This is a genomic window from Halopseudomonas xiamenensis (genome assembly GCF_014219065.1).
In the GTDB taxonomy this organism is placed as follows: Bacteria; Pseudomonadota; Gammaproteobacteria; order Pseudomonadales; family Pseudomonadaceae; genus Halopseudomonas; species Halopseudomonas xiamenensis.
The window spans coordinates 1-56,924 of sequence record NZ_JACLGO010000021.1 but is presented as its reverse complement, the minus strand read 5'-3'; the positions used below and the strand labels follow the sequence as shown (position 1 = coordinate 56,924).

The 56,924-nt window shown below is 62.5% G+C and carries 55 protein-coding genes and 2 pseudogenes (1 of these 57 running past the window's edge); 25 read left to right on the top strand and 32 right to left on the bottom strand.

What is annotated here, in order from left to right; genetic code table 11:
* From rsxC to H6X51_RS13995, 9 genes and pseudogenes are all read left to right on the top strand, one after another.
* Positions 1–371: pseudogene (rsxC, locus tag H6X51_RS14035) on the top strand (electron transport complex subunit RsxC); its annotated part reaches 1,357 nt to the left of the window's first position; the annotation flags it as partial.
* Between the two features lie 5 nt (positions 372–376).
* On the top strand, positions 377–1,453 hold the full coding sequence (gene rsxD, locus H6X51_RS14030; RefSeq protein ID WP_185268128.1) for an electron transport complex subunit RsxD: 1,077 nt from the start codon (positions 377–379) through the stop codon (positions 1,451–1,453).
* Entirely contained in the window at positions 1,450–2,100 is a 651-nt protein-coding gene (gene rsxG, locus H6X51_RS14025; protein WP_185268127.1) for an electron transport complex subunit RsxG, read from the top strand. Before rsxD ends, rsxG begins: the two co-directional genes overlap by 4 nt.
* Positions 2,093–2,809, top strand: coding sequence for an electron transport complex subunit E (locus H6X51_RS14020; protein ID WP_185268126.1), 717 nt, complete (start codon positions 2,093–2,095; stop codon positions 2,807–2,809). Before rsxG ends, H6X51_RS14020 begins: the two co-directional genes overlap by 8 nt.
* Positions 2,810–2,811: 2 nt before the next feature.
* A complete protein-coding gene (nth, locus tag H6X51_RS14015; protein WP_185268125.1) occupies positions 2,812–3,447 on the top strand; it encodes an endonuclease III in 636 nt (211 codons plus the stop codon).
* 107 nt (positions 3,448–3,554) lie between these two features.
* Positions 3,555–3,737, top strand: coding sequence for a PA3496 family putative envelope integrity protein (locus H6X51_RS14010; protein WP_185268124.1), 183 nt, complete (start codon positions 3,555–3,557; stop codon positions 3,735–3,737).
* Between the two features lie 111 nt (positions 3,738–3,848).
* On the top strand, positions 3,849–4,067 hold the full coding sequence (locus H6X51_RS14005; RefSeq protein WP_185268123.1) for a DUF2061 domain-containing protein: 219 nt from the start codon (positions 3,849–3,851) through the stop codon (positions 4,065–4,067).
* Between the two features lie 66 nt (positions 4,068–4,133).
* Positions 4,134–5,432, top strand: coding sequence for a serine/threonine protein kinase (locus tag H6X51_RS14000; protein WP_185268122.1), 1,299 nt, complete (start codon positions 4,134–4,136; stop codon positions 5,430–5,432).
* A complete protein-coding gene (locus H6X51_RS13995) occupies positions 5,425–6,198 on the top strand; it encodes an MlaA family lipoprotein (protein ID WP_185268121.1) in 774 nt (257 codons plus the stop codon). The genes H6X51_RS14000 and H6X51_RS13995 overlap by 8 nt, the downstream gene beginning before the upstream one ends.
* Before the next feature lie 279 nt (positions 6,199–6,477).
* Here the strand turns inward: H6X51_RS13995 and H6X51_RS13990 are convergent, their stop codons facing one another.
* Complete coding sequence (locus tag H6X51_RS13990) at positions 6,478–6,927, bottom strand: YcgN family cysteine cluster protein (protein ID WP_185268120.1); 450 nt, start codon at positions 6,925–6,927, stop codon at positions 6,478–6,480.
* 2 nt (positions 6,928–6,929) lie between these two features.
* Entirely contained in the window at positions 6,930–7,193 is a 264-nt protein-coding gene (locus tag H6X51_RS13985; protein ID WP_185268119.1) for a glutaredoxin family protein, read from the bottom strand.
* 115 nt (positions 7,194–7,308) lie between these two features.
* On the opposite strand from H6X51_RS13985, the gene H6X51_RS13980 reads away from it, so the two are divergent.
* Positions 7,309–8,637, top strand: coding sequence for a deoxyguanosinetriphosphate triphosphohydrolase (locus tag H6X51_RS13980; protein WP_185268118.1), 1,329 nt, complete (start codon positions 7,309–7,311; stop codon positions 8,635–8,637).
* Between the two features lie 230 nt (positions 8,638–8,867).
* On the opposite strand, the gene gloA is transcribed toward H6X51_RS13980, so the two are convergent.
* From gloA to H6X51_RS13955, 5 genes and pseudogenes are all read right to left on the bottom strand, one after another.
* Positions 8,868–9,260, bottom strand: a complete 393-nt coding sequence (gene gloA / locus H6X51_RS13975) for a lactoylglutathione lyase (RefSeq protein WP_185268117.1) — start codon at positions 9,258–9,260, stop codon at positions 8,868–8,870.
* Positions 9,261–9,375: 115 nt separating this feature from the next.
* Positions 9,376–10,593 carry an argininosuccinate synthase gene (locus H6X51_RS13970; RefSeq protein WP_185268116.1) on the bottom strand — a complete coding sequence of 406 codons (1,218 nt, stop codon included), beginning with the start codon at positions 10,591–10,593 and terminating at the stop codon, positions 9,376–9,378.
* 124 nt (positions 10,594–10,717) lie between these two features.
* On the bottom strand, positions 10,718–11,569 hold the full coding sequence (locus H6X51_RS13965; protein WP_185268115.1) for a flagellar protein MotY: 852 nt from the start codon (positions 11,567–11,569) through the stop codon (positions 10,718–10,720).
* Between the two features lie 91 nt (positions 11,570–11,660).
* The gene (locus H6X51_RS13960; RefSeq protein ID WP_185268114.1) at positions 11,661–12,908 is read right to left on the bottom strand and encodes an NAD(P)/FAD-dependent oxidoreductase; all 1,248 of its coding nucleotides are present in this window, start codon (positions 12,906–12,908) and stop codon (positions 11,661–11,663) included.
* Positions 12,909–13,100: 192 nt separating this feature from the next.
* A pseudogene (locus tag H6X51_RS13955) lies at positions 13,101–13,565 on the bottom strand (aminoglycoside adenylyltransferase family protein); the annotation flags it as partial.
* 178 nt (positions 13,566–13,743) lie between these two features.
* Here H6X51_RS13955 and H6X51_RS13950 point away from each other — a divergent pair.
* The 8 genes from H6X51_RS13950 (at position 13,744) to H6X51_RS13915 (ending at position 21,083) form a co-directional block, all read left to right on the top strand.
* Complete coding sequence (locus H6X51_RS13950) at positions 13,744–14,058, top strand: hexameric tyrosine-coordinated heme protein (protein ID WP_185268113.1); 315 nt, start codon at positions 13,744–13,746, stop codon at positions 14,056–14,058.
* A 143-nt stretch (positions 14,059–14,201) separates the two neighbouring features.
* Positions 14,202–15,236 (top strand): dihydroorotase, encoded by a 1,035-nt coding sequence (gene pyrC / locus H6X51_RS13945; RefSeq protein WP_185268112.1) that lies wholly within the window; start codon positions 14,202–14,204, stop codon positions 15,234–15,236.
* Between the two features lie 54 nt (positions 15,237–15,290).
* A complete protein-coding gene (rnt, locus tag H6X51_RS13940; protein WP_221627360.1) occupies positions 15,291–15,935 on the top strand; it encodes a ribonuclease T in 645 nt (214 codons plus the stop codon).
* Positions 15,936–16,072: 137 nt separating this feature from the next.
* Positions 16,073–17,047 carry a TAXI family TRAP transporter solute-binding subunit gene (locus H6X51_RS13935; protein WP_185268110.1) on the top strand — a complete coding sequence of 325 codons (975 nt, stop codon included), beginning with the start codon at positions 16,073–16,075 and terminating at the stop codon, positions 17,045–17,047.
* Between the two features lie 70 nt (positions 17,048–17,117).
* The gene (locus tag H6X51_RS13930) at positions 17,118–19,706 is read left to right on the top strand and encodes a TRAP transporter permease (RefSeq protein ID WP_185268109.1); all 2,589 of its coding nucleotides are present in this window, start codon (positions 17,118–17,120) and stop codon (positions 19,704–19,706) included.
* Between the two features lie 14 nt (positions 19,707–19,720).
* Positions 19,721–20,149, top strand: coding sequence for a universal stress protein (locus H6X51_RS13925; protein WP_185268108.1), 429 nt, complete (start codon positions 19,721–19,723; stop codon positions 20,147–20,149).
* Between the two features lie 272 nt (positions 20,150–20,421).
* Positions 20,422–20,724, top strand: a complete 303-nt coding sequence (locus tag H6X51_RS13920) for a type II toxin-antitoxin system HigB family toxin (protein ID WP_185268107.1) — start codon at positions 20,422–20,424, stop codon at positions 20,722–20,724.
* Positions 20,724–21,083 (top strand): helix-turn-helix domain-containing protein, encoded by a 360-nt coding sequence (locus tag H6X51_RS13915; RefSeq protein WP_185268106.1) that lies wholly within the window; start codon positions 20,724–20,726, stop codon positions 21,081–21,083. The genes H6X51_RS13920 and H6X51_RS13915 overlap by 1 nt, the downstream gene beginning before the upstream one ends.
* A 417-nt stretch (positions 21,084–21,500) precedes the next feature.
* Here H6X51_RS13915 and H6X51_RS20350 read toward each other — a convergent pair whose 3' ends face one another.
* A complete protein-coding gene (locus H6X51_RS20350; RefSeq protein ID WP_185268105.1) occupies positions 21,501–21,806 on the bottom strand; it encodes a DUF4351 domain-containing protein in 306 nt (101 codons plus the stop codon).
* A 99-nt stretch (positions 21,807–21,905) separates the two neighbouring features.
* Complete coding sequence (locus tag H6X51_RS13905; protein WP_185268104.1) at positions 21,906–22,211, bottom strand: addiction module antidote protein; 306 nt, start codon at positions 22,209–22,211, stop codon at positions 21,906–21,908.
* Between the two features lie 218 nt (positions 22,212–22,429).
* On the opposite strand from H6X51_RS13905, the gene H6X51_RS13900 reads away from it, so the two are divergent.
* Positions 22,430–22,777 (top strand): tetratricopeptide repeat protein, encoded by a 348-nt coding sequence (locus H6X51_RS13900; protein ID WP_185268103.1) that lies wholly within the window; start codon positions 22,430–22,432, stop codon positions 22,775–22,777.
* A gap of 395 nt (positions 22,778–23,172) precedes the next feature.
* Here H6X51_RS13900 and H6X51_RS13895 read toward each other — a convergent pair whose 3' ends face one another.
* The 6 genes from H6X51_RS13895 to H6X51_RS13870 form a co-directional block, all read right to left on the bottom strand.
* Positions 23,173–24,495 carry a DEAD/DEAH box helicase gene (locus H6X51_RS13895; protein WP_185268102.1) on the bottom strand — a complete coding sequence of 441 codons (1,323 nt, stop codon included), beginning with the start codon at positions 24,493–24,495 and terminating at the stop codon, positions 23,173–23,175.
* A gap of 140 nt (positions 24,496–24,635) precedes the next feature.
* Positions 24,636–25,598 carry a hypothetical protein gene (locus tag H6X51_RS13890; RefSeq protein WP_185268101.1) on the bottom strand — a complete coding sequence of 321 codons (963 nt, stop codon included), beginning with the start codon at positions 25,596–25,598 and terminating at the stop codon, positions 24,636–24,638.
* Between the two features lie 36 nt (positions 25,599–25,634).
* Entirely contained in the window at positions 25,635–26,573 is a 939-nt protein-coding gene (locus H6X51_RS13885) for a hypothetical protein (protein WP_185268100.1), read from the bottom strand.
* A 1-nt stretch (position 26,574) separates the two neighbouring features.
* Positions 26,575–27,024, bottom strand: coding sequence for a putative periplasmic lipoprotein (locus tag H6X51_RS13880; RefSeq protein ID WP_185268099.1), 450 nt, complete (start codon positions 27,022–27,024; stop codon positions 26,575–26,577).
* Positions 27,025–27,035: 11 nt separating this feature from the next.
* Complete coding sequence (locus H6X51_RS13875) at positions 27,036–28,196, bottom strand: hypothetical protein (RefSeq protein WP_185268098.1); 1,161 nt, start codon at positions 28,194–28,196, stop codon at positions 27,036–27,038.
* Between the two features lie 24 nt (positions 28,197–28,220).
* Entirely contained in the window at positions 28,221–28,856 is a 636-nt protein-coding gene (locus H6X51_RS13870; protein WP_185268097.1) for a penicillin-binding protein activator LpoB, read from the bottom strand.
* A gap of 341 nt (positions 28,857–29,197) precedes the next feature.
* Between H6X51_RS13870 and dusA the strand changes: the two genes are divergently transcribed.
* Positions 29,198–30,220: a tRNA dihydrouridine(20/20a) synthase DusA gene (dusA, locus tag H6X51_RS13865; RefSeq protein ID WP_185268096.1), complete on the top strand. Its 1,023-nt coding sequence runs from the start codon at positions 29,198–29,200 to the stop codon at positions 30,218–30,220.
* A 107-nt stretch (positions 30,221–30,327) separates the two neighbouring features.
* Positions 30,328–31,278 (top strand): transaldolase, encoded by a 951-nt coding sequence (gene tal / locus H6X51_RS13860; protein ID WP_185268095.1) that lies wholly within the window; start codon positions 30,328–30,330, stop codon positions 31,276–31,278.
* Here tal and rssC read toward each other — a convergent pair.
* The 3 genes from rssC to H6X51_RS13845 form a co-directional block, all read right to left on the bottom strand.
* Positions 31,267–31,752, bottom strand: a complete 486-nt coding sequence (gene rssC, locus H6X51_RS13855; RefSeq protein WP_185268150.1) for an anti-sigma factor antagonist RssC — start codon at positions 31,750–31,752, stop codon at positions 31,267–31,269. The two genes, tal and rssC, sit on opposite strands and share 12 nt — an antisense overlap.
* Positions 31,752–32,942 carry a PP2C family protein-serine/threonine phosphatase gene (locus H6X51_RS13850; protein WP_185268094.1) on the bottom strand — a complete coding sequence of 397 codons (1,191 nt, stop codon included), beginning with the start codon at positions 32,940–32,942 and terminating at the stop codon, positions 31,752–31,754. Before H6X51_RS13850 ends, rssC begins: the two co-directional genes overlap by 1 nt.
* A gap of 169 nt (positions 32,943–33,111) precedes the next feature.
* Positions 33,112–33,840, bottom strand: a complete 729-nt coding sequence (locus H6X51_RS13845) for an MlaA family lipoprotein (RefSeq protein ID WP_185268093.1) — start codon at positions 33,838–33,840, stop codon at positions 33,112–33,114.
* A gap of 231 nt (positions 33,841–34,071) precedes the next feature.
* On the opposite strand from H6X51_RS13845, the gene H6X51_RS13840 reads away from it, so the two are divergent.
* Positions 34,072–34,350 (top strand): DUF4404 family protein, encoded by a 279-nt coding sequence (locus H6X51_RS13840; RefSeq protein ID WP_185268092.1) that lies wholly within the window; start codon positions 34,072–34,074, stop codon positions 34,348–34,350.
* 25 nt (positions 34,351–34,375) lie between these two features.
* Here H6X51_RS13840 and queF read toward each other — a convergent pair whose 3' ends face one another.
* The 3 genes from queF to H6X51_RS13825 all read right to left on the bottom strand — a co-directional run bounded on the left by queF (position 34,376) and on the right by H6X51_RS13825 (position 36,989).
* Entirely contained in the window at positions 34,376–35,209 is an 834-nt protein-coding gene (queF, locus tag H6X51_RS13835; protein WP_185268091.1) for an NADPH-dependent 7-cyano-7-deazaguanine reductase QueF, read from the bottom strand.
* 68 nt (positions 35,210–35,277) lie between these two features.
* Positions 35,278–36,054, bottom strand: coding sequence for an ABC transporter permease (locus H6X51_RS13830; RefSeq protein WP_235991353.1), 777 nt, complete (start codon positions 36,052–36,054; stop codon positions 35,278–35,280).
* 2 nt (positions 36,055–36,056) lie between these two features.
* Positions 36,057–36,989, bottom strand: coding sequence for an ABC transporter ATP-binding protein (locus tag H6X51_RS13825; RefSeq protein ID WP_185268089.1), 933 nt, complete (start codon positions 36,987–36,989; stop codon positions 36,057–36,059).
* Between the two features lie 169 nt (positions 36,990–37,158).
* On the opposite strand from H6X51_RS13825, the gene H6X51_RS13820 reads away from it, so the two are divergent.
* A complete protein-coding gene (locus H6X51_RS13820) occupies positions 37,159–38,472 on the top strand; it encodes a spinster family MFS transporter (protein WP_185268087.1) in 1,314 nt (437 codons plus the stop codon).
* A 140-nt stretch (positions 38,473–38,612) separates the two neighbouring features.
* Positions 38,613–41,045: an acyl-CoA dehydrogenase gene (locus H6X51_RS13815; RefSeq protein WP_185268085.1), complete on the top strand. Its 2,433-nt coding sequence runs from the start codon at positions 38,613–38,615 to the stop codon at positions 41,043–41,045.
* A 164-nt stretch (positions 41,046–41,209) separates the two neighbouring features.
* Here H6X51_RS13815 and H6X51_RS13810 read toward each other — a convergent pair whose 3' ends face one another.
* The 9 genes from H6X51_RS13810 to H6X51_RS13770 all read right to left on the bottom strand — a co-directional run bounded on the left by H6X51_RS13810 (position 41,210) and on the right by H6X51_RS13770 (position 54,114).
* Complete coding sequence (locus H6X51_RS13810) at positions 41,210–43,036, bottom strand: ABCB family ABC transporter ATP-binding protein/permease (protein WP_221627358.1); 1,827 nt, start codon at positions 43,034–43,036, stop codon at positions 41,210–41,212.
* Positions 43,037–43,103: 67 nt separating this feature from the next.
* Positions 43,104–44,453 carry a hypothetical protein gene (locus H6X51_RS13805; protein WP_185268083.1) on the bottom strand — a complete coding sequence of 450 codons (1,350 nt, stop codon included), beginning with the start codon at positions 44,451–44,453 and terminating at the stop codon, positions 43,104–43,106.
* A gap of 265 nt (positions 44,454–44,718) precedes the next feature.
* Positions 44,719–47,832 (bottom strand): efflux RND transporter permease subunit, encoded by a 3,114-nt coding sequence (locus tag H6X51_RS13800; protein ID WP_185268082.1) that lies wholly within the window; start codon positions 47,830–47,832, stop codon positions 44,719–44,721.
* Entirely contained in the window at positions 47,829–48,881 is a 1,053-nt protein-coding gene (locus H6X51_RS13795; protein ID WP_185268081.1) for an efflux RND transporter periplasmic adaptor subunit, read from the bottom strand. The genes H6X51_RS13800 and H6X51_RS13795 overlap by 4 nt, the downstream gene beginning before the upstream one ends.
* 83 nt (positions 48,882–48,964) lie before the next feature.
* Positions 48,965–49,786, bottom strand: a complete 822-nt coding sequence (locus H6X51_RS13790; RefSeq protein WP_185268080.1) for a dienelactone hydrolase family protein — start codon at positions 49,784–49,786, stop codon at positions 48,965–48,967.
* A gap of 381 nt (positions 49,787–50,167) precedes the next feature.
* Positions 50,168–52,072: a molecular chaperone HtpG gene (htpG, locus tag H6X51_RS13785; protein ID WP_185268078.1), complete on the bottom strand. Its 1,905-nt coding sequence runs from the start codon at positions 52,070–52,072 to the stop codon at positions 50,168–50,170.
* A 114-nt stretch (positions 52,073–52,186) separates the two neighbouring features.
* Positions 52,187–53,182: a hypothetical protein gene (locus H6X51_RS13780; RefSeq protein WP_185268077.1), complete on the bottom strand. Its 996-nt coding sequence runs from the start codon at positions 53,180–53,182 to the stop codon at positions 52,187–52,189.
* A gap of 33 nt (positions 53,183–53,215) precedes the next feature.
* Positions 53,216–53,653, bottom strand: coding sequence for a PaaI family thioesterase (locus H6X51_RS13775; RefSeq protein ID WP_185268076.1), 438 nt, complete (start codon positions 53,651–53,653; stop codon positions 53,216–53,218).
* Positions 53,650–54,114, bottom strand: coding sequence for a PaaI family thioesterase (locus H6X51_RS13770; protein WP_185268075.1), 465 nt, complete (start codon positions 54,112–54,114; stop codon positions 53,650–53,652). The genes H6X51_RS13775 and H6X51_RS13770 overlap by 4 nt, the downstream gene beginning before the upstream one ends.
* Positions 54,115–54,249: 135 nt before the next feature.
* Between H6X51_RS13770 and H6X51_RS13765 the strand changes: the two genes are divergently transcribed.
* A complete protein-coding gene (locus tag H6X51_RS13765) occupies positions 54,250–54,606 on the top strand; it encodes a hypothetical protein (protein ID WP_185268074.1) in 357 nt (118 codons plus the stop codon).
* Positions 54,607–54,673: 67 nt separating this feature from the next.
* On the opposite strand, the gene H6X51_RS13760 is transcribed toward H6X51_RS13765, so the two are convergent.
* A complete protein-coding gene (locus H6X51_RS13760) occupies positions 54,674–55,417 on the bottom strand; it encodes a DUF599 domain-containing protein (protein ID WP_185268073.1) in 744 nt (247 codons plus the stop codon).
* 19 nt (positions 55,418–55,436) lie between these two features.
* A complete protein-coding gene (gene brnQ, locus H6X51_RS13755; RefSeq protein WP_185268072.1) occupies positions 55,437–56,747 on the bottom strand; it encodes a branched-chain amino acid transport system II carrier protein in 1,311 nt (436 codons plus the stop codon).
* Between the last annotated feature and the right edge of the window lie 177 nt (positions 56,748–56,924).

Genomic DNA, 56,924 nt, shown 5'->3' with positions numbered 1-56,924 from the left:
GCTTCGAGCACCGCCAGGAGCGGCTGCAGCGCGAAGCTGAACAGCGCGAACAGGAGCGCCAGGCGCGAGCCGAGAAAGCCGCCCGGGCTAAGGCCGCTCGCGAAGCCCAGGCCGCCAGAGCGCAGCTTGCCGAGCCCCCGACAGCAGCCCCGGACCTGGCCCGCATCCAGTCGCGCAAGGTCAGCACTCTGAGCGCGGAACAGAAGCAACTGAAGGTCGCCGCCGCCACCGCCCGCATGGCCTTGCAGCGGGTGCAGAAGCAACTGGCGACCAACCCCGACAATACCGACATGCAGAAACAACTGCCGGAGCTGGAGCAGGCCTTCGCCGAGGCGCAGCAGGCATTCGAGCAGGCGACCACCCAGGAGGCCCGCTGATGGCCGTCAGCCCCCCGATCAGCTCGCCCCACGCGCTGGGCAGCAACCGTACCCGCAATATCATGCTGCAGGTGCTGCTGGCCACCCTGCCCGGCGTCCTGCTGCTGACCTGGTTCTTCGGCTGGGGCACGCTGATCAATATCCTGCTTGCCGGCAGCTTCGCCATCGCCATCGAGTCCGCCATCCTGCGCCTGCGCCAACGCCCGGTGGCCTTCTACCTGAACGATGGCAGCGCCCTGGTCACCGCCTGGCTGCTGGCACTGGCGCTGCCGCCCTATGCGCCCTGGTGGCTGGTGCTGGTCGCCAGCGGCTTCGCCATGGTCTTCGGCAAGCACCTGTATGGCGGCCTGGGCCAGAACCCGTTCAACCCGGCGATGCTCGGCTATGCCATGGTGCTGGTGTCCTTCCCGGTGGAAATGACCAGCTGGCCGGTATGGCGCGGTATCGAGCAGTTGCAGCCGGCGCTGACGCCGACCCTGGGCCTGATCGATGGCCTGCAACGGGTATTCGCCCCCGCCAGCCTGCCCACCGATGGCTGGACCAGCGCCACCGCACTGGACCTGCTGAAGAACAACAGCGCCCTGACCCTCGACGAATTGCGCGCAGCGCAGCCGGCCTTCGGCAGCATGGCCGGGCGCGCCTGGGAGTGGATCAGCCTCGCCTGGCTGGCCGGCGGCCTGTTCCTGCTGTACCGGCGGGTCTACACTTGGCACGCCCCGGTCGGCATGCTCGCCGCCCTGGCGGTGATGAGCCTGCTGTTCTGGAACGGCTCGGGCTCGGCCTCCAATGGCTCGCCGCTGTTCCACCTGCTCGGCGGGGCGACCATGCTGGGCGCCTTCTTCATCGTCACCGACCCGGTCAGCGGCGCCACCAGCGCACGTGGACGACTGGTGTTCGGCGCCGGGGTCGGCATCCTGGTCTACGTCATCCGGGTGTGGGGCAACTACCCCGATGCGGTAGCCTTCGCCGTACTGCTGATGAACCTGTGCGCGCCGACCATCGATTACTACACCACACCGCGCACCTACGGCCACAGCAAACCCAAGCGCGGCCTGGGCAAGGTGGATCAGCCATGACCGCAGCGACGCCTGGCCGCTCCATCTTGCGCAACAGCCTGATCCTCGGCCTGTTCGCCATTTTCACCGTGGGCCTGATCGCCTTCATCCAGCAGGCTACCAGCGAACGCATCGCCGCCGAACAGCAGCGCATGCAGATGCGCGCGCTGAATGAGATTCTGCCCGACGACCAGCATGACAATGACCTGCTGCAGGATACCTTCAGCATCGATGACCGCCGTTACCTGCAGCTGCCGGCACCCGCCACCGCCTGGCGTGCCCGGCGCAGCGGCGAGGTCATCGCGGTGATCCTGCCGGTGGTGACCCAGGACGGCTACAGCGGCCGCATCGACCTGCTGGTCGGCATCCGCGCCAATGGCGAACTGGCCGGGGTGCGCGTGGTCAACCATCGGGAAACACCCGGTCTGGGGGACAAGTTCGAGGTCGCCAAGGGCAACTGGATCTTCAGCTTCGACGGCAAGAGCCTGAGTATGCCCGCGCCCGAAGGCTGGGCGGTGCGCAAGGATGGCGGCGAGTTCGACCAGTTCACCGGCGCCACCATCACCCCGCGCGCCGTGGTCCAGGCGATCTACCAGGCGCTGCGCTACTTCGAGGAGCAGCGCGGCGAGCTGCTGCAACTGAGCGAACAGGAGTCGACCCATGACTGACAAACGCTTCTCCGAACTCGCCGCTGACGGCCTGTGGCACAACAACCCTGGTCTGGTGCAGTTGCTCGGCCTGTGTCCGCTGCTCGGCGTCAGCAGCAGCGCGGTCAATGCCCTGGGGCTGGGCGTGGCGACCATCCTGGTACTGGTCTGCTCCAACGTCTCGGTCTCGCTGATCCGTCATGCGGTGACCGAGGCGGTACGCCTGCCGGCCTTCGTCATGATCATCGCCGCGGTCACCACCTGCATCGAACTGCTGATGCAGGCCTATACCTACGAACTGTTCCTGATCCTCGGCATCTTCATTCCGCTGATCGTCACCAACTGCATTATCCTCGGCCGCGCCGATGCCTACGCGGCGAAGAATCCGGTGCTACCGGCGGCGGTGGACGGCTTCATGATGGGCCTGGGCTTCGCGCTGGTACTGCTGGTACTCGGCATGCTGCGCGAGCTGGTCGGCCAGGGCACACTGTTCGCCAACATGCATCTGCTATTCGGCCCGATCGCCGCCGACTGGACCCTGGTGGTGTTCGCCAACTACAAGGAGGTGCTGCTGGTCATACTGCCGCCCGGCGCCTTCCTGTTCATGGGCCTGCTGATCGCCCTGAAGAACCTGATCGACAATCATATCAAGGCCCGCATGGCGGCGCGCGACGATGTACCCGTCGCCGCCGGCAGCAAGCGGGTCCGCGTTACCGGAACCATCAACTGACGATGAACAAAGAAAAGCGTTATGAAATCTTCCGTCGGCTGCGTGAGGACAATCCGCACCCGACCACCGAACTGAACTTCGACTCGCCCTTCGAGCTGCTGATCGCCGTCATCCTCTCGGCCCAGGCCACGGATGTCGGCGTCAACAAGGCGACCGCCAGGCTGTTTCCAGTAGCCAACACCCCCGAGGCGATCCACGCCCTGGGCGTGGAGGGGCTGTCGGAGTACATCAAGACCATCGGCCTGTACAACAGCAAGGCGAAGAACGTCATCGAGACCTGCCGCATCCTGGTCGAACAGCACGGCAGCCAGGTGCCGGATGACCGCGCCGCACTCGAAGCGCTGCCGGGCGTCGGCCGCAAGACCGCCAACGTGGTGCTCAACACCGCCTTCGGCCATGCGGTGATGGCGGTGGATACGCATATCTTCAGGGTCAGCAACCGCACCGGCATCGCCCCGGGCAAGAATGTGCTGGAAGTGGAGAAGAAACTGATGCGCCACGTGCCCAGGGAGTTCCTGGTCGATGCCCACCACTGGCTGATTCTGCATGGCCGCTATGTGTGCAAGGCGAGAACCCCACAGTGCGGCAGCTGCCGGATCGAAGACCTGTGTGAATACCGGCACAAGACATCGGATTGACATCATCAGCAAAATGCCATCCATCCATAAAAAAATTCTATTTCCGCTTCCCCTCGACTCCCGCTATAAGGTGCGCAAATGGCAACCTTCAATAGCGGAGTGGAGTTATGGCCAAAGCAAAAACCGATATCGAACTGGATGAAGACGACTTCGTTGTGGACGATGACGACAGCGCCGAGACCGAGGCGCTGAACAGCAAATCCAACCTGACCAGGCGCCGGCAGATCGACGACTACCTGGAAGAACGTCGGCTGCAGAAAGAACTGTCCGACTACGACTTCGACCTCTGATTGAACACGCCAATCAGCACGATTGGCAAAGACTGTTTCGACCCTGCAAGCGGCGCACTTAAGATAGCATTCAAACGGGAATGACTCCCATTATTGCTAACGAGGTGCGCCATGACCAAGACCTTCACTTTTGCCGCCATGCATTTCACCATCGCCTTCGGCGTGGTGTACGCCATGACCGGCAGCCTGTTGCTCGGCGGCGCCGTCGCGCTGGTCGAACCAGCGCTCAACACCGTAGCCTTCCACTTTCATGAAAAGGTCTGGAAACGCCTGGAGCAACGGCGCAGTCTGCAGGCCGGTCTCAACCTGCCGCCGGTGTTCCGCGCCTGAACCGCGCCTGTAAGGAACTATCCATAGTATTTCGGGTATAGTTCATGAAGCCAACCGGGAAAGCTCATGAACCGATACCTCCGATATCTCTGCATCAGTCTGGCGGCATTGGCAAGCCATGTTGCCCAGGCGGATGAGACCCCTTACCCGATAACCAATCCGTTCCTGGCGACCATCGTCGGCACGCCGCCGCAGCTGGTTGCCCCGGTACCTGCGGAAACCGATGTGCGGCAGACCGACCTCTCGGTCACCGTACTGCCCGAGCGCCATCTGCCGCCGGCACTGTCACGCTACCGCGATTTGCACTATCGCCTAGCCTGGCACAACGAGCCGGCACCGCTGGTATTTCTCATCGCCGGCACCGGATCGGGCTACAGCAGTCCGCGGCTCGACTACCTCAAGCGGGTGTTCTGGCAGGCCGGCATGCACGTCATCGTACTGTCCTCGCCGACCAACCATGACTTCATCGCCGCGGCCTCACGCAGTGGCCTGCCGGGCCTGGGGCTGAGCGATGCCCGCGACCTGCACAGTGCCATGTCCCTGGCCGCCGAGCATGCGCGCAAGCGCAAGAAGCTGCAGATCACCGAATATCGCCTGGCCGGCTTCAGCCTCGGCGCGCTGAATGCTGCCTTCGTTGCCCATCTGGACCAGAGCCTGCAGCAGTTCGACTTCACCCGCACCCTGCTGCTCAACCCACCGGTGGACCTGTATGCCTCCATCCAGCGCCTGGACGCCCTGGCTCGCACCCAGCTCGACGGAGTCAGCAGCGGCGAGAGCTTCTATGAGCATATATTCGAGAAGTTGGCGCGCTATTTCGCCGAAAGCGGCGGTACCGATATCGAAAGCGGCCTGTTCCATGGCATCCAGAGTTCCGACAGCGCCCTGACCGATGCCGAACTGGCCATGCTGATCGGCGCGGTGTTCCGCTTCGCCGCCGCCGACCTGAACTTCATGGCCGACCTGATCACCGAGGGCGGTCGCTATGCGCCGGCCGACGAAACGCTCAAGGTCAGCACCTCACTGACCCCCTACCTGCGCCGCGCGCTGTTCTGCGATTTCAGTTGCTATCTGGAGACCCAGCTGTGGCCGGTCTGGACCGATGCCAACCAGGGCAAGACCATCGATGACATGGCCTGGGACACCAGCCTGTACAGCATCACCTCGTTCCTGCGCGACAACCCGCATATCGCCGCGCTGACCAATGCCGACGACTTCATTCTCAGCGCGGACAACTATCGCTTCATCGCCGAGACCTTCGGTGAGCGCGCACTGATCTATCCCCATGGCGGCCATGGCGGCAACCTGCAGCACCGTGACGTGGTAGCGACCATGCTGCAATTCATGGAGGGCGACAGCCATGACTAAACTGCCCATAACCCGGCTGCTGGCCGGCTGTGTGCTGCTGACCAGCCTGGCGGCCCAGGGTGCCGACGGCATACCCGCATACCATGACCCACTGCTGGAGCTGACCATCGATACCGAGGGCAGCAACTATCAGTTCGAGCGTTCCAGTCTCGAAGCACTCAAGGTGCATGATCCGATCGAGGGCTTCAACCGGCGGGTCTACCGCTTCAACGGCCAGTTCGACGACTATGTCTACCTGCCGGTGGTCAATACCTACCAGATGGTCACCCCGCGCTTCGTACGCACTGGCGTATCCAATGTCTTCGCCAACCTGGCGGACGTACCCAACCTGGCCAACAGCCTGGCCCAGGGCAAGTTCCAGAAAGGCGCGCGCACCACGGCGCGACTGCTGTTCAACAGCACCCTCGGGGTACTCGGGCTGTTCGATGTGGCCAAGGCCATGGGCCTGCCCCAGGAGCCGGAGGATTTCGGCCAGACCCTGGGCTACTACGGCGTACCCACCGGGCCCTACCTGGTATTGCCGCTACTCGGCCCCTCGACCCTGCGCGACACCACGGGCAAGGCGGTGGACTGGTCGATAGAGGACACCGCGGCGTTCCTCGACAACCGCCACTACATGAACGACAACCCCTGGGCCTACGGCCTGTATGCCATCAACCTGCGCTATATCAACGGCTTCCGCTATGGCTCGCTGGACAGCCCGTTCGAGTATGACCAGATTCGCTATCTGTATATCAAGTTGCGGGAGTTGCAGATTCGGCAGTGAGGGGGGCTTTCCCCCTCTCCCCAGCCCTCTCCCGCGAGGGGAGAGGGGGCTCGTTTGTGCTGGCTGAGAGAATGTGATTATCCTGCCGCAATGGTTATATCAAGCGCACTCAAAACATTCAGACAGCACGGACAGGCTCCCTCTCCCCTCGCGGGGTGAAGGCGGAATTAGCGAAGCATGCTTCGCCCGCCTGAACGCCCTGAGCTCTGCGAAGGGCCGGGGCGCGGAGCGGGGCTGGGGAGAGGGGGAGCGAAGCAGCGCTTCGCCCAGCCACCACCATCACACCCGAAAAATGATGTGCTCTTCCCAGTCCTCGTTCGCCACACTGTCCTCGGCCAGCATGCGCCCGGCCTGGGAAATGCCCACCTTGTGCACCGCCTGCGGATCACCACAGACCAGGTGATGCCACGGCGGCAGGTCTTCGCCCTCGGCCACCAGGCGATAGGCGCAGGTCGGTGGCAGCCAGGCGAACTCCTCGGCCATCGCCGGGGTCAGTTGTACGCAGTCCGGCACATGCCTGCGTCGATTGGCATAGTCGCTGCACCGGCAGGTATTCAGGTCCAGCAGCTTGCAGGCCACCCGCGTGTAGTAGATGGCGCTGGCATCGTCTTCGTCCTCGAGCTTCTGCAGGCAGCACAGGCCGCAGCCGTCGCACAGCGACTCCCATTCCTGACGGTCCATCTGCTCCAGGGTCTTGCGCTTCCAGAACGCACTGACGATCTGTGCCATGGTCAGTTGCCCTCGCCTACCGCATCGCCCAGCCAGTCGAGCAACTGGCCAAGGCTGAACGGCCAGTCCAGCTCCGCACCGGTATCATCCCGGCGCAGCACCGGGATACGCAGCTGGTAGCGCTCCAGCAGATCGGGCTCCTCGACAATATCCACCTGGCGCAGCTGAATGCCATTGCCTTGCAGCGGCTGGGTCAGCATCAGGCACTCCTCGCACAGGTGGCAGGCGGTGGTACCGAACAGGGTCAGGGTCAATGCAGCGCTCATGCGGATTCCGAGGTGGGGCGGGACAGCGGCCATTCTACCCCGGAACAGACCCCGGAGCACCCTTGGCAGCCCGGCGGCATTGCCACATACTCGGATGATCTGATCGGAGGACATCATGGATTGGGAAACACTGCTCTGCCGCGAACGACTCGGCAAACCCGTCGCCAGCACCGAGGAGCTGGGACGCACACCCTTTCACAAGGATCACGACCGGGTGATTTTCTCCGGCGCCTTCCGCCGGCTGGGCAAGAAGACCCAGGTACATCCGGTATCCAGCAACGACCATATCCATACCCGCCTGACCCACAGCCTGGAGGTTGGCTGCGTCGGGCGCTCGCTGGGCATGCGCGTCGGCGAGATGCTGCGTGGTGTGTTGCCGGCCTGGTGCGAACCGGCCGACCTGGGGGTGATAGTACAGGCTGCCTGCCTGGCCCATGACATCGGCAACCCTCCCTATGGTCATTCCGGCGAAGATGCCATCCGCCACTGGTTCCACAAGGTCGATGCCCAGGGCTGGCTGCGGGACATGAACGAGGCCCAGCGCCAGGATTTCCTCAACTTCGAGGGCAATGCCCAGGGCTTTCGCGTACTTACCGAGCTGGAGTACCACCAGTTCGATGGCGGCATGCGCCTGACCTATGCCACCCTCGGCGCCTATCTCAAGTACCCCTGGACCGCGCAGCACGCCGACAGCATCGGCTACAAGAAACACAAGTTCGGCTGTTACCAGGCAGAATACCCGCTGCTGCTGCAGATCACCGACAAGCTCGGCCTGCCCAAGCACAGCGACCAGTGCTGGGCGCGCAGCCCGCTGGTCTATCTGGTCGAGGCGGCGGACGATATCTGCTATGCACTGATCGACCTGGAAGATGGCCTGGAAATGGAGCTGCTCAACTACAGCGAGGTCGAACGCCTGCTGCTGGATCTGGTCGGTGACGACCTGCCGGAAACCTACCGTCAGCTGGGCCCGCGGGACTCCACCCGGCGCAAGCTTGCGATCCTGCGCGGCAAGGCCATCGAGCACCTGGTCAATGCCGCCGCCGAGGCGTTCATCGCCCAGCAACCGGCGCTGCTGGCCGGCACCCTGCCGGGCGATCTGGTCAGCCACATGCCCACGGCTGCGCAGCGCTGCGTACTGGAAGCCAAGAGCATCGCCCGCGAGCGCATCTTCCAGGACAAGCGCAAGACCCTGCATGAAATCGGCGCCTACAGCACCCTGGAAACCCTGCTGGAAGCCTTCTGCGGTGCGGTCAACGAGCAGCAGAGCGGGCAGGCGCTGAGCTTCAAGCACCGGCGCATCCTCGACCTGCTGGGCAACAACGCCCCGCGCGAGGATTGGGATCTTTATTCGAGCTATATGCGGGTGATCGATTTCATCGCCGGCATGACCGACCTGTATGCGGCGGATATGGCGACCAGGATTCGCGGGATCAATCCGGCCTGAGTGTATGGCCGCCCCCTGGGGTTGGCGAGCCCCCGCTCGCCGACAATCCGGCAGTGGCGGCAAAGCCGCAGGCGTAGCGCAGGCGCGCTACACCCCGGGGCAGTGCCAAACCGCCCAAGCCTCGGGCCGTAATGACGGGGCTGCCTGGGGTTGGCGAGCCCCTGCTCGCCGACAATCCAGCAGCGGCAGCAAGACCGCAGGCGTAGCGCAGGCGCGCTACGCCCCCGATATCAATCCCCCCGGCTGGGCGACAGCAACTCGATCTTGTAGCCATCCGGGTCCTCGACGAAGGCCAGGATGCTGGAGCCGTGCATCATCGGCCCGGCTTCACGCACTACCTTGCCGCCGCTGGCCTTGATCTGTTCGCAGGCCTTGTAGACGTCGTTGACCTCGATGGCGATATGGCCATAGCCGTTGCCCAGGTCGTAGCTGGGCGTATCCCAGTTATGGGTCAGTTCCAGCACCGAGTTTTCCGCCTCGTTGCCATAACCGACGAAGGCCAGGGTAAAGCGCCCATCCGGATAGTCCTTGCGGCGCAACAGGGTCATGCCCAGCACTTCGGTATAGAAAGCGATGGATTTCTCCAGATCGCCCACACGGAGCATGGTATGTAGAAGACGCATATCTCATTCCTCACGGTGTTGAAAAACGAAGCCCCAGCGACATGGGCCGGGGCTTTTAGTCTCAAGCTGCAAGACTGATTTTTCGGCAGCCTGCAGCTTACGGCCTGTCACTGTATTAAAGCAGCTTGCGGCCCTTGTTGGCGGCAATGCGCAGGCGCAGCGCGTTGAGCTTGATGAAGCCCGCCGCATCGGCCTGGTCATAGGCACCGGCATCGTCTTCGAAGGTGGCGATATTGGCATCGAACAGCGAGTCGTCGGACTTGCGACCGACCACGATCACGTTGCCCTTGTACAGCTTCAGGCGCACCACACCATTCACGTTCAGCTGGGACGCATCGATCATCTCCTGCAGCATCACGCGCTCCGGGCTCCACCAGAAGCCGTTGTAGATCAGCTCGGCGTACTTGGGCATCAGGCTGTCCTTGAGGTGGGCAACCTCACGGTCCAGGGTGATCGACTCGATGGCGCGGTGGCCCTTGAGCATGATGGTGCCGCCGGGGGTTTCGTAGCAACCGCGTGACTTCATGCCGACGAAGCGGTTTTCCACGATATCGGTACGACCGATGCCGTTTTCACCGCCGATCTTGTTCAGATAAGCCAGCACCTCGGCCGGGGTCATGTCCTTGCCGTCGATAGCGACGATATCGCCCTTGCGGTAGCTCAGCTCGATATAGGTGGGCACGTCCGGCGCCGCTTCCGGCGACTTGGTCCAGCGCCACATGTCCTCTTCGTGCTCGGTCCAGGTATCCTCCAGCACGCCACCTTCGTAGGAGATGTGCAGCAGGTTGGCATCCATGGAGTACGGCGACTTCTTCTTGCCGTGGCGCTCGATCGGAATGCCGTGCTTCTCGGCATAGTCCATCAGCTTCTCGCGCGACAGCAGGTCCCACTCACGCCAGGGAGCGATCACCTTGACGCCCGGCTTGAGTGCATAGGCACCCAGCTCGAAGCGCACCTGGTCGTTGCCCTTGCCGGTGGCGCCATGGGAGATGGCGTCGGCGCCGGTCTCGTTGGCGATCTCGATCAGGCGCTTGGCGATCAGCGGGCGGGCAATCGAGGTGCCGAGCAGGTACTCGCCTTCGTAGACGGTATTGGCGCGGAACATCGGGAACACGAAATCACGGACGAATTCTTCGCGCAGGTCGTCGATGTAGATTTCCTTCACGCCCATGGCCTGTGCCTTGGCGCGTGCCGGCTCGACTTCCTCGCCCTGGCCCAGGTCCGCAGTGAAGGTGACCACCTCGCAACCGTAGGTATCTTCCAACCACTTGAGGATTACCGAGGTATCCAGGCCGCCGGAATAGGCCAGGACGACTTTTTTCACATCAGTCATTACGCGCTCCCTTGATGAAGATTACCGGCGCAGCGAAAGGCACCAGCCAAAGGCTGCCATTCTACCGCCGGCAGGCGAGTAATTACAGGGGCGTACGGAGAAACTCGGGGCTGCCGGAAAGCATTCAGTCCTTTTCCAGGCGTAGCGTGACCCGGCGGTTCTTGGCCCGCCCGTCAGCGGTGTTATTGGCCACCAGCGGATAGCGGTCACCGTGGAAACGCGTAGTGAACAGCTGCTCGTCCACGCCCCGCTCGACCAGGTAAGCCTGCACCGATAGCACCCGCTGACGCGACAGTTCACGGTTGCTCAGGCGATCGCCGACATTGTCCGAATGCCCGTCCAGCTGGATGCGGCTGATGGCCGGGTCGGCCTCGATATAGGCCAGCGCGACGTCGAGCATGTTCCGCGCCCGCTCATCCAGTTCCGAGCCACCATTGGGAAAACCGACGGCGGTACGCGAGACCTGGTCGATATTCATCGGCAACAGTTCACTGGCGCAGGCCTGGAAATCCTCCCAGGCCTGCCGGTAGCCGACACTGGACACCACCACCCGGACCGAGCTGCCGGCATCGCTGACACTGGCGCGCTGGATGGTCGGGTGCAACCCCTGCGCCAGCCCCGCGAGCATCTGCCCGGCCTGCTGGTAGGGCAACCGCAGCACCGTTGGTCCATCGACCACGGTGCCCTGCCCGAGCAGCTGCGCCCGCGCGCCAGGCCGCCACGGCGGCGCTTCGTTGAACAACTGCGCCGCGCCGGGGCGCATCAGGTTGCTCCAGGCCGACAGCTCGAACACCGGTCGCTCACCTGCCCGACGCACGAACATCGCCTCGCCATAGCCCTCCACCCGCTGGCTGAGCCGGCACTCGAACTGATCCCCGGTCACCGCCCACTGCACATTCTCCATGCGCGTCTGGAAGGTCATGGCCTGGGCCGGCAAGGCGATACCCAGCAACAGGGCGAAAGGCAAGCGTGGCAAGGAAGGTTCTCCCGCATCAAGGGCTACAGGAGAAGGAATCGGCGGCGCGACGGGAAACTTTAAGGTTGATGCACAACGAGCACCTGCCCCCCTAATGCTTAAAGCGGTCCACAGCGAACGGCTGCATATCGATCGCCGGTGTCTCCCCATCCATCATCTGCGCCAGCAGCTCACCGGTTGCCGGCCCGAGGGTAAAGCCCTGGTGGCCATGCCCGAAAGCCAGCCACAAACCCGGCTTGCCCGGTGCCGGACCTATCACCGGCTTCATGTCGGGCATGCAGGGGCGCGCGCCCTTCCAGGGCTCGGCATCGCGTCGTTTGCCCAAGGGGAACAGCTTGCGCGCCGCCCGTTCGGCTGCCGCCAGCTGCCTGTACTGGGGAGGCGCGTCCAGGTTGGCCAGCTCCGCTCCGGTAGTCAGGCGAATCCCGGCGCGCATCGGTTCGAGCAGAAAGCCCTTCTCGGCATCCATCACCCAGTGGTTGAGCGTGGCGCCCTGTTCCGCCGAGTAGTGCATGTGGTAACCGCGCTTGACGAACAGCGGCACCTTGATGCCCAGGCTCGACAGCAGGTCTCCCGACCAGGGCCCCATGGCCACCACCACCTGCTCGGCCTCGAAGTCTCCCTCGCTGGTCGCCACGCGCCAGCCGCTGCCTTCCCGGGTTACGCCCTCGACGCTGGCCTGCACCAGGCGACCGCCCTGCTCCACGAAGTTCCGCGCATAAGCCTGCACCAGCGCTCCCGGGTCCGACACCATCCACGGCTGGGTCCAGTGAATGGCTCCCACCAGGTTCTTCTGCAGATACGGTTCACTGGCCTGCAACGCCGCGGCATCGAGTACCTCGAACTCCACACCGAAGCGCTGCCGGTCCTCACGGGCCTCGGCAAGCCGCTCATCCATCGCCTTCTGCGTGCGGTACAGCTCAAGCCAACCACCCTTGCGCACCAGGCCTTCGGCACCGGCCGCCTCGATCATCGGTCCGTGCGCATTCTGGCAACGCATGATCAGCGAGGCCCACTCCCGGGTAATGCGCGCATAGCGCTCCCCGCCCGAGTTGAGCCAGTATTGCAGCAAGGGGCCGGCCGCACTCAGCATGCCGGTCGGGCGGTAGCGGATGTCCACCTCACGGTTAGGCAATACCCTCAGCAGGGTGCCGACATCCCGGGGAAAGGCATAGGGGCGCACCGCCTCGCGCTGGATGATGCCCGCATTGCCGAACGAGGTTTCGCGCCCCGGTTCACGGCGATCCACCAGGGTCACGGTGTGGCCACGACGCACCAGGTGCCAGGCAATGGAAACGCCGACCATACCGGCGCCCAGAACGATGATATTACGCGACATGCATCTCTCCCCACAGTGATCAGGAGCCCCGAAAAATGGGCCGTCATGGCAGAGAGTCTAGCAAGGGTTTGGTCGCAAGTTGCGCAGCGCAGCGGCACACAGGCAGATCCACCACACTTGGTTTTTCAACGGGATTTTATGCTGAAGACTAGCGGTAAAACAGGGAAATCAACGCCACAATACGCCAATCCATCAGACGTTCTCAGCACCAGGATCAATCAACCTGGTGATTTCGCCTTTCGCCAGAGAAACAAACCAGACCAACTGATCCCCACTCGCGGCCAGACGCTCCTGTCCGAGCCCGAGATAAGCCTGTCGAGCCTCAAGCAACAGCGGTTGCAACTCGGACGGCAGGCGCTCCACCAGCCAACTGGCCGCCACGTCCTTCGGCACTATTTTTTTACCGCCATGGGCAGCGCTGTACCAGATGCGCGCAAGGGCAAGCAGCACATTGCGCTCGTCACCCGCCCAGTCCGGAGGTGAGTTCCATAGTGTCAGGGTATCGGCCAGTGCCCGGGAGAAGTCTCCTTGCGGGACCGGCTCGAAAAGCTGTTCCGCCGGCGGGCCGGCCAGGGCAAGACTGCGCTGTCGCGCCTGCGTCAGCAGGATCGCCAGGTCAGCATCCTCGACCGCTGGCTCGACGATACCGGCCAGAAGTCAGTCTCACACTTACCCCGATGACCGGCCGCAGGCACTCGAAAGTACTATTGCATTTAATGTACGCAAATTTATATATGAACAAGCCAGGCCGTGATGCAGGCACCATCGGCAACGAGCCGGAAAGCCGGTCTCAGCCAAGAGAGTGGAAATCCTGATGAGAACCAAGGAGATTATAATGACAATATCGACAAAGCGACTGCTGTCTCTGTGTGGCGGGCTGTTACTGGGCGCCTCCCTGGCAGTACAGGCAGACAGCGCGGCCAAGCCGGATACCTGGCTGCCCAGCATCATCACTGAAACACCGCAACAGGGGTTTGAACTGGCGGTCAAGCTATCGCGCATGGGAGTCAAGAGCACCCAGCCCGATACGGAAGTGCTGTTCCGTGAACGCAAGGAGTATGCGCAGGATGGCGAAGCGCTGATCCAGGCCTCAGGAGTGGTTGCGGTGCACTTCCAGACCATCGCCGCTGCCAACAATTACTGGAAATAACGCCAGCAGGCCAACCGCCCCGCTCATACCGGCACTGCGCCAGCTCGATGCTGACGCAGTGCCGAAGACGACGCCCCTTGTACGTGTAAAGCCCCGCCATTTCCGGTAGCATTGCGGCATTGCAACAGCCTGGAATTCTCCCCATGACCGACCGCCTTACCCTGATCCGGCCCGATGACTGGCATATCCATCTACGTGACGGTGCGGCGCTGCAGCATACCGTGCCGGATGCCGCTCGCCACTTCGCCCGCGCCATCATCATGCCGAACCTGGTGCCGCCGGTGCGCGATGGGCAGCAGGCCGATGGGTACAAGTCGCGGATTCTGGCGGCGCGGCCCCAGGGCAGCGGTTTCCAGCCGTTGATGGTGCTGTACCTGACCGACCAGACCTCGCCCGAGGTGATCCGCCAGGCCCACGCCCAGGGCCAGGCGGTTGCCGCCAAACTCTACCCGGCAGGCGCCACCACCAATTCGGATTCAGGGGTGACCGCGCTGGACAAGATCTACCCGGCGCTGGAGGCGATGGCGGAAGTCGGCATGCCGCTGCTGGTGCATGGCGAGGTGACCCATGCCGACGTGGATATCTTCGACCGGGAAAAGGCCTTCATCGACCAGCAGTTGGTGGCCCTGACCGAGCGTTTCCCAACCTTGAAGGTGGTGTTCGAGCACATCACCACCGCCGATGCGGTGGATTTCGTGCGCAGCGCCTCGGATCGCATTGGTGCGACCATCACCGCCCACCACCTGCTGTACAACCGCAACCACATGCTGGTGGGCGGTATTCGTCCGCACTTCTTCTGCCTGCCGATTCTCAAGCGCCAGCGCCACCAGCAGGCGCTGGGCGATGCGGTAGTGTCCGGCTCCAGCAAATTCTTCCTCGGTACCGATTCGGCGCCCCATGCGCAACACGCCAAGGAAGCCGCCTGTGGCTGTGCCGGCTGCTATACCGCCCATGCGGCGATCGAACTCTATGCCGAGGCCTTCGAGGAGCTGGGCGCGCTGGACAAGCTGGAAGGCTTTGCCAGCCTGTACGGTCCGGACTTCTACGGCTTGCCGCGCAATACCGATACCATCACCCTGGTACGCGAACCCTGGGCCCTGCCCGCCACCCTGCCCTTCGGTGAGCAGCAGGTGGTGCCGCTGCGTGCGGGTGAAACCCTCCAATGGCGGGTCATCTGATCCCTCTTGAATTAAGGACGCTGTGTGAGCGAGTTCGACTACGATAACGACGCGATGGATGAGCTGCCCCAGTCCGGCGGCCCCAAGCCGCCGATGGCCTACCGCTTCCGTGGCTTCCTGCCGGTGGTGGTGGATGTGGAGACCGGCGGCTTCAACTCGGCGACCGATGCCCTGCTGGAGATTGCCGCCACGCCGATCCTGATGGACGACGATGGGCAGGTGTATCCCGACCAGACGCATTTCTTCCGCATCGAGCCCTTCGAAGGGGCGAATATCGAGCCGGCGGCGCTGGAGTTCACCGGCATCAAGCTGGATCACCCGCTGCGCATGGCGGTCAGCGAGAACCATGCGCTGACCGAAATCTTCAAGCATGTGCGCAAGGCGGTGAAGTCCGCCGGCTGCAAACGCGCCGTGCTGGTCGGGCACAATGCCTTCTTCGACCTGGGCTTCCTGAACGCGGCGGTCGAGCGCACCGAGATCAAGCGCAACCCCTTCCACCCGTTCTCCTGTTTCGATACCGCCACCCTGGGCGGCCTCGCCTACGGACAGACAGTGCTGGCCAAGGCCTGCGCCGCCGCCGATATCGAATTCGATGGTCGCGAAGCCCACTCCGCGCGCTACGACACCGAGAAGACCGCCGAGCTGTTCTGCAGCATCGTCAACCGCTGGCGCGACATGGGCGGCTGGCCGCCGGTCTGACCCCGTTCCGGAGCCGAGCGGGAACTTTCGTCATGCTCGGCTACACTTACTCCGACAGGCCTGCGGCACAGCAGGCCGATGTAACGACCGGCGGAGCTTGCCGCGCGCCGGTACGAAAAAGAACAAGGAGTACCTGCATGCGCATCAAAGCACTCTCATATCTCTTCTCCGCAGCCCTGTGCTACGCAGCCACTGCGGCCACACCGGCAGTCGCTCAACAGAACTTCATCACCATAGGCACAGGCGGGCAAACCGGCGTCTACTACGTGGTGGGGCAGTCGATGTGCCGCCTGGTCAATCGCAATACCAAGGATCACGGCATCCGCTGCAACGCGCCCTCCAGCGGCGGCTCGGTGGCCAACGTCAACGCCATTCGCGGCGGTGAAATGGATATGGGAGTGGTGCAGTCGGACATCCAGTACAAGGCCTACGAGGGCACCGAGAACTTCGCCAGCGCCGGCGCCTTCAAGGAGATGCGCGCCATGTTCGCGCTACACGGCGAGCCGCTGACCATCGTCGCCCGGCGCGATGCGAAGATCGAACACGTCAAGGACCTCAAGGGTAAACGCTTCAATATCGGCAACCCCGGCTCCGGCCAGCGCGACACCATGGATGTGGTGATGGACGCGCTGGGCTGGACCATCAAGGACTTTGCCCTGGCATCCCAGCTGTCCGCAGCGGAACAGGCCGCGGCACTCGGGGACAACAACATCGACGCCATGGTCTACGTCGCCGGACACCCCAACGGTTCGATCCAGGAGGCCACCACGACCGTCGACTCGGTCATCGTGGCGGTCAATGGCCAGGAGATCGATGGCATCATTGCCGAGCACCCCTATTATGCGAAAGCCACCATCCCTGGCGGCATGTACCGGGGCAATGACCAGGACATCGAGACCTTCGGCGTGCGGGCCACCATGGTCACATCGGCCAACGTCCCCGAGGAAACCGTGTACCAGACCGTCAAGGCGGTATTCGACAACTTCGACCGGTTCAAGCGGCTGCATCCCGCCTTTGCCAACCTGGATGAAAAGGAAATGATCAAGGAGGGGTTGTCGATCCCCCTGCATGACGGTGCGGTGCGCTATTACCAGGAGCGTGGCTGGATGTAACGCGCGCCCTCGCTCCAGGCGGTCGGCCGAACCGCCTGGAGTTTCCCCTCGCACTGCATAAGGACCAGTCATGAGCGAAGCAGCCAAGCGTGACGACCTGGTGACGGAACTGGAAGATCTTGTCGCCACCAGCGACACTGGTGCACGCAAACCCCACGGCCTGACCGGAAAACTGCTGCTTGGCGTAGCCGCCCTGTGGTCGCTGTTCCAGTTGTGGATCGCCTCACCTTTGCCCTATATGCTCGGCTTCGGCGTTTTCAACAGTACCGAAGCACGCTCCATCCACCTGGCGCTGGCGGTATTTCTCGGTTTCATGGCCTTCCCCGCCTTCCGCCGCTCACCCCGTGACCACGTACCCCTGGTGGATTGGCTGATGGCTTTGGCGGGCGCCTTCTGCGCCGCTTACATCTATATCTTCTACACTGACCTCGCGGGGCGCCCCGGCAATCCCACCACTGTGGATGTAGTCGTTGCCCTGGCTGGCCTTGCACTGTTGCTCGAGGCGACCCGCCGAGCACTGGGCCCGCCACTGATGATCGTTGCGCTGGTCTTCATCATCTATTCTCTGGCCGGCCCCTGGATGCCGGACATGCTCTCCCACCGTGGCGTCAGCTTCGTCTCGCTGGCCAACCACCAATGGCTGACCACCCAGGGGGTGTTCGGCATCGCCCTGGGCGTATCGACCAGTTTCGTGTTCCTGTTCGTATTGTTCGGCTCCCTACTGGACAAGGCGGGAGCAGGCAACTACTTCATCAAGCTGGCCTTTTCCCTGCTTGGTCACTACCGCGGCGGGCCTGCCAAGGCCGCCGTGGCGGCCTCCGGCATGACCGGCCTGATCTCCGGTTCCTCCATCGCCAATACCGTCACCACCGGCACCTTCACCATCCCGATGATGAAGCGTGTCGGCTATACCGCCGAACAGGCCGGCGCAGTCGAGGTATCCGCATCGGTCAATGGTCAGATCATGCCGCCGGTGATGGGCGCAGCAGCCTTCCTGATGGTCGAGTATGTTGGCATCCCCTACACCGAGATCATCAAGCACGCCTTTCTGCCGGCGGTCATCTCCTATATCGCACTGTTCTACATCGTCCACCTGGCGGCGCTGAAAGCCGGCATGCAGGGCCTGCAGAGCAGCAACCCGGACCGTCCGTTGCTGCGCAAGCTGTTCGGCTTCCTGACCGGCCTGCTGCTGATCATGGGCCTGTCCGTTGCCGTGTATTACGGGCTGGGCTGGCTCAAACCCCTGCTCGGCGAGCATGCCGGCTGGATCATCGCCCTGGGCCTGGGTATCGCCTACATCGCCCTGCTGCGGATCGGCTCCCGCTATCCGGACCTCGAACTCGACGACCCCACGTCACCGGTAGTGATCCTGCCGCAAACCAGGCCCACCCTGATGACCGGCCTGCATTACATCCTGCCGGTGGTCGTGCTGGTCTGGTGCCTGATGGTCGAACGGCTGTCCCCCGGCCTGTCGGCCTTCTGGGCCACGGCATTCATGATCTTCATCATGTTGACGCAGCACCCGCTCACCGCCCTGTTCCGCAAGCAGCGCAATATTGCCGGCCCGCTAAGGCGCGGCGCCGATGACCTGTGGCAGGGGCTGGTTGCCGGGGCACGCAACATGATCGGCATAGGCATCGCCACCGCGACCGCCGGCATCATCGTCGGTGCCGTCTCGCAAACCGGCGTGGGGCTGGTACTGGCTGACCTGGTGGAAGCACTGTCGATGGGCAACCTGCTGCTGATGCTGGTACTCACGGCAGTGCTCAGCCTGATCCTCGGCATGGGGCTGCCAACAACGGCGAACTATATCGTGGTATCGGCACTGCTCGCCCCGGTCATCGTCACCCTGGGCCAGCAGAACGGCCTGATCGTCCCGCTCATCGCCGTACACATGTTCGTCTTCTACTTCGGCATCATGGCCGACGTCACACCACCGGTAGGGCTGGCGTCGTTTGCTGCTGCGGCGATCTCCGGCGGCGATCCGATCCGTACCGGATTCCAGGCTTTCTATTACAGCCTGCGCACCGCAGCGCTGCCCTTCCTGTTCATCTTCAATACCGACCTGTTGCTGATCGATGTGAGCTTCGTGTATGGCGTGGTAATCTTCATCGTCGCGACGGTGGCCATGCTGATCTTCGCCGCCGCGACCCAGGGCTGGATGCTCACCCGCAGCCGCTGGTACGAGAGCCTGCTCCTGCTGCTGGTGGCCTTCACCCTGTTCCGCCCCGGCTTCTGGATGGACCTATTGCATGATCCCTACCAATCCGTCCCACCGGCGCAGATCACCGAGGCACTCGACCGGATGGAGCCTGACAGCAACCTGCGCATGCAGATAAGCGGCCTGGACGACGTCGGCAACCCCAGGACCTTCCATCTCCTGGTACCCGTACCCGACGGCGCGACTGGCGAGCAGAGACTGGACCGACTTGGCCTGACCCTGATGCAGGAAGATGAGCGAACCCTGGTCGACATGGTGACCTACGGTAGCCTGGCGTCGGAGCTGGGCTTCGACTTCGACCAGGAGATCATCGAAGTGCTGGCCCCGGTCGACCGCCGCCGCAAGGAATGGATGTGGATACCCGCGCTGATGGTATTCGCTCTGGTGGCCGGCCTGCAGTGGCGCCGCCGGCAGGTAGCGCCATTGACCTCCCGCTGACAAGGAGTGCACACATGTACAAGACGATCCTGCTACCGATTGACCTGAACCACAAGGCGTCATGGGCCAAATCCCTGCCCTGTGCCATTCAGCTGTGCCAGACCTATGGCGCATCGCTGCATCTGCTCAGCATCATCCCCGCCATCGGTATGCCGATGGTAGAGGGATTTCTCCCCAGGGAATTCGCCGCCACGGCAAAGAAAAACCTCAAGGCAGCACTACGCGAGTTCGCTGCCAAGCAGGTGCCAGCCGACATGAAGGTGCAATTGATCGTAGCCGATGGCAAGGCTTATGCGGGCATCCTGCGTATCGCGGAAAAGATCAATGCCGACCTGATCGTCATGTCCACCCATAAACGCAAGCGCATCGAGGACTACCTGGTCGGCACCAATGCCATGCGTGTGTTGCAGCAATCGAAGGTGTCGGTGCTGGTGGTTCGCTGACGCCTGACCGTACCGCTTGGAGCCCAACGGGGTGTAGCGCCCCGGTCCGCGGGCGGGCGCTACGCCGGCAGCCTCCCCGCCCGCGACAAAGCCTGCTCAATGCAGGGTAAACACATCTTCCAGCGTCCGGGCATCCAGAACATTCTCCGCCCATGCAAGGGATTATCAGGCCCGGAAATATGGAAACTGTGAGACGGAGCACTCTTCTCGACCTTCCATCCGGTTGTTTTGACGCGTGACGACTGCTAACATCTCCCAAAAAGGGAGGTTTCATGCGAGTGATCGCAAAAAGTCGCTTGAGGCTATTTTGGGAAAGCAACCCAGCTTACGCAGATGCGGCGGTACCATTGACAGAGTGGTTTCGCCACATGGAGAAAGCTTGCTACCACACACCGCAGGAGCTGAAAGCAGAGCTGAGAACAGCCAGCATTCTCAAAGGTGGGAGAGTGGTATTCAACATCGCTGGCAACAAGTATCGAGTCATTGTCGCAATTGATTACGGCAGGCAGCTCGGATATATACGCTTCGTCGGCACGCATGAGCAGTACGACGAGGTCAATGCGGAGACCGTATGATGAATATCAAACTGATTCGTACAGAAGAGGACCTTGCCGCCGCGTTTGCCCGGATGGATCAGCTGTGGGGAGCTGCCATGGGCACTCCAGAGGGCGATGAGCTGGAAGTGCTGGCATTGCTGATTGAAAAATATGAAGACGAGCATTACCCCATGCCGCCCTCCGATCCAGTTGAGGCCATCAAGTTCCGGATGGAACAGCAAGGGCTGACACAGAAGGATCTTGAACCTTTCATCGGCTCAAGCGGGCGGGTATCTGAAGTGCTCAATCGCAAACGCAAACTGAGCCTGACCATGATCAGGCGGCTACACCATGGACTGCGTATTCCCTACGAAAGCTTGCTGGCCGAGGTGGTCTGACGGCCTCTCATGGAGAAGATAGGATTAGCGGGGTGAGTTTCCCGGTCCGCGGTCGGGCGCTACGCCAGCAACAGTGTCAGCTACTCGTCCCCTGTCGTCGAGCAGGGGCTCGACAACCCTGCCACCGGCTCAGCCGTGCGGCTTATGCTCATCTGGAGCAATCCGGGAAAATGCACCAGACCTTTTCCTGGGTCGGAAACAGCAATCCCCCGGCAAGCTGGTAATGCCGTTCACTTAAGGAATTTTCCGCCCACGCCAGAGTTGGTCTGGAACATTGCGGGATAGATCTCTACTCCGTCATCCTCAGCGCAGGCTGAGGATCCACGGTGTCGGTTGACTCGGAGTGGCCGATGGATCCTTCGCCTGCGCGAAGGATGACGGGTTTTCGGCAGCTTCGCCACCCGAGACAATCCCTGCTCAATGCAGGGTAAGCACCTCTTCCAGCGTCTGCGCATCCAAAATATTCTCCGCCCAGCGCTCCAGCTGCTCTGGGCTGGCGTCATGCAGCTTCTCAAGCGCAGCCTGATCCAGTTCACCAAAGCGGTGGTTCAGTAGTTTGAGCAGGATGCTCAGGCTGCCTTGGGCAACACCCTTCTCCATCGCTTTGCGCTCGAACGAGCTGATGTAGGTCATGGTCGTTTCCTCTTGCAGAGTTTCCATCTGCTCATCGTAGTAATCACTGACCGATTCCGGCAGGGCGACCATCCATTCGAGAAAGATCACCAACTGGCCGATCCGCCCCCACTCCAGCTGCTTGCGAATGGCCAGGCGGTAGAAGCCGATCAGGTTGTCGGCGCGGGTCTTGGCTGTCGCGGACCGGTATTAAACAAGCGGAGTATCCTTCGGCACGGCCACCAGTTTGACACCCAGAGCACCAAGTACGCGATTGATAGTATCAAAGCGCGGGCTCGCACCGCTGCGCAAGGCTTTGTACAGGGACTCACGGCCTATACCGGCATCCTTGGCAATCTGCGTCATCCCGCGAGCTTTGGCGATATCACCCAAGGCGCTGGCCAGTAGCGCATCATCGTTCTCTTCGAGAATGGCATTGAGATACGCAGCGATGGCTTCTGCATTGTCGAGGTAGTCAGCCGCGTCAAAGGTAGGAAGATCAACAACTTTGACCATGATTCAGTCCTCCAGTTTTTTGGATAGAATAGCGAAAAAAGGACCGGGTACGGTCGGGTACTGGCTATCGTGGTCGTGGGGCAGTGGTTTTGTCTGGCTCATCAGCAATCAGCATAAATTCTGCGATCATCATCACCAGGGTTAGCAAGCGAACTCTGTGGCGTAGGCTGACCGCTGGTCGGATTTCTCGTCAGGACAACGATGTGCGGGGTCGAGCCATGCTCACCCTCGAAGACCTCATCCCCCTGCTCTGTGTTCCGGTCGATCCGGAGGATTACGAGCTGCTTATCCAAGCCGATACCGGCGACGCTGATGCTCAGAATGATCTGGCTCAGCTGTTTCTTGATGCTGACAGACCCGATATTGCGTTGCATTGGCTGCAGTTGGCGGTGGAGCAGGAGCATCCTGATGCCATGCATAATCTGGCTACGTTGCATATCAAGGGTGTTGGTGTGCCCAAGGATGAGACCATGGGGTTGATGTGGTTGGCCAAGGCGGCTACCTGTGGGCATGCCATAGCGGCGCAGCAGGTGGCGGCGTTGCATTCGCGGCAGAAGGTGGAGTGAGGTGGGGTTTGGGGTGTTGGGCTGGGGGGTTGCTGGTGGCTTTGGAGTTACCGGCTTTCCCCCTCTCCCCCGGCCCCTCTCCCACCAGGGGCGAGGGGTGACTCGCGCCTGCATTCTCGTGCTTATCCTGCAACAATCTGCAAATGCAAAGAGTTCTATCACCTGGCTTTCATAAAGGCTGAGGTCGAGTTTCGACCGATACTATTTACGGTAACTATCAGTAGTGCAACGCGGCGGCTTTCCATACCGTAAGCCAGTAATAGCGAGTTGACCCATCACGGAAACGTGCAGGCTAAACACAAATACTCCAGTCGCGAGTCACCCCTCGCCCCTGGCGGGAGAGGGGCCGGGGGAGAGGGGGGCACGGCCGGCAGACGACACTCCCAGTACCAACCTCACCCCCGCCGCTTCGGCGGCGCCAATCCATCACCACCATCCAGCACCACCTGCCCCTTGGGCACGGCGGGCTTGCGCTTGGCTGCTGGTTTGGCGGTCTTGGGTCGTTTGACTTTCTTCTTGTCGTCTTTTTTCTTCTTCGCCCCCACCGGCTTGCCGGAGGCCTTGACCTTTTTCGGTCCCTTGAAGCTGCCGGCCAGTTCCTTGATCAGTCGGCGTTCGAATTGCCGGCGTAGGTAACGCTCAATGCTCGACATCAGGTTCCATTCGTGCGGTGCCACCAGCGAGATGGCGACGCCTTCGGCTCCTGCCCGCCCGGTACGACCTACACGGTGCAGGTAGTCATCACCACTGCGCGGCATGTCGAAGTTGATCACCAGGTCCAGCTCGCTGATATCCAGGCCGCGGGCCGCCACATCGGTTGCCACCAGCACGCCGTTGCCGCCCTGCTTGAAACGTTCGATGGCCAGTTTGCGTTCCTTCTGGTCCTTCTCGCCGTGCAGTACGTACACGCGCAGACCTTCCACCGCGCGCAATACGCCATTCAGCCGATCGGCCATGACGCGGGTGTTGGTGAAGACGATGGCCTTGCCCTGGCATTCATTGAGCAACAGCCATTTGGTCAGTGCCTCGCGGTGCGCATTATCGTCCACCGCGATCACCTGCTGGCGGATCGCCGGGGTGTCGTCACGCACGCTGTCCAGCTCCAGCCAGCGTGGCTCGCACAGCACCTGCTCGATGATGCGCTTGAGGCCGGTGTTACCCGTGGTCGCGGAGAACAGCATGGTCTGCCGCTCAGCCGGGCAGGCCTGGGCGATGCTCAGGACATCTTCGCTGAAGCCCATGTCCAGCATGCGGTCGGCTTCATCGATCACCAGCGTCTGCACCTGCGACAGGTCCAGCCCGCCTGCACCCAGCTGCTCCAATGTGCGGCCCGGCGTGGCGATGACGATGTCCGGGTTCTTGCGCAGTTTGGCGGCCTGGACCTTGAAGTCCTCGCCGCCGATGACCAGCTCGGACTTGAGGAAGGTGAAGCGGGCCAGGTCCTGAATATCCTTGTGGATCTGCTGCGCCAGTTCGCGGGTCGGCGAGAGGATCAGCGCTCGCGGCGCCACCGGCTTGCCATCGTCCTCCAGCAGCCGTTGCAGGATGGGCAGCACATAGGCGGCGGTCTTGCCGCTGCCGGTCTGGGCGATGATGTACAGGTCCTCACCGGCAATGGCCGGGGGAATCGCCGCCGCCTGGACTGGGGTCGGCTTTTCGAAAGACAGCGCCGCCAGCGCCTTGAGCAGTCGCTCGTGCAGGGATAATTCAGTGAACACGGGTTTTCCTTCTGGAAACGGGAAAAGACTAACGATCCGAATGGGCGATAGTGTATCACCGCTTGGGGCAAAGCTTGGCGGGAGTTGCTCGAACCAGCCATGCCTGCCTTGGGCAATGGCTGGTCAAGCGGTACAAAGGCTCAGCGCTGGGCCGACATGATGAAGCTGTGGGGATAGAGTCTGGCCAGCGTGCTGGTTTCCATCTGCACCTGGGCCATGGCCTGGCGCAGCTCGGGATAGATGCCATAGGAGGCGTTTAGGACTTCCGCATACTGCGGATGACTGGCGTTTTCATAGGTCATGTAGCGTGCCAGGTCTTCCACCGTATTGAACGACATGTCGCTGTTCTCGCGGATGAAATCCCAACCGCCCATGGCCTGCAGTACCACTTCCTTGCCGACCTTCTCACCGGCAATCCCGCCCAGCACGGAAAACATCAGGTTATCCGAATTGGACAGGGCTGCCAGGCTGCCCAGAGCCATGCCCACGTTGCCCGCCACGGAGGCCTGCAGGCCCTTTTCCACCCAGGGCGTGACGGTGTTGTCCTCGGTGAAGGGACTCATGTACTTGCCTTCCGGGCCGAAGATCGGCTGCGGCAATGCCATCAGTTCACGCTGCGGTACCACGCCATCCAGTACCGTGACGGTATAGCCGGCCTGGTCCTGCGGCATGACCACCGCAACATAGGAGCCATCGGCGTCTTCCGGCAGGGTGAAGATCAGGTGCGAATGCAGGCCGTCAGGGTCACGCATGGCGCCGATTCCGCTGCCCAGCGCGCCGACAAAACTCAAGGGTTCCGCGTTACGCCGGAAATCATTGGCATCGCCGTACAGGTAAAGGCTGGTATCCGGCCCCGAGGAGCGGGCAACTACCGTTACGGTCTGGCCCGGCTTACCCTTGAAAGCATAGAAATGCCCGGCCTGCCCCTCCACGGTCTTGCCGATACCGACCTCGGTGATGGCCGGCGGTGGCATCATGTCCACCACCTCCTGTGGTATCAGTACGCGCGGCGGAGGCTTGTAACCCAGATAGCCCGAGGTCATATCCGTGGCGCACCCGCTCAGCAACAGGGCGCAGGCCGGCAGGATCATTGTTCTTTTCATGTGTTTCTCCTTGGAATTACCGCGTGCAAAGGGGCCTTACACGCCCCACTGGCTACTCAACGACTGCATCAGCTTGAGGGTCAGCTCCCGCGAAACCTGCTCCAACGTCAGGTAGGTGTTCGGACGCAGCGCATAGCCGCTGGCACTGGCCACCGCCGCGCTGTGTTGCTGCACCTGGTCGCCATTGACGAAGGCGGTGCCGATCACCTGTCCGCTGCGCACGTTCTTGGCCACCGCGCGGAAGTCATAGCCGAACTCGGTGGCCGAGCGGGTGACCTTCATCTCGACCAGCACATCGGCGTACTTGTCCAGCGCCGAGATTTCGTTCAGGGTGCTCGACATGCTGCCGTCCATGCCCGCGGTCTGCGGTGCCTGGCGCGCCATCTGACGGAAGATCACCGCACGATCGACAACATTCGCCCCGCCATCGAGCAGTACGGTGGTAATGGCATCCTCGAACTGCCAGTGCCAGGACTCGCGCATATCGGGACGCTTGCCGGTGTCCCCGGTGTAATGGCGCGACTGGCTTTCGATGCTGGCATTGGCGCTGGCCTGGGCGCTCACCGGCCCGCTGTGCAGGCTGTTGAAGCTCGCCGACTGGTTGTGCGTGGTGGTCAGCTTGTGATGACTGCCCGGCACCCATTCGCGTACCTCGTCGCTCAGCTCGCGATTGAAATAGATCGCCATGCGCGGCGCGCCACCCTGCTGGTAGGCACTGCGGAAGCGGGCCGTCACCGCTGCCGCGGCTGCCTGGTCGAAGGCGCCGGCAGGCTCGGCGATATAGTGCTGCTCCTCGGCCAATGCCGGCGCTAACGGGGCCTGGTTCAGCGGCGGCACACTGCCGGCTGGGGTCTGCTGCTCCAGCCGGCTGCCGAGCAAGGGCTGGTCGAAGGCGGTGTTATCCGGGGCCGCCTGCGCATTGAGCGCCAGCAGCAGGGCCAGAGGTAGAACCGCAGATGCGTGTATAGTCCGCATGTCAGCGCCCCTCCCGGATCTCGATGTAGTAGTGGGCGACCTCTGCCGTGCCGGTGGACAACTCGCGGTAGCCATTGATCGATTGCGGGTCCAGGTACAGGCGTTGCCACTGCGACGGGGCACCCAGGGGAATACCCATGGCATCGAAGAACTGGGTGCGCCCTTCTATCTGCAATGGATAGTCGGTGCGGTTGCGAATCACCGCATAGGCCTCGACCGTGCCCGAGGCGGTGCGCCGCGCACCGGAGTTCTCCACCGCCAGCTTGCCGGACTTGCGATCCTGCAAGGACTTGTCGAGGATCACCACAGTATCCAGGTTCAGCCGCTGGTTGGGCGCGCGCTCGTCAACGATGCGCACCGCCGGCCGCGGCCCTTCATTCTTGTCGATACCGCTGCAACCGCCCGCGGTCAGCGCCGCCGCGATCAGCAGGGTCAGGGGTAGCACTTTCATCATCTTCATCCTCAGGGCCTGTCCACATCCGTGGCTGGTCGGGCTCGCGCCCACAAAACGCCCCTGCCCGCCCCATCCACCTCGATGCTGGCAGTCTGCGTCAACTCCGCAATCACGACGCCGCTGGCGTCCAGAAACTCGATCTGCACCTGGCGCGCCGCCGGCATCGGCAGGGTCAGCACATGCACCTTGTCCGGCAGGTTGTTCCAGAAGCGGTGATCGGCCCGCGCCTTGACCTGCGAGGTCGCCAGGGTGGCAACGCCTGCCACCGCTGCGACCCCGGCGAACACGCCGCCGGCAGCACCGAGCGCCGGTGCCAGCATGGTGGCGTGGGCGGCGACGCCGGAGACATCGGCCGAGACGTTCTGCGTGGTCTGCTTGAACTGGACCTGGCCTTCCAGGATGCTGTCGATCGGACGACCGCCGCGGCTGGAGGCCTGCCAGAAGATGCTTTCAATGGGGTTCAGGTCCAGCGTCCTGCCATCTACCCGCACCCGTACCGCCTCCTCGCGAAAGCGCTTGCCGGGGCGATACACCAGGATGTTGCCGCCGATACCATCCTGCAGCTTGCGCGGCGCCTTGCCGGTTTCCACCATCACCAACAGCCGGTGGCTGGCGTCGGGCAGTTTGAAGCCCGGACGAAAGCTCAGCAGTTCCTCGAACCGCTCGCCGGCCAGCCCCTGGGCACCGAGCACATGCGAGGACCAGGCTTCGAGAAACATCAGCAGCGCGAAGTCGGCACGGTGCTGCTCTTCCTCGGCAAAGGCGTCCTGCAGCAGGCCACTCTTGTAGCTGGCCCGGGCATTCTCATAGTCGCCGGCATACATATCCAGCAGACCGCGATAGTAGAACGCCATGGCCCGCTCATAGGGCTCGCCCTTGAAATCCTTGGCCCCTTCGTCGTACCACAGGCTGCGCGCCCGTGCGGCCTGCTCGCTGTTGGCATATACGCTGCCGATAGCGTTGAGCGCCGCATCGAACAGCTCGCCGGCCTGCTCGCGGTAACCCATATCCAGGGCCAGGGTCGCCGCCTGCAGCTGATTGAGCACCCGGTTGTTGGGCTCATCACTGGCAATGCGCTGCACCGCTTTGGTCAGCGGGGCCGGCAGCGCAGTCGCGGACACGGCGGCGGGCAGCATCGCCAGCAGCAATGCCGTCAGATAATGACGCATGGCAATCTCCGAATCGCTGGCCGCCTAGCGGTAGATGATGTCGTCCTGCGCGGTCTTCTTGAACTCGTACAGGCCGCTCCAGACCACGGTGCCGTATTCCAGGTCGATCATCTCGAAGGAAATCTGCTGGTAGCGCGAGGTCAGCGCAGTACTGCTGTCCACCGCGTCGGCGGAGGTGATACGGCCGACCAGCCGGTAATCCGCCCCGGCGGTCCCCCGGGTGCTGCGAATGGTCCCGGCATCGGTCACGCCATCGCGCTTGAGCGCGCGCTCGGCCTCGACCATGCCCGAATACTCGCGGCCGATGAACAGCATCCGGCCCTGCGCGGCGCGCTGCAGCTCGATGCGCAGGCGGTCGGTGATCATGTTCTTGTTGATGCGCGAGGAGCTTTCATTGGTGAAGTACTGGGAGTCAATGATCACCCGCGGCGCCGAGGTGCGGCCGGCCAGCAACTGGTTGGACAGCATGTCGCGCATCATCCGGTCGGTCACTGCCACGATATCCTGCGACTCGATGCCGACACCCTGCACTATCGGACTGCTGGTGCGTACATCCTCATACACCGTGGCCCGCCCTGCCGAGTTGTTCACCCCGGTGCTGGCACAGGCGGACAACAGCGCCAGCGCCGAACAGATTGCCAAACCTCGAACTTCCTTCATGGGGTCACCTCTACATGGAACTGAGACCGCCAGCCAGGTGCTGGCTCCAATAGGTGAAGAGCAGTGAGCCGCCGCGACTCGAGCTATCCCTTACCATCCGCTCGCACGGCGCTCCTGATGAGGCCATCCGATATCAATTGCGTGGCTTTATAGCATCGCGGTGTTTTTTCGACATACCCATTTTTGGGGACGAGCGTCTGGACCTGCGCTGATCGCATCACCGATCAAAGGCGGCTTTTTTTCTGCTAGACTGCGCCGTCCCGCCATCACGGCACGGCCTGCTCGACCTGCGCAGCACCGGGCCAGAGGCCAACTCACGCCCGCGAGACCAGCGCAAGCCAATGAGCACCCCACTGTCCCCTGTCGCTCTCAATCTGACACGTCCCGGCCCGTCCCGGCGCTTTTGCGTGGCGCCGATGATGGACTGGAGTGACCGCCACTACCGGTTTTTCGCCCGCCTGATCAGCCGCCACGCCCTGCTCTACACCGAGATGGTCACCACCGGCGCAGTGCTGCACGGCGACCGCGAGCGTTTTCTCGGCTACAGCCCCGAGGAGCAGCCGCTGGCGTTGCAACTGGGCGGCAGCAATGCCGGGGAGCTGGCACAGTGCGCGCGCCTGGCCGAACAGGCGGGTTATGCCGAGGTCAACCTGAACGTCGGCTGCCCCAGCGACCGGGTGCAGAACAACCTGATCGGCGCCTGCCTGATGGGCCACCCCGGACTGGTGGTCGATGGGGTCAAGGCGATGCTGGATGCCTGCACCATCCCGGTCACGGTCAAGCACCGTATCGGCATCAATGGTCGCGACAGCTATGAGCAGTTGCTGGATTTCGTCGGCCAGGTGCACGATGCCGGTTGCCAGACCTTTATCGTGCATGCGCGGATCGCCATCCTGGAGGGGCTGTCGCCCAAGGAGAATCGCGAGATTCCGCCGCTGCGCTATGAAGTCGTGCACCAGTTGAAGAAGGACTTCCCGCAACTGGAGATCATCCTCAATGGTGGCCTGACCGATCTGGACCAGATGCAGCAGCATATGCAGACGCTGGACGGCGTGATGGTCGGCCGCGAGGCCTATCACAACCCTTACCTGCTGGCTGGCGTGGATCAGGCTTTCTACGGCGACGATGCCCCGGTACGCAGCCGCATCGAGGTGCTGCAGGCGTTGCGCCCCTATATCGCCGCACATACCGATCAGGGCGGCAGCATGCACCATGTGACCCGGCATATCCTCGGGTTGTTCCAGGGGCTGCCGGGGGCAAGGCATTTCCGCCGGCGTTTGAGCACCGAGATTCATCGTACCGAACAGCCGCTGGCGCTTTATGATGAGGTGGTCGAGGACATGGTTGGACGTGTGCGCGGTTGATGGCTGAAGATCTGCGTTAGCCGGCAATCCACATGGCGCCAGCATTGCCCGCTGTAACAGGCTTGAGGTAAGGTCGAAGGCTCCTTCTTCCTCCACTGCAGACCATCATGACAAGCAAACTGGACAGTCTCCGTCAGCACACCTTGATCGTCGCCGATACCGGTGACATCGACGCCATTCGCACCTTGCAGCCGGTGGATGCCACCACCAACCCTTCGTTGCTGCTCAAGGCCGCACAACAGCCGGACTATGCCCACCTGCTCGACCGCGCACTACAGCAGGCCAGCGGCAGTTATCAGCAGATTGCCGATGCCTGTGATCATTTCGCCGTGGCCGTAGGCAGTGAAATCGTCAATCTGGTACCCGGCCGGGTGTCCACCGAGGTGGATGCGCGGTTGTCCTTCGATCGCCAGGCGACCGTGGACAAGGCGCGCAAGCTGATCGAATTGTATGAACAGGCCGGCGTCACCCGTGACCGGGTACTGATCAAGATCGCCGCTACCTGGGAGGGCATCCAGGCCGCTGCCGAACTGGAGCGCGAAGGCATCCAGTGCAACCTGACGCTGCTGTTCTCCTTTGCCCAGGCACAGGCCTGCGCCGATGCCGGTGTGTTCCTGATCTCGCCCTTCGTCGGACGCATCTACGATTGGTACAAGCAACGCGAAGGACGGGACTTCCAGGGCATGGAAGACCCGGGCGTGCAGTCGGTGGCGCGTATCTTCCGCTATTACAAGCAGCACCTGTATGCCACCGTGGTGATGGGCGCCAGCTTCCGCAATATCGGCCAGATCGAGTCACTGTGCGGCTGTGACCGGCTGACCATCAGCCCGGCGCTGCTGCAGCAACTGGCCGACGAGCCCGGCCCGCTGGAGCCCTCGGCGGTGCTTGTCAGTGCCTGCGAGGATGAGCGCGAAGTCCTGGATGAGGCGGGCTTTCGCTGGGCGCACAACGAGGACGCCATGGCCACCGAGAAGCTGGCCGAAGGCATCCGGGCGTTTGCCGTCGATCAGCGCAAGCTGGAAAGGTTGCTGGAGGAGCGCGCCGGCTCAGCAGTCTGATTCGAGGCTGCTGACAAGGTCGGTGAAGGCGGTGCGGTTATGCTCGTTGAGGTTCATCAGGATGCGGTGGGCTTCCAGCACCCGGTCCTTCACCTGGTCCTCGGACAGTAACTGGCCGGGTAATTCCTGCAGCTCGGCATCGGTGGGTGTGGATTCGGTGACGATATTGAAGATCTGGTCGAAGCCCATGCTCTGCAGCAGACGGTTCATGTCCTCATGGGTCGACACCAGGGTCGGCAACAGGCCGACCCGCTCCTTGGACAGGATCGACAGCTTGGCCAGCAGCCCCAGGGAGGTGCTGTCGATGTTGTCGGTCTCGGTCAGGTCAATGACGATGGATTCGAAGCTCAGGGCGCTGAAAATCTTCTCGATATAGGCATCCAGCGCGGCGCACAGCGTCAGGCGCACATCGCCGATGAACTTGAGGACGAAAGTACCTTCGGATTCAGCGAACTGAATCCTGCCTGTTGTCATCATTCCGGTTTCCTGCTCAACAGCAACACTGAGATATCATCCGGCATCACCTTGGCCTGCTCGAGTCCGAGCAGTTGCATGAAGGTCTGCATGTCCGCACCGGCCTGCCCCACCAATCCCGGCAGCCGGTCCTCCTTTTCCTTCAGGGTAGTCCCTTGGATGCAATCAAGCACACCATCGGAGCACAGCGTCAGTGAAAACGCCGGCGGCAGCGGCAGTTGGTGGTTCTCGTACTCGGCGTCCTCGAACAACCCTACCGGCCGCCCCTTGCCCTGCAGGTACTGCGCCTGGCCATCGACCACCAGTACCGGCAGTGGCAGATGCCCGCCAATGCTGTAGGTCAGCGTCTGCTGCGCCTCGTCGATCACCCCGCCAAGCATGGTCACATGCTTGCCGAGCTTGCAACTGATCAGGCTGCGGTTGATATGGCCAAGCACATCGGAAGGCTGGAAGCTGATCGGCCCCTCTTCCTTCTGCTTGCGCTGTTCATACAACAGGCGCGTGGTCATGAACTTCAGCAGCACGGTGACGAAGGCTGACGAGGCGCCATGCCCCGAGACATCGGCCAGGTAGAAGCCCAACTGGGTATCGGAGATGCGGAAGTAGTCGACGAAGTCGCCGGAAAGATACAGCGAGGGAATGATGCGGTGCTCGAAAAAGAACTCACCACTGTCCCAGGGCGTTGGCGGCAGCATGTTGAGCTGTACCTGACGGCCAGCCGCCTGGTCATCGCGAAGTTCGCGCAGATGATTTTCCAGCTCCTGGTTGGCCAGCTCCAGGCGCTCGCGGATGCGCTGGTTCTCGTTGCGCAGGCGGGCCCGATCCAGGGAACGGCGCACCGCGTGCTCCAGCACTTCCAGGTCATCCTGGGGGCGGATCAGGTAGTCGCTGGCACCTACGCGCAGGGCCTGCACCACCTCGCTCATGACCCCGTCGGCCGAGATCACGATCACCGGTGTATCCGCCGCCCGCTCACCGATCTGCTCCAGCAGCTCGAAGCCGCTCATGTCCGATATCTGCAGGTCGCACAACACCAGTTCAGGACGCTGGCTCACTACCAGCGATAGCCCATCTTGAGCACGACTGGCCTGCAGAACCTCGAAACCACACTGTTCAAGGTGAATCGCGATGCTGTGACGAACCTGGTCGTCATCATCAATAACCAGCAAAGTGGTGCCAGGACGCTGCATAGATTCCCTACGTCATTGCCGAAAAGCCAGGCTGAGCTTGGCGGCCACAGGGGTTTATTAGAAGTCAGAATCGAGCCTGACATTTACCAAGGGGCAGACATTACTCCCATCCGCCGACACAGGCAACCTTCCAACGGTCGGTGCGCCAAGGGGCTGCTCACCACACAGCCTAGAAGTCATCCTCCACCAACCCATCCTTGACCTTGAACTCACGATTCTGTAACCAGGCGTTACGGATGAAACGGTACTTGTCACCGCGAATCAGGCGCTCCTGGGACAACAGTCCGGCGCGGGTATCGACCACATCGACAGCCGCGGCGGTGTTGCGGCTGCGCACATGGTCCATCTGCGAGCCGTAGTTGTAGCCGGCGTAGCCCTCCAGGGCGAAGGCGCTGCCATCGCGCACCGTGCTCGGGCCGAACAGCGGCAGCATCAGGTAGGGGCCGCTCTGCACGCCCCAGGCGCCCAGGGTCTGGCCGAAGTCCTCGTCGTTGCGCTGCAGGCCCATACGGGTGGCCACATCGAATACCCCCACCACACCCACGGTGGTGTTCATCAGAAAGCGCGCCAGATCGATGCCGGCATCATGGAACTTGCCCTGCAGGGTGTTGTTGATCAGGTTCTTCGGCTCACCGAGGTTGTTGAACACGTTGGTCACGCCGTCGTTGAGAAACTGCGGCATGACCCGATCGTACCCCTTGGCTACCGGCTTGAGGGCGTAGGTATCCAGGGTGTCATTGAAACGGAACACCACCCGGTTCATCGGCTCCCAGGGATCGGGGTTGTGGTAGCCGTCCTGGTAGTCGTAATCATCATCGATTGCCGCCGCCGGAGCGGTTACCGACAGTACCAGCGCCCCGGCCAGCAGACTGCAGGTGGTGGCATTCAATAGTTTCATCAGCGCGAACTCTCCATCTTGGGAACCAGGGCGGCGGATCGAGATACCGGTTGCCGCGTATCGAGGCCGCCAGTGTAATGCAAAACTTCCCGCCCCTTGAGCAATTTCGTGATGATTGTCAGGGAAACAGGGGGCTGCAGACAACCGGTAGCGGCTTGACCGCACGGGGGAGACGGCGGCGGGCTTGGGCGTCTATAGTGTAGGCAACGCGCTTTACTGAAGGAGTGACACATGCCGGAAGAACAACTGCAAGCCCAGCTTGAATCCCTGCACCAGACCCTGAACGACCCGGATATCCATCTCTCCGCCGAGGAGCGCAGCTCGCTGGAGGCGCTGGCCAACACGCTCGAAGCCCGCCTGTTGGTACGCGAGGCCGACGAGGATCTGGCCAATGACCCCAGCCTGGTGGATGGCGTGAACCTGATGATCGAGGAGTTTTCCGAGCGGCATCCGACCCTGGCGGCGACGCTGCAGAACGTGGTGCAGACGCTGTCGAACATGGGCATTTGAGCACCACCCCGGCAGGACCGCCTCGCTACTGGCGTGCCAGGCGCAGGTTGTCCGGCATGCCGGCCTGGGTCGAGCGCCAGGGGTTGATGTCCAGGCCACCGCGCCGCAGGTAGCGTGCGTAGACCGTCAGCTCGCACTTGTCACCCAGCAGCTTGTGCAGTTCCAGGAAGATGCGCTCCACGCATTGCTCATGGAAGTCCGCATGCTGGCGGAAGGACACCAGATAGCGCAGCAGGCTGGCCCTGTCGATCGCCGGCCCGGCATAGCTGATCAGTACACTGCCCCAGTCCGGCTGACCGGTCACCGGGCAGTTGGACTTGAGCAGGTTGCTGTGCAGGGTTTCCCGCACCTGCCCACCCTCCGGCGCCAGTTGCAACAGCTGCGGCGAGTAGTCGTAGGTGTCGATGCGCACATCGAGGTCATCCAGGCACTCGCCGGGCAGACGCGCGATGCCGGCCTGCTGCAGCCGCGACATATCCAGCAGACGCACCATCACCGGCGCCTGGGCGGTCACGCTCAGATCGGACTCCAGGGTGCGTAACACTTCCGAACGGTCACTGAAGACGGTCTGGTTGAAGGAGTTGAGGTACAACTTGAAGGACTTCGACTCGACGATGCGCGCGTTGGCAGTGACCGGGAAGATGAACTCCACGGCGGTCACTTCCGGCTTGCCGGAGGGGGTCAGCCAGGACACCTCGTAGCTGTTCCATACATCCACGCCATGGAACGGCAACCGCTCGGGGTCCAGTCCCAGCTCCTGCCAGATCGGTTGGCGCGGGATCGGATACAACAGCGATGGGGTATAGATATCGCTGTAGCTACTGTTTTTTCCGAGGGGCGACTGGTCTGCCGGGTGCATCTGCGGGTCTCCTGGGTTGGGACCCGCAAGCATACCTGTCCGGCGCCGACCAGGCCAATAACCAACGACTACTGGCGCAGACCCGTACCACGCACCAGCAGGCGATAGCTGAACAGGTAGAGCCCCACCACGAATACCGCCATCAGCAACAGCGCCACGCCAATGTTGATATCCGACACGCCGAGGATGCCGAAACGGAAGGCGTTGACCATGTGCAGGATCGGGTTGATCAACGATACCCCCTGCCAGAACTCCGGCAACAGGTTGATCGAATAGAACACCCCGCCGAGGTAGGTCAGCGGCGTGAGCACGAAGGTCGGCACGATGGAGATATCATCGAAGTTCCTGGCGTACACCGCGTTGATGAAACCACCGAGCGAGAACACCAGCGAGGTGAGAAACACCACGGCAATGGTCAACCCGATGTGCTGCACCTGCAGACGGGTGAAGAACAGCGACATCAGCGTCACTATCAGCCCCACCGCCAGCCCGCGCGCCACCCCACCCAGGGTGTAACCGAGCAGGATCACGTGCGGCGACACCGGTGCGACCATCAGCTCCTCGATCGAGCGCTGGAACTTGGTGCTGAAGAAGCTCGACACCACGTTGGAATAGCTGTTGGTGATCACCGCCATCATGATCAACCCCGGCACTATGTAGTCGATATAGTCGAACCCGCCCATGTCACCGATGCGACTACCGATCAGGTTGCCGAAGATGACGAAGTACAGCGCCATGGTGATGCCCGGCGGCAGCAGCGTCTGCGGCCAGATGCGGGAGAAACGACGGATTTCCTTGAACAGGATGGTGGTGAAGGCGACCCAGCTGTTGCGCCAGTAATTCATGTTCATGCCACTCCCTTTTGCGCATTGCCATCGACCAGACGCAGGAACAGTTCCTCCAGCCGGTTGCTCTTGTTGCGCAGGCTAGACACCTGGATGCCCTGCGCGGCCAGCTCGGTGAACAGTCCGTTCATGCCCTGCTCCCGGTCCACCTGCACTTCCAGGGTGTGATCGTCCACCAGGGCACAGGGGTAACCGGCGAGTACCGGCGCCTGGGCCTGCACATCGCGGCAATCGAGCAGGAAGGTCTCGACCTGCAACTCCTTGAGCAATTCGCGCATGCTGGTGTTGTGGATGATCTGCCCACCATCAATGATGGCGATGTTGCGGCACAGCTGCTCGGCCTCTTCCAGGTAGTGAGTGGTCAGGATGATGGTCACTCCCTGGGCATTGATCTCTTCGAGGAATTGCCACATCGAACGGCGGATCTCGATATCCACCCCGGCGGTCGGCTCGTCGAGGATCAGCAGGCGCGGTTCGTGGATCAGCGCCCGGGCGATCATCAGGCGCCGCTTCATGCCGCCGGACAGCATGCGCGAGGCTACATTGCGCTTGTCCCACAGATTCAACCGACGCAGGAAATGCTCGGCGCGCTCACGCGCTTCGCCAGCCGGAATACCGTAGTAGCCGGCCTGGTTGATCAGGATATCCTGGCACTTCTCGAACTGGCTGAAGTTGAATTCCTGGGGCACCACGCCGATACAGCGCTTGGCGGCCATCAGCTCGGTGTCCAGGTCATGGCCGAAGATGCTGACCTTGCCGGCGCTCTTGCTGACCAGTGACGACAGGATGCCGATGGTCGTGGACTTGCCCGCCCCGTTGGGCCCGAGCAGGGCGAAGAAGTCACCCTGTGCCACCTCCAGATCCACCCCTTTCAAGGCACGCATGCCATTGGGATAGGTTTTCTCAAGCCCACGAATGCTAATTGCCGTCGTCATGCACACACCCTTAATCCAGCGACCAGCCAGACGATATGGGGATGAAAATCGCGGATTCAAGCCAATTACAAAAGTTCTACAAATGTGACCCGCCGGTCGATTGTGGTCGCAGGTGCCCAGTCGTATGCTGCTGCGTGACAAAAATAACCACAGATGACGGAGACACTCCATGTCCCAGACGCCAGAAACACCGGCACCTGCCCAGGACGACTTTACCAGTCGCATCACGCCGGCGTACCGGCGTTACGCACTGTTCATTCTGGTGTTGGCCTATACCTCCAGCCACGTTGATCGCAATATCGTCGGTATCCTGATCCAGCCGCTCAAGGCCGATCTACTGCTGTCCGATACTCAGCTCGGCTTTTTGTCCGGTATCGCCTTCGCCCTGTTCTACGCCACCCTCGGTATCCCGATCGCCATCTGGGCCGACCGTTCCAACCGCCGCAACATCATCGCCTGGGCCATCGCCATCTGGAGTCTGATGACCGCCGTCTGTGGTCTGGCGCAGAACTTCTGGCAACTGGCCGCCGCGCGTATCGGCGTCGGTATCGGCGAGGCCGGCTCCAGCCCGCCCTCGCATTCCATGCTCTCGGACCTGTATCCGAAGGAGAAACGCTCCAGCGCCATGGCCCTGTACTCGCTGGGCGTGTACTTCGGCATCATGATCGGCTTTATCGTCGGCGGTTTCGTTGCCGACGCCTGGGGCTGGCGTGCTGCCTTCTTCATCGTCGGCCTGCCAGGCCTGCTGATCGCCCTGCTGGTGCGCTTCACCATGATCGAGCCGCCGCGCGGCTTTGCCGATGGCGTGCCACCGCCACCGCGTGGCAAGGTCAGCGTCAAGGCCGGCATGGCGGTACTCTGGCGTGTGCGCACCACCCGTCATGTGGTCATCGGGGTGACCCTTACCGCCCTGGTCGGCTATGGCACCATCGTCTGGAACCCGGCGTTCCTGATGCGCAGCCACGGCCTCACCGCCGGCCAGGTAGGCCTGCTGCTGGGTCCGCTGATGGGCATCGTCGGTGGCCTCGGCGCCTGGGTTGGCGGCATGCTGGCGGACAAGCTGGCAGCACGCAACCAGAGCTGGAACGCCTGGATCGTCGGCCTGGCGAAGATCTGCGCGGTCCCCTTCGTCATCGCCTTCTACACCATCGACAACACCACCCTGGCACTGGCTGCCTACATACCGGCGGTGTTTCTCGGCGCCTTCTATCTCGGCCCCAGCTTCGCCATGATCCAGAGCCTGACGCCGCTGCGCAGCCGGGCACTGGCCTCGGCGATCATGCTGCTGATCCTCAACCTGTTCGGCCTCGGCTTCGGCCCGCAGCTGATCGGTCTGGCCAGCGACCTGATGAGCAGCATGCATGGCATGGAGAGCCTGCGCTACGCCCTGATCATTGCCGCACTGGCGAATATCTGGGCCTGCTTCCACTATTACCTGGCCGGCAAGACCATCAAGTACGACAGCGCTCGTATCGAGCCCTGAGCCCCCGCCGCATCGGGACAACGCCAAAGCGGCGTTGTCCCTGCCACTCCCTGCGGTGATATCCCGTTACAGCCCAGGCCGCATCCCGCGGCCAAACCGGCTATGCTGAAGACTGGATCTCAACCCCGAAGGAGTGCTTCATGCTCACCCTGCTTTGGCTGCTGGGCCTGATTCTGTGTATTGCCGTGCTGGCCTGGGTACGCAGCGGCCTGCTCAACGGCTCACTGGTGGTCGGCGCCTACCTGCTGGCGATGACCCTGCTCGGCCCGGTGCACTGGCTGCTGGACCTGATCCTCTGGGCGCTGTTTCTCGGCATTGCCATTCCGCTGAACATGACCGACTGGCGCCGCAGGAGCATCACCACCCCGCTGTTCCACTGGTTCCGCAAGGTGCTGCCGCCGATTTCCGACACCGAACAGGAAGCCCTGGATGCCGGCACCGTCTGGTGGGATGGCGAGATATTCAGCGGCCGCCCCGACTGGGATACCCTGCATAGCTATCCCAAGCCGACCCTGAGCGCCGAAGAGCAGGCATTTCTCGATGGTCCGGTGGAAGAACTGTGCCGCATGACCAACGAGTGGCAGGTCACCACCGAGCTGCAGGACCTGCCCGAGCCGGTATGGCAATTCATCAAGAGCAACGGCTTCTTCGGGCTGATCATCCCGAAGGAATATGGCGGCAAGGGCTTTTCCGCCTATGCCCATTCGCAGGTCGCCATGAAGCTGGCCAGCCGCAGCGGCGACCTTGGCTCCACGGTCATGGTGCCCAACTCCCTGGGCCCCGCCGAACTGCTGATGCACTACGGCACCGACGCCCAGAAGCAGTATTACCTGCCCCGCCTGGCCGCCGGCGAAGAGGTGCCCTGCTTCGCCCTGACCTCCCCCGAGGCCGGCTCCGATGCCGGCGCCATGCCCGACCGCGGCATCATCTGCCGGGGCCAGTGGCAAGGCCAGGAAGTGCTGGGCCTGAGCGTCACCTGGGAGAAGCGCTACATCACCCTCGGCCCGGTCGCCACCCTGCTGGGGCTGGCCTTCAAGGTCTACGACCCCGACGGCCTGCTGGGTGACCAGGAAGAACTGGGCATCAGCCTGGCGCTGATCCCCACCGATACCCAGGGCGTCGAGATCGGCCGTCGCCACTTCCCGCTCAACGCGGCCTTCATGAACGGACCCAACGCCGGCAAGGACGTGTTCATTCCGATGGACTACCTGATCGGCGGACAGGAAATGATCGGCCACGGCTGGAAGATGCTGATGAACTGCTTGGCGGTCGGACGCTCCATCTCCCTGCCCGCCGGCGGCACCGGCGCCGCCAAGATGGCCAGCATGACCACCGGCGCCTATGCGCGGATTCGCCGCCAGTTCAACCTGCCGATCGGTGAGTTCGAGGGCGTGCAGGAAGCCCTGGCGCGTATCGGTGGCAATACCTACGTGATGGATGCGGCACGCAGCATGACCGCCGGTGCAGTGGACCTGGGCGAGAAACCGGCGGTGCTGTCCGGCGTGGTCAAGTACCACATCACCGAACGCATGCGTCAATGCCTGAACGACGCCATGGATGTGCATGGCGGCAAGGGCATCTGCATGGGGCCGAAGAACTACCTGGGCCGCGGCTATCAGTCGATACCGATTTCCATCACCGTGGAAGGCGCCAATATCCTCACCCGCAGCATGATGATCTTCGGCCAGGGAGCGATCCGCAGCCATCCCTATGTGCTGCAGGAAATGCTCGCCACCCAGGACCCGGATCAGGACCGGGCCATCGCCCGCTTCGACGCCCTGCTGTACGAGCATATCGGCCACGCCCTGGGCAATGCCGCCGGCAGCCTGTTGCTCGGGCTGACCTGTGGCGCCCTGGTCAGGACCCCGGGCAACGCCGATACCCGTGGTTACTACCGGCAGCTGTCGCGCCTGTCCGCCGCCTTCGCCACCCTGACCGACACCAGCATGCTGATGCTCGGTGGCGAGCTGAAACGCCGCGAGCGTCTGTCCGCCCGGCTCGGTGACGTGCTCAGCTTCATCTACCTGGCCAGCGCCACGCTCAAGCACTATCACGACCAGGGCGAGCCAGAGGAAGACCTGCCGCTGCTGCGCTGGGGCGTGGAAGACCTGCTGGTGAAGATCGAGCAGGCCATGCACGAGATCCTGCTCAACTTCCCGGATCGCTGCATGGGCATTGCCCTGCGGGTGCTGATCTTCCCGCTGGGTCGCCGGCTCAAGCCACCGGCCGACACCACCGGCAAGGAAGTGGCGCGGCGGCTGATGACACCTGGCGCCTCGCGTGATCGACTGCTGGAAGGCTGCTATCGCAGCAACGATCCGGAGGATGTCACCGGCCTGCTTAACAGCACCCTGGACAAGGTGATCCTCGCCGACCCCATCGAACTGCGCCTGAGCAAGGCCCTGCGCTCCGGCGAGCTGCAGCATGACAGCGACGCTGACAGCCTGGCGGTCGCCGCCGAAAGCGGGGTGATCAGCCCGGACGAAGCACAGAAGGTCCGCGACGCCCGACTGGCCCGGCGGGCGGTGATCGAAGTGGATGATTTTTCCAAGGAGCAGATGACGCCGCGCTGATCTACCCGGGGTGTAGCGCGCCTGCGCTACGCCTGCGGCCTCCGAGCCACGACGTCGTCGAGTCGATCGCGACCCGGTCAACGTGACCCGGTCAACGTGACCCGGTCCAATCGCGGCCCGAGGCGCTCGACAACCCGATATCGTGAAGGCCCCGCCTCGGGGCGCTACGCCCCGCCTTCCCCATGCCGCAACTGCTCTGCCCACAACCGCGCATAGGCACCCCCGGCAGCCAGCAGTTGCTGGTGATTGCCCTGCTCCACCACCCGCCCCTGGTCCAGCACCAGGATCTGCTCGGCGTGGGTGATGGTGGACAGCCGGTGGGCAATGGCCAGGGTGGTACGGCGCTGCGCCACCAGGTTGAGTGCATCCAGGATGCGCCGTTCGGAGTGAGTATCCAGTGACGCAGTGGCCTCGTCGAGGATCAGTAACGGCGGATTCTTCAGCAGCACCCGGGCAATGGCGATGCGCTGTTTCTCGCCCCCGGAAAGTTTCAGCCCGCGCTCACCCACCTGGGTATCCAGTCCATCGGGCAGGCGCCTGACGAAGTCCTCCAGCTGCGCCAGGCGCAGCGCCTCCCACACCTCAGCCTCGCTGGCCCGCGGTTTGCCGTAGGCGATGTTGTAGCCGATGGTATCGTTGAACAGCACGGTATCCTGCGGCACCACGCCGATATGCTGGCGCAGGCTCTGTTGGCTGACGTTGCGGATATCCTGGCCATCGATACTGATGCTGCCGGCATCCACGTCATAGAAGCGGAACAACAGACGTGCCAGGGTGGACTTGCCCGCACCACTGGGACCAACGATAGCCAGCGTCTGCCCCGCCGGAATGGTGAAACTCACTTCCTGCAGCAACGGCCGCTCGGCCTGGTAGGCGAAACCGACGCGGTCGAAACGCACCTGCCCGCCGCTCACCTGCAGTTCCCGCGCATCGGCAGCGTCCACCACCCGTACCGGTGCCTGCAACAGGCCGAACAGGCGCTCGATATTGATCAGCGCCTCGCGGATTTCCCGGTAGATGAAGCCGAGGAAATTCAGCGGGATGAACAATTGGATCATGTAGGCATTGATCATCACCAGCTCGCCCAGGGTCATGGCGCCGGCGGAAACCTGACGCGCCGCCATGACCATCAACAGGGTAACCGCACCGGCGATGATCAGCGCCTGCCCGGAATTCAGCGCCGCCAGCGACAACCGGGTCTTCATCCGCGCCGCTTCCCAGCTGGCCAGGTGCACATCGTACTGGCGCGCCTCGAACTGCTCGTTGCCGAAATACTTCACCGTCTCGTAGTTCAGCAGGCTGTCCACCGCCCGGGTATTGGAGCGATTGTCCAGCTGGTTGCTTTCGCGCACGAAGCGGTTGCGCCATTCAGTGAAGACGATGGTGAACAGCCCGTACACCACTACCGAACCCAGCACGGTCAGGGCATAGACCGGACTGAAATTGACCAGCAGGATCGCCGCGATCAGGCCGATCTCCAGCAGCGTCGGCAGGATGTTGAACACCATGAAACGCAGCAGAAAGCTGATGCCATTGGTGCCGCGCTCGATATCCCGCGCCAGACCGCCGGTGCGCCGCGACAGGTGAAAGCCCAGATCCAGCCGGTGCAGATGCTCGAATACCTTGAGCGAAATACGCCGCATGGCGCGCTCGGCGACCCGGGCGAACACCGCATCGCGCAACTCGGAAAAGAACACAGTGGCGAAACGCAGCAAACCGTAGCCAGCCAGCAGCGCCACCGGCACCAGGATCAGCGCATCGGTAACGGTTTCATAATGCTCGACGATCAGCTTGAGCATCCAGGGCACCGCCACCCCGGCCAGCTTGGCCAGGATCAGGCAGCTCATCGCCAGCAGCACCCGGCCACGGAATTCGCTCAGGTAGGGAAGCAGGCTGCGGATGATCCGCCAGTTGACCGGACCACCGGTGTAGGACTTGTCGGACAGGGAGCGCGCAGCAACGAAGCCAGCGAGCATAGCACAGCAGCTCATGGACTCCCCCTGCAGGAGCCGTCAGGCCACGGCTCCTGCAGAAGGTAGGACGAGCGGATAGAGGTGCTCAGTCCTCGTGGGGAATCGGGTCGGGGTTGCGGTCCCAGCCCACCAACAGCAGTGTGGTGACAATGCCGAACAGCAGGCCCACCCAGGGCTCGAAGAGCGCCAACCCCACGCCGATCAGCACCACTGCACCACGCGAGGTGTTGTTCCTGGGAATCGCCATGGCGATGTAGGCACAGGCAAAACCGGTCAGTACCAGGGTCAGCGACAGCGCCACACCCAGCAGCGGACGCAGGCCGGTCAGCAGCGGCAGCAACACGAACAGGATCGGAATGCCCATCAGATAATAGGACACCAGCCCACTGTGCAGACTGTCCATCGCCCGTCGACCCTGCTTCCAGCGCTGCACGATGATCACGTGAACCCCGGTCCACAGCGCACCCTGGGTCGGAAAGAAAGGGGCGAACAGACCCATCAGGCCATTGCGGATGGCCAGCGACAGGTGCGTCCGATTGGGGCTGATATCGATATGCTCATCCTTGCGGGTAGCAATACCTTCACGGATCACCTCGTTGCCGGTAACGATGTCACCAAACAGGATCACATAGGTGATCAGCGCCAGCGGAATACTCTTGATGAACATCTCGGCACTCGGCCAGCCGATAGCAAAGGGCGATACCTTCAACCACAGGTCGCCCACCGGCGGGATCAGGATGCCCCACTCGATCTCATAGCTGACCTCCCCCACCAGCGGGCCGACCAGTGCCGCCAGCAGAAAACCCGGCAGCAGCCCCATCGCCCCGATAAGGGCTACCAGGTGATATTTCTCCTTCAGCCGGGCCATCGGCAGCGAAAAGGCGAATATCAGACACACCGCACAGGCCAGCGTGGTGATGATCGGCTGTTGCAGCAGAAAGCGCTCGGCATCATCGATGAACACACGCTTGAGCGCAGCAATGGCAGCACCAAGAATGATACCGGCCTTGAGTGTATCGGGAAGCCAGAGCACGAACTTCTTGCCCAACCCGGAGACACCGAGAATGAACAGCAACAGGGCGAAGTTCAGCGATATCGCCGTCATCGCCTGAAAGCGCAGAACAGGGTCCTCGTAACTGCCCAGTACGAAAGCCAGCACCAGCGGCAAGGCCGGCGTGATCCAGCCTGGCGCATAGGGCTCGCCGAAGAAGATCAAGGCTGAACCGATCAGGATCGAATGCAGCATCGACAGCGCCACCGCTTCCTCGAAACTCAGACCGAAGAACATGGTCATCAGCGGTACCAGCGACAGGCCAGTGGCAGCGGCAACGAACAGCCCCTGCAAGGCCTCGGGCCAATACAGGCGGGTATGGTAGAAAGGCAGGCGGAAAGTGAATGGTCCCCAGCGCCATCCAGGCAATTCGGGTTTGGACATGTCAGACTCCGTGGCTTTTTATTGGATTTATTATTCGGCCCGCCAACCTCGAAGGCCTGGGCTCAAGCCATTATGCAAGGCAACGGGAAGGTCTGCATGAGCCTGCCCTGGAAAGCGCTGCCCCAACCGCTGCCGGAAGCGCCTGCAGGCCACGACAGGAGGTGCCAATCGGCCCTCGACGCCAGAGAATACGCAGCCCGCACCCGCCCACGACCAACACCACACCTTCGCCATCAATCTGGTGAATGGCCTGTTTCCAGTTGTTTCAGCCGCCCAGCCCGGACTGCGACTCCTGCTCCAGCTGCCGCCTGACCGCCTGGGGAGAACCGGTTCTGCGCGCCAGCAGACTGTACAGCACGGGAATCAGGATCAGCGTCACGAACATGGATACCGTCACGCCCCAGACCACCACGATACCGATCACCGAGCGGGTCTCGGCGCCCGCGCCGGAGGCCAGGATCAGTGGTATGGCGCCGGCGATGGTGGTCACCCCAGTCATCAGGATCGGCCGCAGGCGCAGGAGGCTGGCCTGCACCAGCGCCTCATCGAAACTGCGCCCGGCATCACGCAGCTGGTTGGCGAACTCGACGATCAGAATCCCGTTCTTCGCCGCCAGGCCGATCAGCATCAGCAACGCGATCTGGCTGTACAGATTCAAGCTGTTGCCGGTCAGCCACAGGCCGATAAGCCCGCCGCCGATGGCCATGGGTACGCCGAGCATGATCACCAGCGGGTGCACGAAGCTCTCGAACAGCGCCGCCAGCACCAGAAAGATCACCAGCGCGCCGAGCATGAAGACGAACTTCATCGAGCCGCCGGCATTGCGCAGGTCCAACGACTGGCCCTTGTAGCCGATCACCAGGGTTTCCGGCAGGTTGTCCCGCGCCAGTTGCTCGACATGGTCCAACGCATCGCCCAGCGCCAGCCCCGGCAACATGGAAGCGTCGATGGTGATGGCGCGGTTGCGGTTGTAGCGGTTGAGGTTGGTGGAGCCGGCGTATTCCTCGACGGTGATCAGGTTCGACAACGGGATCAGTGCACCGCTGGTGGCCGAGCGCACGTAGATGTTGTTCATGCTCGCGGGCGTGCGCTTGTCCAGCTTCTCGGCCTCGAGGATCACATCGTACTCCTCACCGTCATCCAGATAGGTGGTGACCCGGCGCGAACCGAGCATGGTCTCCAGGGTGCGGCCGATAGTGTTGATGTTGACCCCGAGCGCCGCTGCCCGGTCGTAGTCGATATGCACCTCCAGCTGCGGCTGGGTTTCCTTGTAGTCGGTGTCGATATTGATCAGGCCCGGATTGTCCTGGGCCAGCTTGTCCAGCAGGATGTCCCGCCACTCGGCCAGCTCCTGGTAGGTGCCAGCGCCCCCTATCACCAGCTGGAACGGCTGGTCGCGCCCGGCACCGAAACCCTGGCGCATGATCGGGATGATGCGCACCCCGGACAGGTCGGTGAAGCGCTCGCGCAGCTCCTCGATGATCTCGGTGGCCGGCCGGCGGTCCGCCCAGTCGTTGAGCACGACGTTGAGCATGCCGGTGTTGAAGGTGGTGATGGCACCGAACGAGCGCGGCGCGCGTACCATGATGCGCGACACCTCGCCACTCTCGACCAGGTCCATCACCCGCGACTCGATCTCGTCCATGTACTCGACCATGTAGTCGTAGGTGGCGCCTTCCGGGCCGTTGACCATGATCATGAACACCCCACGATCCTCGATCGGGGTATATTCGTTGGGCAGCAGGGTGATCAGCCATACGCTCAGTACCGACAGCCCGGCGAACAGCAGCACGGTCAGCCAGCGCAACCGCAGCGCCAGCTGCAGTACCCTGCCGTAGAGATTCCGGCTGCGTTGCAGCGTCCAGTCGACGGTGCGCACCAGGCGGTGGTTGTCGTCGCTGCGGCGCAGGATCTTCGAGGCCAGCGCCGGCGACAGGGTCAGCGCCACGAAGCTGGAGAACACCACCGCCGCCGCCATGGTCAGGGCGAACTCAGCGAACAGCTTGCCGACATCGCCACTGAGAAAGGCGATGGGCACGAACACCGCGATCAGTACCAGGGTGGTCGATACCACCGCAAAGCCGACCTGCCGTGAGCCGCGAAACGCGGCCACCAGAGGCGTCTCGCCCTCCTCGTCGATGCGCCGGCGGATGTTCTCCAGCACGATGATGGCGTCATCCACCACCAGCGAGATGGCCAGCACCAGCGCCAGCAGGGTCAGCAGGTTCACCGTGAAGCCGAACACCATCAGCGCGATGAAGGTGGCGGTCATCGACACTGGCAGGGTCACCGCCGGCACCAGCACCGCCCGCGGGCTGCCGAGAAACAGGAAGATCGCCAGCACCACCAGCACCAGGGCGATGGCCAGGGTTCGGTAGACCTCCTTGATCGCGCCCTCGATGAAGATCGAACTGTCGAAACTCGGGCTCAGGCGCATGCCTTCGGGCAGGGTCGTATTCAGCTGCTGTGCCAGTTGCGCTGCGGAACGGGAGATTTCCAGGGTGTTGGCGGTGGACTGGCGCTCCAGACCGATACCGACCATGGGCACGCCGTTGCCACGGAACAGGCTGCGCTGCTCCTCGGTACCACGCTCGACCAGGGCTACATCGCGCAGGCGCACCAGGTGATTGTCCGCGCCGCGGGCGACCACCAACTGGGCGAAATCCTCGGCGGTACTGAAGGCGCGCTGCACGCGCACGGTGAACTGGCGGTCGACCGACTCGATACTGCCGGCCGGCAGCTCGACGTTCTCCTGGCGCAGCGCCTGCTCCACGTCATCCACGGTCAGGTTGTGCGCGGCGAGCAACTCGGCATCCAGCCACACGCGCATGGCCCAGGGTTGCGCGCCACCGACCCGCACCCGTGCCACGCCCTTGAGATTGGAAAAACGGTCGACCAGATAGCGCTCGGCATAGTCGGTCAGCTCCGGCACCGACATGCGGTCGCTGTTGAGATTCCACCACACCACCACGTCCTGGTTGGCGTCCTGCTTCTCGATCTCCGGCGGATCGGCCTCCACCGGCAGGTCCGGGAGGATTCTCGATACCCGGTCGCGCACATCGTTGGCCGCCTCGCTGACATCGCGGTCGATGGAAAAGCGCACGGTGATCTGCGAGCGGCCATCCTCGCTTCTCGACTCGATGTACTCCACACCCTCGATACCGGCAATGTTCTCCTCAATGATCTGCGTCACCTGGGAGTCGATGATGCTGGCCGAGGCGCCGCGATAGGTGGTATCGATGGTGACGATGGGCGGGTCGATGTCGGGATATTCGCGCAGCGGCAGGGTCTGGTACGCCACCAGGCCGAAGATGATCAGCAGCAATGAGACGACAGTGGCGAATACCGGACGCAGGACAGCGGTATCGGAGAGAATCACGGCAGGACTTCCTCGGCCACCTTGAGCTCGATCGGCTGGCCGGGACTGACCCGGAAATTGCCGTGGGTGATGACCTGCTGATCCTTGCTCAGCCCCTCCAGCACCTCGACCATCCCGGCACTGCGCTCGCCGATCTGCACTTCCAGGCGTCCGGCGACAGTCTCACCATCACGCTCGGTCACCACCATGACGAACTGCTGCTTGCCCAACGGCAGCAACGCCCCCTCGGGGATCACCAGCGCCTGGCGCTGCTCACCCTCGACCAGCACCCGCATCAGCATGCCCGGACGCAGCAGGCCATCGGCATTGGGGATCAGCGCACGCACGCGGATCGACCGGGTAACCGGGTCGACTTCGTTATCCAGTACCGCGATCTCGCCTTCGAACAGTTCATCGACGAAGGCACGGCTGCTGGCGATCACCCGCTGCCCCGGTTGCAGGTCCGCCAGGCGTAGCTCCGGCACGCTGAAATCCAGCTTCATCACGCTGTCATCGTGCAGGGTCGCCACCGGCATGCCCGGGGTCAGCAGGGTGCCGACACTGACCTGGCGCAGCCCGACCACGCTGTCGAACGGCGCGCGAATCAGCCGGTCGGCCAGACGCGCCTCCACCGCCCGCAGCCGCGCCTGGGCAATATTGTATTCACGGGTGCGGTCATCCAGTTCCTGGCGCGACACATGGTTGGCGGCGATCAACTGCCTGGCACGCTCCAGCTGGCGCTCGGCATCCGCCACACTGGTGCGTGCCTCATCGAGTTGGGCCAGTTGCTCGCGATTGGTCAGCGCCACCAGGATATCGCCGGCCTTGACCCGCTGGCCGTCGGTGAAATCGATCCGGGAAATGGTTTCGGTGAGATTGGCCGCCAGCACTGCTGTTTCATTGGCATACAGCGTACCCAACGCCTCGATCCGGCTGGCCACGCGAATTTCCCGAACCGGCTCAGCAGTGACCTGGAACGTCCCCTCCTCCGCCAATACCGGCAGGGCAAGAATACCGCCGGCAGCGCAGCACAATAGCCAACGCTGCGCGCTGCTGATCAACTTCATCATCCAATGATTCCTTCGGTTCAACCCCGACCGCTGATTATCGCAATCGGATTATGCCGAAGTGTGACAAACGGAGAATCAATCAGCTAGGGATTGTTTGGCTGTGGTTGTGTCGAAATAGTACCAGCTTCCAGAGCCTCATTGAAAAACATTCGCATTTGCGCAAATGCCCGCCCTGCCGTGCGCTCGTCGTATTGCGCCTGGCCCGGCATGTTCGCCGTGGGGTCGGTGAACGAATGCACGGCGCCGCCATAACTGATCAGTTGCCAGTCGGCGACCTTCGCTTCGCGCATCTCGTTCTCGAAGGCAGCAACCTGCTCCGGCGGCACATAGGGGTCATCGGCGCCATGCAGCACCAGCAGTGGCATCTCGATCGCCCGGCCATCAGCCGGCTCCGGCGTATCCAGGTTGCCATGGAAGGACACCACACCGCCGATCCGCGTACCCGAACGGGCCAGCTCCAGCACCGTGGTGCCGCCGAAACAGAAACCGATGGCACCGAGGCGACTGGTATCCAGCGCGACTTCGCCTGCCTGGGACTTGAATGCCTCCAGCGCCGCGTTGACCCGCTTGCGCATCACCGCCCGGTCGGAGCGTACCAAACCAGCGGCCTTGCCCGCCTCCTCGGCGTTGGCCGGGCGGATATCCTTGCCGTACATATCGGCAATGAACACGATATAGTCCGAACCGCCAGCGCGAAACGCCTTCTTCGCCGCATTCTCGGTAACCCCCATCCAGTTCGGCACCATCAACAGCCCGGGGCGCGTATCGGTGACCGCGTCGTCGTACACCAGCATGCCCTGGTAGGTCTCGCCGTCAATCTGATAGTCCACGGTCTGGGTGACCATCTGCGCCTGCACCAGCCCTGCGCTGCCGGCCATGAGCAAAGTACCGAGAATGCGTTTCATGGAAGATTCCTGAGCCGAAAGTGATCGGCACAGCATAGACAAGAAGATGCAACTTGGAAAATGGCTGGCAGTCCGGTCCAGCGTAGCGCAGGCGCGCTACACCCCCAGGGAGTGCGCCATCACATACTCCGAAGTCTCAGGCCGTGGTGACCAGCCGCCATTGCAGAACCGTCTGCGGCCAGGGACGGCCGTAGACGAGCGCCATGGATGGCGGGGTGCGCGTTCTGCAATGGCGGCTGGTCACCACGGCCCTACGCGGAGCATATCAACGCCCATAGATTGCCGCGCCCTACGGGCTCGCAATGATGGTGTTTTGCAGGGCATGCAGAAACGACAACGCCCGGTATGCAGTCCACACCGGGCGTTGTCGATACAGTGGTATTACTTGCTCAGTTCAACCAGCAGCGCGTTGAGCCGACGCACATAGCTGCCCGGGTCTTGCAGGGCTTCGCCAGCGGCCAGTGCGGCCTGGTCGAAGAGGATGTGGGTCAGGTCGGCGAAGCGGTCCTCGTCCTGCTCCTGGTCGAGTTTTTCCAGCAGCGGGTGCGCCGGGTTGATCTCCAGGATCGGCTTGCTGTCCGGCGCCTTCTGCCCGGTGGCTTCGAGGATCTTGCGCATCTGCAGGCCCATGCCATCCTCGTTGATCACCAGCACCGCCGGCGAATCGGTGAGGCGGTGCGAGACCTTGACCTCATCCACGCTGTCGGCCAGCACCTTCTTGACCCGCTCGATCAGGTCCGCCTTGGCCTTGGCCACCTCTTCCTGCGCCTGCTTGTCTTCCTCGCCTTCCAGCTTGCCCAGGTCCAGGTCACCACGGGCCACGTCGACGAACTGCTTGTCCTTGTACTCGCTCAGGTGGCTCATCAGCCACTCGTCGATACGGTCGGTCAACAGCAGCACCTCGATGCCCTTCTTGCGGAAGATCTCCAGGTGCGGGCTGTTCTTGACCTGGTTGTAGCGCTCACCGGTGAGATAGTAGATCTTGTCCTGGCCTTCTTGCATGCGCTCGATGTAGGCATCCAGGCTGACCACTTCGCTATCGTCGGGCTGCGCGGTGGAGGCGAAACGCAGCAGGCCGGCGATCTTCTCGCGGTTGGCAAAGTCTTCCGCCGGGCCTTCCTTCATCACACTGCCGAAGGCCTTCCAGAAGGTGGCGTACTTCTCGGCGTCGTTCTTCGCCAGCTTCTCCAGCATGTCCAGCACGCGCTTGGTCAGCGCCGACTTCATGCTGTCGATGGCCGGGTCCTTCTGCAGGATCTCCCGGGAGACGTTCAGCGACAGGTCGTTGGAGTCGACCACACCCTTGATGAAGCGCAGGTACAGCGGCAGGAACTGCTCGGCGTCATCCATGATGAACACCCGCTGCACGTAGAGCTTCAGCCCGCGCGGCGCTTCACGCTGGTACAGGTCGAAGGGTGCGCGGCCCGGCACGTACAGCAGGCTGGTGTACTCCAGCTTGCCCTCGACCTTGTTATGGCTCCAGCTCAGCGGGTCTTCGAAGTCATGGGAGACGTGCTTGTAGAACTCCTGGTATTCCTCTTCCTTGACCTCCGTACGCGGACGGGTCCACAGCGCGCTGGCGCGGTTGACGCTTTCCCACTCGATCTCGGTGGGCTTGTCCTGTTCCTCGCCGAAGTGCTGCTTGGGCAGTTCGATCGGCAGGGAAATGTGATCGGAGTACTTCTTGATGACATTGCGCAGGCGCCAGCCGTCAGCGAACTCCTTCTCGTCCGCCTTGAGGTGCAGAACGATGCGGGTGCCGCGCTCGGGCTTGTCGATATTCTCGATGGTGAAGTCGCCCTCGCCGGCGGACTCCCAGCGCACACCTTCATTGGCGCCGAGACCGGCGCGGCGGGTGAACACCTCGACCCGGTCGGCAACGATGAAGGCACTGTAGAAGCCGACCCCGAACTGGCCGATCAGCTGGGCATCCTTCTTCTGGTCGCCGGTCAGTTGCTGCATGAAGCTGGCGGTGCCGGACTTGGCGATGGTACCCAGGTGGCTGATGACCTCGTCACGGGACATGCCGATGCCGTTATCCTCGATGGTCAGGGTGTTGGCCTGCTCGTCAGCGCTGATGCGGATACGCAGGTTGGGCTCGCTTTCCAGCAGTTCAGGCCTGGCGATGGCCTCGAAACGCAGCTTGTCCGAGGCGTCCGACGCGTTGGAAATCAGCTCGCGGAGAAAGATCTCCTTGTTCGAGTACATCGAATGGATCATCAGGTGCAGCAGCTGCTTCACCTCGGTCTGAAATCCGAGCGTTTCCTTCTGGGCTTCCACGGTCATGTTGGCAGTATCTCCATGTTTCACAAAGGATGTTCACCCGGCTACAGCCGGGCAGATGAGCTGTTGATGGGGATACTTTTGGCGGATTTCAAGTCGACAGGGCCTGTTGACGCTTCATTGCAAGCCGCGTTGCTCGATCTGGCGGATATCCAGTGGATGGAAATGCAGCTCGACCTGGTCCGAGCCACGCTCCTGGGACAGGATCAGGCGCTTTTCGCTACTCAGTTGCTTGAAACGGCCCTGGTGCACCCGCCCCGACCAGGTAGTCAGACGCACCAGTGTGTCATTGAACAGCTCGGGCTCGTCCAGCAACGCCAGCAGGCTCAATTCCTGCCATTGCGCAGCTGCCGGCGAGGCCGGCGCTGGCTCGGTGGCAGCCGGCTCATCGCGCCGGGAATAGCGCACGCTGCGCTCGGCTCGTTCGCGCTCCAGCAACCAGTCCGGTGTGGAAGACAACAGCAACTGGCCGGTCAGCCAGGTGCTGTGAATGGTGGGCAAGTGCAGATGAATACGCCCCTCGACCCTGCCGGCAACCGGCTTGGCGAAGTCCAGGCTCAGGCTGTAGTCCCGCGCCACCCGGCGCAGTCCGGGTTCGGAAAGCGCGCCGGTATGCCAACGCAGGATCAGCTCCGGCCAGGGGCCCTGATCACCGGGCAGGCGTTCGATAAGCGGAGTGCGCAGCAGTTCACGGGCATTGCCGAAGCGGATGGTCAATGAGCGCCGGACCCGGTCGGGAGGCCCTTCTTCGAATACCAGATCCTCGCCACGCCAGACAATCCGGTTCGGCGCGAACGGCTGCCCCATGATGGTGCCGCGCAGGTCGCTGCCGGTCTCCGGCTCCGCCGCCCAACGACCGGACAACAGCAGCTGCAGGCGTTCGGGATGATTGATGTGCAACAGCACGGCACCGGTGGCCAGCCCCAGCAGACCACACAGCAACAGCAGGCGTGGCCATAGCGGATAGCCCAGACCGCGCAGCACCAGGGTCAGCGGCGCGCAAACCAGTGCCAGCAGCATCCTGCCGACCGACAGGCGCACCGCGGCGATCACCAACCACAGCCAACCCAGGGCCAACAGCACTGCCCCGACCAGTATCAACAAGGCTTCCATGTCCTGACCTCTCCTGTGGTTAGCCGAGCCGGCTCAATCCAGCTTGAAGTGCGCCCGCGCCGTGGCCACCGGCTCATCCGAACGGGTTTGCCACGCGGTAATCGCCACATTACCCACTCGCCGCCCCTGACGCCATACCTGACAGGTAGCATAGGTATCGCGCGACAGCCCCGCACGCAGGTAATCCACGGAAAAGTCGATGATCTTGGGAAAGCTCGGACTGTTCATGCTGACCATCAGGTGCAGCATGGCCGCCAGTTCCATGAACCCGGCCAGCACACCGCCGTGCAGCGCCGGCAATACCGGATTGCCGATGTTGTCCTTGCTGATCGGCAGATGAAAGACCATCTCCTCACCCAGGCGCAGGACGCGCATGCCGATCATTCGCGCATAGGGAATCTGTTCGATCAGCGGCCGGTAGTCGCCGGTCTGGTGGGCATCGCGTACCAATTGCTCGATCTGCGGGTTCATGCCGCACCTCCTGCTGTGCGCGGCGGCCGGTTCAGGTCCAGTGAACCCTTGCCCATGCGCATGAAGGTGCCGACCACATGCGCCAACGGCTCCTCACGGCTGTTCTGGTAGGCCACACCGCGGGTGAAGATGATGGTGGGTGTGACCCGGTAGCATTCGGCAAAACCGAAGATCGGCACCCCCGGCTCGGCCGGATGCATGTAGTCGATACGCAGGTCCAGCGTCGGACAGATTTCGAACTCGTCCAGATAGCAGACCGTGGAAATGCCGCAGCAGCTGTCCATCAGGGTGGTGATGGCACCGCCGTGCACCACACCGGTCACCGGGTTGCCGACGATGAACTCGCTGTAGGGCAGCTTGATGACCAGGCCACTCTCATCGGCCTGTTCCACCGTCATGCCAAGCACCTGGCAATGGCGCAGCACGGAAAGGAAATTGCGTGCGCGTTGTTCAATACTCATATCAGGCCCACCGGAATGCAAAACCGCAGATTTTAACAGACCCGCATGAATCTACTACGCTTGGTGTAGCGAAGCGGGAACTCTTGCCGCTTACGCCGGACTAACCAAGCAGTGAATCATCACTTGGAGAATCAGATGAAAAAGCTTTGCGCAACAGCCATTCTCATGGCCAGTATCGGTTTGCTGGCAGCCTGCCAGGACCAGCCGGAAGACAAGATGGAGTCAGCTCGCGAGTCCATGTCCGATGCGATGGACAATGTCGGTGATGCCATGGAAAGTACCGGTGATGCCATCGAGCAGAAGGCTGACCAGACGTTCAATGACGAACCGACCACCGGTGAACGCATCCAGGAGAACCTGGACGCAGCCGGCGACAGGATCAGTGAAGCCTACGATGATTCCACTGATTATCTGCAGGAGAAAGGCCAGCAGGCCAAGGATGCCGCCGCTGAGGCACGGGACGATCTGAGCCAGCGCATGAACGGCGAATAACCTCCCGCACCTTGCTGTATCCCCACGACAATACCGGCCGCTTCTGCGGCCGGTATTGTCTCTGCAGCTACTGCTCCGGGGCTGGCGGCGATTCGGGAAACTGCGCCGGTGTCGCCATCAACACTTCCAGCACGGTGGATTTGAATTCTCGGCGGTACAGCACATATACCACGCCCGCGGTCATCCCCATGAACACCCAGGGATTGATGAACCAGCAGAGCATCGCCAGCGCGAAGTAGTAGGAACGCAGTCCCAGGTTGAAGGAATGGGCTGCCTTGGACAGCACCTTGGCCGCTCGGCTGGCGAAGGCCTTGCGCTCGATCTCGCTGACATGCTTCTCCCCCACCAGCGGAGCCGAACCGAACAACACTGAAGCGAAATTGTATTGGCGCATCGCCCAGGAAAAGGTGAAGAACGCATAGACGAAGATGCCCAGCATCGCCAGCAGTTTCACTTCCGAAACCTCACGACTGACCGACGCCACGAAAGGCAGGTCCTGCAGCAGGCTCTGGGCCCGGTCCGTCGCCCCCATCACGGTGATCAAACCAGCGACGATCAGCAGGGTGCTGGAGGCGAAAAATGAGGTATTGCGCTCCAGGTTGCTGATCAGGCTGGCATCGGCGATACGCTGTTCACGCAGCAGCAGCCGGCTCATCCAGTCCTTGCGATACAGGTGCAGAACACTCGCCAGGCAGGGCGTATCCCTGCCCTTGTGCCAGGCGTAGCGGGTGTAGCCGATCCAGCAGAACATGAACCAGCCAAAGGCGGTGAGGTTCAGCCAGAGCGATTCGGCATGCAGAAGATCGTTCATTGCGCTCCTTTCAAGGCACTCATGCGCTGCGCAGCTTGCCGTAACGCAGTTGATCGACGACAACGGCAATGACCAGGGTGACGATGGCCGGCACCAGCCAGCCCAGCCCCAACGAAGCGAGCGGCAAGCCACTCATCCAGGCGGTGTCGCGCTCGATGAAGCCGGCGGCCTTGAGACCGTCGATGATGCCGAACAGCAAGGCGACCAGCATCACCGGTCGCATGATATTCTGCGGCCGCTGCCAACCCGGCAGGAACAGGCCAAGACATACCAATACTATAGCCAGTGGATACAGGCCCACCAGCACCGGAATGGAAACCTGGATCAGGCTGTCCAGCCCCTGATTGGCCACCGCCATGCAGAAGATGGTGAATACCCAGACCACCTGTTGGTAGCTGACCGGGAATTCACGACTGAAAAACGCGCCGCAGGCCGATATCAGCCCCACCGCGGTGGTCAGACATGCCAGGGTGATCACCACTGCCAGCAGCAGGCTGCCCGCCGTGCCAAAACGATACTGGACGAAGGCGGCCAGAATCTGTCCACCGTTAGCGCCCGGCTCTACCAGCGAGCTGCTGGTAGCCCCCAGTTGAAACAACGCCAGATAGACCAGGGCCAGCCCGAGGGCGGCGATCACCGATGCGGTGATCGTGTAGCGGGTCACCACATGGGTTTCCTGCACCTGGCGATCACGAATGGCGCGGGTGATCACCACACCGAACACCAGCGCACCCAACGCATCCATGGTCAGGTAGCCTTGCAGAACCCCCTCAATCAGCGGATTCTCCCGATAGCCCCGCGCTGCCTCGCCAACCTCTCCCGCCGGGAACAACAGGGCGGCCATACCGAGAATCACCAAGGCCAGCAACAGTATCGGGGTGATCAACTTGCCGACGTTATCCACCAGGCGTCCGGGCCTCAGGGCCAGGTACAGCACCACGGCAAAGTACACCAATGAATAGATCAGCAATGTCTGCCAGCTGTCACCCACCAGGCCGACCACTCCCACTTCATAGGAGACCACGGCGGTTCTCGGGGTGGCGAACAGCGGCCCGATGGAAAGATAGACCAGGATGGCCAGGATCAGCCCAGGCAGCTTGCCCAGCGGCGCGGTCAGCTCCTGGATACCACCACCCACCCGCGCCAGAGCGACCAGGGTAAGCAACGGCAGGCCCACCGCGGTCAGCAGAAAGCCCAGCGCCGTGGGCCAGCGATTATCGCCCGCCAGCAGGCCGGCACTGGGCGGGAAAATGATGTTGCCCGCGCCCAGAAACAGGGCGAAGGTCATGAAACCGAGGGCCACGATATTGGCCGGCGATAGTGTCTTCATTGATGTTCTTCTGTCAGGGACTGCCCGGTACAGACAGCAATGCGGGCATTATAAACATGCGTATGAGCAAAAGGGACGCTGGCGGTCACATCATGAACCAAAATCGAGTAGGAGGCGGCTTCACAGCCGCCGTCCTCTCACACCACCGTACGTACGGTTCCGTATACGGCGGTTCAG

Bases quoted from the DNA above. Each gene is read 5' to 3' on its own strand.
- H6X51_RS13970 (WP_185268116.1), bottom strand. From the start codon at position 10,593: ATGACTGATGTGAAAAAAGTCGTCCTGGCCTATTCCGGCGGCCTGGAT.
- H6X51_RS14020 (WP_185268126.1), top strand. From the start codon at position 2,093: ATGACTGACAAACGCTTCTCCGAACTCGCCGCTGACGGCCTGTGGCAC.
- H6X51_RS13765 (WP_185268074.1), top strand. From the start codon at position 54,250: ATGAAAAAGCTTTGCGCAACAGCCATTCTCATGGCCAGTATCGGTTTG.
- H6X51_RS13985 (WP_185268119.1), bottom strand. From the start codon at position 7,193: ATGAGCGCTGCATTGACCCTGACCCTGTTCGGTACCACCGCCTGCCAC.
- rnt (WP_221627360.1), top strand. From the start codon at position 15,291: ATGGATGAGCTGCCCCAGTCCGGCGGCCCCAAGCCGCCGATGGCCTAC.
- htpG (WP_185268078.1), bottom strand. From the start codon at position 52,072: ATGACCGTGGAAGCCCAGAAGGAAACGCTCGGATTTCAGACCGAGGTG.
- H6X51_RS13830 (WP_235991353.1), bottom strand. From the start codon at position 36,054: ATGAATTACTGGCGCAACAGCTGGGTCGCCTTCACCACCATCCTGTTC.
- H6X51_RS13915 (WP_185268106.1), top strand. From the start codon at position 20,724: ATGAATATCAAACTGATTCGTACAGAAGAGGACCTTGCCGCCGCGTTT.
- H6X51_RS13925 (WP_185268108.1), top strand. From the start codon at position 19,721: ATGTACAAGACGATCCTGCTACCGATTGACCTGAACCACAAGGCGTCA.
- H6X51_RS13845 (WP_185268093.1), bottom strand. From the start codon at position 33,840: ATGAAACTATTGAATGCCACCACCTGCAGTCTGCTGGCCGGGGCGCTG.
- H6X51_RS13775 (WP_185268076.1), bottom strand. From the start codon at position 53,653: ATGAACCCGCAGATCGAGCAATTGGTACGCGATGCCCACCAGACCGGC.
- nth (WP_185268125.1), top strand. From the start codon at position 2,812: ATGAACAAAGAAAAGCGTTATGAAATCTTCCGTCGGCTGCGTGAGGAC.
- H6X51_RS13805 (WP_185268083.1), bottom strand. From the start codon at position 44,453: ATGTCCAAACCCGAATTGCCTGGATGGCGCTGGGGACCATTCACTTTC.
- H6X51_RS13900 (WP_185268103.1), top strand. From the start codon at position 22,430: ATGCTCACCCTCGAAGACCTCATCCCCCTGCTCTGTGTTCCGGTCGAT.
- rsxD (WP_185268128.1), top strand. From the start codon at position 377: ATGGCCGTCAGCCCCCCGATCAGCTCGCCCCACGCGCTGGGCAGCAAC.
- rssC (WP_185268150.1), bottom strand. From the start codon at position 31,752: ATGACAACAGGCAGGATTCAGTTCGCTGAATCCGAAGGTACTTTCGTC.
- H6X51_RS13885 (WP_185268100.1), bottom strand. From the start codon at position 26,573: ATGCGGACTATACACGCATCTGCGGTTCTACCTCTGGCCCTGCTGCTG.
- H6X51_RS13780 (WP_185268077.1), bottom strand. From the start codon at position 53,182: ATGGAAGCCTTGTTGATACTGGTCGGGGCAGTGCTGTTGGCCCTGGGT.
- H6X51_RS13825 (WP_185268089.1), bottom strand. From the start codon at position 36,989: ATGACGACGGCAATTAGCATTCGTGGGCTTGAGAAAACCTATCCCAAT.
- H6X51_RS13815 (WP_185268085.1), top strand. From the start codon at position 38,613: ATGCTCACCCTGCTTTGGCTGCTGGGCCTGATTCTGTGTATTGCCGTG.
- H6X51_RS14000 (WP_185268122.1), top strand. From the start codon at position 4,134: ATGAACCGATACCTCCGATATCTCTGCATCAGTCTGGCGGCATTGGCA.
- H6X51_RS13790 (WP_185268080.1), bottom strand. From the start codon at position 49,786: ATGAAACGCATTCTCGGTACTTTGCTCATGGCCGGCAGCGCAGGGCTG.
- H6X51_RS13795 (WP_185268081.1), bottom strand. From the start codon at position 48,881: ATGATGAAGTTGATCAGCAGCGCGCAGCGTTGGCTATTGTGCTGCGCT.
- H6X51_RS14010 (WP_185268124.1), top strand. From the start codon at position 3,555: ATGGCCAAAGCAAAAACCGATATCGAACTGGATGAAGACGACTTCGTT.
- H6X51_RS13905 (WP_185268104.1), bottom strand. From the start codon at position 22,211: ATGGTCAAAGTTGTTGATCTTCCTACCTTTGACGCGGCTGACTACCTC.
- tal (WP_185268095.1), top strand. From the start codon at position 30,328: ATGACAAGCAAACTGGACAGTCTCCGTCAGCACACCTTGATCGTCGCC.
- H6X51_RS13880 (WP_185268099.1), bottom strand. From the start codon at position 27,024: ATGAAAGTGCTACCCCTGACCCTGCTGATCGCGGCGGCGCTGACCGCG.
- H6X51_RS14005 (WP_185268123.1), top strand. From the start codon at position 3,849: ATGACCAAGACCTTCACTTTTGCCGCCATGCATTTCACCATCGCCTTC.
- H6X51_RS13990 (WP_185268120.1), bottom strand. From the start codon at position 6,927: ATGGCACAGATCGTCAGTGCGTTCTGGAAGCGCAAGACCCTGGAGCAG.
- H6X51_RS13820 (WP_185268087.1), top strand. From the start codon at position 37,159: ATGTCCCAGACGCCAGAAACACCGGCACCTGCCCAGGACGACTTTACC.
- H6X51_RS13995 (WP_185268121.1), top strand. From the start codon at position 5,425: ATGACTAAACTGCCCATAACCCGGCTGCTGGCCGGCTGTGTGCTGCTG.
- pyrC (WP_185268112.1), top strand. From the start codon at position 14,202: ATGACCGACCGCCTTACCCTGATCCGGCCCGATGACTGGCATATCCAT.
- H6X51_RS13870 (WP_185268097.1), bottom strand. From the start codon at position 28,856: ATGAAGGAAGTTCGAGGTTTGGCAATCTGTTCGGCGCTGGCGCTGTTG.
- H6X51_RS13960 (WP_185268114.1), bottom strand. From the start codon at position 12,908: ATGTCGCGTAATATCATCGTTCTGGGCGCCGGTATGGTCGGCGTTTCC.
- H6X51_RS13850 (WP_185268094.1), bottom strand. From the start codon at position 32,942: ATGCAGCGTCCTGGCACCACTTTGCTGGTTATTGATGATGACGACCAG.
- brnQ (WP_185268072.1), bottom strand. From the start codon at position 56,747: ATGAAGACACTATCGCCGGCCAATATCGTGGCCCTCGGTTTCATGACC.
- H6X51_RS13760 (WP_185268073.1), bottom strand. From the start codon at position 55,417: ATGAACGATCTTCTGCATGCCGAATCGCTCTGGCTGAACCTCACCGCC.
- H6X51_RS13980 (WP_185268118.1), top strand. From the start codon at position 7,309: ATGGATTGGGAAACACTGCTCTGCCGCGAACGACTCGGCAAACCCGTC.
- H6X51_RS13935 (WP_185268110.1), top strand. From the start codon at position 16,073: ATGCGCATCAAAGCACTCTCATATCTCTTCTCCGCAGCCCTGTGCTAC.
- H6X51_RS13920 (WP_185268107.1), top strand. From the start codon at position 20,422: ATGCGAGTGATCGCAAAAAGTCGCTTGAGGCTATTTTGGGAAAGCAAC.
- H6X51_RS13875 (WP_185268098.1), bottom strand. From the start codon at position 28,196: ATGCGTCATTATCTGACGGCATTGCTGCTGGCGATGCTGCCCGCCGCC.
- dusA (WP_185268096.1), top strand. From the start codon at position 29,198: ATGAGCACCCCACTGTCCCCTGTCGCTCTCAATCTGACACGTCCCGGC.
- H6X51_RS13810 (WP_221627358.1), bottom strand. From the start codon at position 43,036: ATGAGCTGCTGTGCTATGCTCGCTGGCTTCGTTGCTGCGCGCTCCCTG.
- queF (WP_185268091.1), bottom strand. From the start codon at position 35,209: ATGCACCCGGCAGACCAGTCGCCCCTCGGAAAAAACAGTAGCTACAGC.
- H6X51_RS13840 (WP_185268092.1), top strand. From the start codon at position 34,072: ATGCCGGAAGAACAACTGCAAGCCCAGCTTGAATCCCTGCACCAGACC.
- H6X51_RS13930 (WP_185268109.1), top strand. From the start codon at position 17,118: ATGAGCGAAGCAGCCAAGCGTGACGACCTGGTGACGGAACTGGAAGAT.
- H6X51_RS13890 (WP_185268101.1), bottom strand. From the start codon at position 25,598: ATGAAAAGAACAATGATCCTGCCGGCCTGCGCCCTGTTGCTGAGCGGG.
- gloA (WP_185268117.1), bottom strand. From the start codon at position 9,260: ATGCGTCTTCTACATACCATGCTCCGTGTGGGCGATCTGGAGAAATCC.
- H6X51_RS13950 (WP_185268113.1), top strand. From the start codon at position 13,744: ATGACAATATCGACAAAGCGACTGCTGTCTCTGTGTGGCGGGCTGTTA.
- rsxG (WP_185268127.1), top strand. From the start codon at position 1,450: ATGACCGCAGCGACGCCTGGCCGCTCCATCTTGCGCAACAGCCTGATC.
- H6X51_RS13770 (WP_185268075.1), bottom strand. From the start codon at position 54,114: ATGAGTATTGAACAACGCGCACGCAATTTCCTTTCCGTGCTGCGCCAT.